Source organism: Duganella sp. CF458, from assembly GCF_900113115.1.
Lineage (GTDB): Bacteria > Pseudomonadota > Gammaproteobacteria > Burkholderiales > Burkholderiaceae_D > Rugamonas.
The window spans coordinates 1-55582 of sequence record NZ_FOOF01000023.1 but is presented as its reverse complement, the minus strand read 5'-3'; the positions used below and the strand labels follow the sequence as shown (position 1 = coordinate 55582).

Below are 55582 nucleotides of genomic sequence, written 5' to 3'. Positions count from 1 at the left end.
CATCCGGCGTTCCGCGGTGGTCGTGCGAACCTTGCCAGAACCTGCGCGACCAGCCGAAGATGCGCGCCGGCCGGCGCTCGATGAAGGGAAAGTCCGCCTTGTAAATCAGCGAACCATAACCGAACAGCCACACCTGGTGGTGGCCGTCGAACTTGTCCATTGCCTGGTTGGCTTCAATCGTATTGTGCGACATGCGGCAAATTATAGGGAATACTCGCCAAGCATGCTGATGAAGCGTTCCGCAGCGGGAGAGGGGGTGCGCGAGGTCTTGGTGTAGATGAAGAATTTGCGCTTCAATTCCGGCTCCACCAGCGGGCGCATTTCGAGGCCATAGCGGCGCACCATCGGTTCCGCATACGGCAGGCAGGCTGTGATCCCGAGTCCTTCCGCCACCATGGCCAGCGCGGTCGTCATGAAGGTCACTTCGTTATACGGTGCCAGCGTGGTCATGTCGCGCAGCAGCCGTTCCGTGAACTGGCCCTGCAAGGCAATGAAGGGATGCCGGTTGACTTCAGCCCAGGCAACCGTGCGCCGCGCCGCCAGCGGGTGGCCGGGAGGGAAGACCACGACGAAAGGCATCTCGAACAGCAGCTGCGCATCCACTTCGGTTGTCACGTCGCGCTCCGGCCCGATGCCGACATCGACCTCGCCGCTGACCACGCGCGCCGCCACATTGTCGACCGGGCAGTCGACCAGCTGCACCTGCACGGCCGGATAGGTCGAACGGAAGGCGCCGATCACCTGCGGCAGCAGGGTGCAGGCCATCATCTGCGGCGCGGCGACCCGGACGATGCCTTTCTTCAGGGCCTTGCGGCTGGCAATATCGGCCATCGCCCCATCCAGGTCCTGCAACATCTTGTCGAACAGCGGATAAAGCTCGCGCCCCACCTCCGACAGCTGCACGCGCCGCGTATTGCGCTCGACCACTTTCACGCCCAACAGCTGCTCCAGCTCCTTGATCTGCCCCGACAGGGCGGACTGGGTGACATGCAGCAGGTCGGCGGCCGCGGTGAAGCTGCCGGTGCGGGCGACAGCGACCAGGGCGCGCATCTGGCGAACGGTTGGACTCATCAGGAAAATTAATAAATAGACGTGAAAATATCGTTTGTATGATAGCTGAAACAAGCGTTTAATGGCGGGATACAAAGGAGCCCTGCCATGAAAATCAAGCAAATCCACCACGTTGCCTACCGCTGCAAAGACGCCAAGGAAACCGTCGAGTGGTACGTCAAGCACCTGAACATGAACTTCGTGCTGGCCATCGCGGAGGATGAAGTGCCGTCGACCAAGGCCCCGGACCCTTACATGCACGTCTTCCTGGACGCCGGCCAGGGCAACATCCTGGCTTTCTTCGAACTGCCGACCCAGAAGGAAATGGGCCGCGACGAGAACACCCCGGCCTGGGTGCAGCACCTGGCGCTGGAAGTCGCCTCGATGGACGAGTTGTTAGCCGCCAAGGAGCGCCTGGTCGCCGGCGGCATCGAGGTGCTGGGCCCCGTCAATCACACCATCTTCAAGTCGATCTACTTCTTCGACCCTAACGGCCACCGCCTGGAACTGGCGGCCAACATCGGCACCCCGGAAATGATGCAAAAGCTGGACGAAGTGAAATGGGAAATGCTGGAAGAATGGTCTAAAACGAAAAAAGCGCCGAAGCACGCAGCCTGGATGCACGCACCGCAGAACTAAGGAAATTCATGAAACTCGCCTCCCTGAAAGACGGCAGCCGTGACGGCCGCCTGGTCGTGGTTAGCCGCGACCTGAAATCCTGCCAGCCAGTACCCAACATCGCCGCCACCATGCAGGATGCGCTGGACAACTGGGACGTCGCCGCGCCGCAGCTCAAACAGATCTACGCCTTGCTGAACCAGGGCAGCGCCTCCGGCGCCCAGCCTTTCGATGAAAGCCTGTGCCACTCGCCGCTGCCGCGCGCTTACCAGTGGGCCGACGGTTCCGCCTACATCAATCACGTGGAGCTGGTGCGCAAGGCCCGCAATGCGGAAGTGCCGGCATCGTTCTACACCGACCCGCTGATGTACCAGGGCGGTTCCGACAGCTTCGTCGGCCCACGCGACCCGGTGTTCGCGCTGGACGAAGCCTGGGGTATCGACCTGGAAGCGGAAGTGGCCGTCATCACCGGCGACGTGAAGATGGGCGCCAGCGACGAAGATGCGGCCAAGGCAATCCGCCTGGTCATGCTGGTCAACGACGTTTCCCTGCGCAACCTGATCCCGAACGAACTGGCGAAGGGCTTCGGCTTCTTCAACTCCAAGCCGGCCAGCGCCTTCTCGCCGGTGGCCGTCACGCCGGAGGAGCTGGGCAAGTCCTGGCAGGACAACAAGCTGCACCTGCCGCTGCTGGTACAGATCAACCGCCAGCCGTTCGGCAAGCCGAATGCCGGCGAAGACATGACCTTCAGCTTCGCCCAGCTCGTCGCGCACGCCGCCAAGACGCGCGAACTGTGCGCCGGCACCATCATCGGCTCCGGTACCGTGTCGAACAAGCAGGGCAGCCTGAACGGCTCCAGCATCGCCAACGGCGGCGTGGGCTACTGCTGCCTGGCCGAAGTGCGCATGTACGAGACCATCGAAGAGGGCAAGCCGCAGACCGGCTTCCTGCAGTTCGGCGATACCGTGCGCATCGAGATGCATGACGCGCAGGGCAAGACCATCTTCGGCGCCATCGACCAGACCGTGCTCAATTACGGGGAACGTGAATGAAGCTCTATACCTATTTCCGCAGCTCGGCCGCCTATCGCGTCCGCATCGCGCTGAACCTGAAAGGCCTGGCGTATGAAGCGGTACCGGTGCATTTGCTGCGCGATGGCGGCGAGCAGTTGGCGCCGGCTTATCGCGAGGTGAATCCGGCCGGCCTGGTGCCTTCGCTGGAGGATAACGGCATCGTATTGACGCAGTCGCTGGCCATCATGGAATACCTGGAAGAGGTGCACCCGATGGTGCCGCTGCTGCCGCAGGATGCCGTGGGACGCGCCCGCGTGCGCGCGCTGGCGCAGACCGTCGCCTGCGATACCCATCCGCTGATGAACCTGCGCGTGCTCAAGCACATCAAGGGTCCGATGGGCCTGAGCGAAGAGCAGAAAATGCTTTGGTACTACCACTGGATGGGCGAAGGCATGATGGCGCTCGAGGCTCACCTCGAGCGCGACGGCGACACGGGCCGTTTCTGCTACGGCGACACGCCGACCATCGCCGATTGCTGCCTGGTGCCGCAGGTGTACAACGCGCAGCGTTTCAATATTGACCTGGCGCCGTATCCGCATGTGGCGCGCATTGCGGCCAATTGCGCCGACTTGCCGGCGTTCAAGGCCGCGCATCCGTCCACGCAGCCCGACGCCGAGTAATCAGAACTGCACGACGCGGTTGCGTCCTTCCTTCTTTGCACGGTATAGCGCCTTGTCGGAGCGTACCAGCAAGGAGGAGGGCGTATCCGGTGCGCCATGCCGGTCGGACGCCGCCACGCCGACACTGATCGTCAGCTGCACCTCAACCCCGCACTCTGTGCGCACCCGCATGCCAGCCGCCTGTTCGCGCAGGCGCTCTGCCGCATGCACGGCCACCGCGATATGCGTCTCCGGCATCAGCAGCACGAATTCCTCGCCGCCGAAGCGCGCCACCATATCCACCGCGCGCAGGTTCGCCGTCAACAGGGTGGCGGTCTGGATGATCGCCTGGTCGCCCACTTCGTGGCCATAGGTATCGTTGATGCGCTTGAAGTGGTCGATATCGATCATCAGCAGCGATAAAGGATGATGGAAGCGCCGCGCGCGTTCCAGTTCCTGCGCGATCTGCTCCGTCATCTTGCGCCGGTTGGCGATGCCGGTCAGCGGATCGGTGGTGGCCAGCTGCTCCAGCTTGCGATTGGCCTGCAGCAGTTCCAGCGTGCGCTGCAGGATGCGGTCTTCCAGGCTGTTGCGCTCGGACGCCAGCTCGCACATCGCCCGGCGCCTGGAGCGCAGCGACAGCACCAGCGCCGTGATCAGCATGCCTTCCAGGACGATCAGTGCGCCCGCGGTAATGATCTGCCAGCGGTACAACTCCCACACGTTGTGCGGTCGGTTCAGGATCACCGCGTCCGGCGGGATATTGCGCAAGCCGGCCTGGCGTGCCGTCGGGTAATCGAAATAATAGCCCTGCACCTGGCTGGTCATGGCCGGCTGGCCAAGCAGCAGGCGCGCCATCATGCGGCCCACCGCCTCGCCGCTGACGACGTAGCCACCCGCGACACCGGGCATCACCAGCGATTCGGAATGGGTGAACAGCGGCGCCTTGGTCGCGGCCGAAATCTGCAGCGCCAGTTCGCGCGGCTGGATGCGCGCGTTGCCTTCGCCGCGCAGCGATGCCAGCATGAAGATCGCGCTGCTGCGGTCCAGGCGCGCGGCACGCTGGCGTAGATCGTCCACATTGCCATCGTCCCAGAACTCAAAGCGGATCTTGGGGAAGCGTGGCGTGACGCTGCGGATGCGCTCCAGCCAGAGCTGTCCGCGCGAAGTCTTGTCGCCGACGATGGCGATATGCCGCACATTTGGCGCCACCAGCGGAATCACGCCGATCGCACGTTCAAAATCGGAGCTGACTTCGTAACCCATGCCGTCGCGCGGCAGCCATTGGTCGCGTCCATGATTGACGTAGTGGCGCGGCACGCCGGCAAACAGTTCGGGATGGCTGGACAGGAAGCGCGCCGCGACGAAGTTCTCCGTCACGATGGCGTCGAATTTGACGTCGGCGTACTTGGTGGCGAGGTAGGGTGCCATGCCCTCCTGCGACTTGTCTTCGCCGACGCGGTTGGCGTCGAAGCGCTCTTCGAAGATGGCCGGCGTCGCGCCTTGGCTGCTGCGTTCGAGTTCGTCGTACATGCCCTTGTGCACCAGCCTTTGCCAGGCCGACGAGGAATCGGCGCCGAGCGAGTACAGCACCAGCACGCGACGCTCATCGGCCAAGGCGTGGCTGCAGGCACCGGCAAGCCATGCAATGGCGGCCAGGCGCAGGAATGCTCGTCGGTAGAGGCGGGGGCGCATAGGGGAAACGAGTGTAGCACGGTCGCGTGCAACTAAATTTCCCCTGATGCAACTATCGTGGCAGCTTTGCAACGCTGCCGACGCATTTAGTCGACCAGCAGGGAGTAAAGCTGGGCCGGTGTAATTGGCTTGACAAGATGGACCGCGAAACCGGCGGCGCGGGCGCGCGCCTGGTCGGCCGGCTGGCCATAGCCGGACAAGGCCACCAGCCGCGTGTTGCCAAAACCGGGCCGGCGCCGCAATTCGGTGGCCAGCTCGTAACCGTCCATGCCGGGCAGGCCGATGTCGAGGATGGCCAGGTCGGGTACGAAGCTGGCGCTGGCCCGCAGCGCGCTGGCGGGATCGCCCACCGCCTGTACTTCATGGCCGCCGACTTCAAGCAAGGCGCGCAAGCCTTGCAACACGTCCTGGTTGTCGTCCACCAGCAGCACGCGGCGCGGCGTCACGGCGGCCGGCCGGACCGGCGTGGCGTCCAAGGCAGGCGCGCCGGCCTGTTCGCTGGCCTGCGGCACGCGGATGGTGAATTCGCTGCCGGCCCCGACGCCGCCGCTGTGCGCCTCGATTTCGCCGCCGTGCAGCTGCACCAGGCTGCGGGCGATCGCCAGGCCCAGCCCCAGCCCGCCGCGCGAGCGGTCGATCGATTGCGGCGCTTGCATGAATTTGTCGAACAGGTGCGGCAGCATGCCGGCATCGATGCCGATGCCGGTATCGCGCACTTTGATCACGACGCTGCCCTGGGCGGCTGCCGCATGCACCAGGATCTGCCCGCCCGGGTTGGAATACTTGGCCGCATTGGTCAACAGGTTGACCAGCACCTGCACAAAGCGCATCGGGTCGGCATCGATCGCCAGGCCCTGCGCCGGCACTTCCAGCTCCAGTGCCTGCTGGCGTTCTTCCAGCAGGCCGCTGACGGTTTCCAGCGCTTGCGCCAAGAGCTTCGCCAGTTCGACGCGCTCCAGCCGCAGCGCGATCTTGCCCTGCGCGATGCGCGCGACGTCCAGCAGGTCGTCCACCAGCCGCACCAGGTGGTGGGCCTGGCGCTCGATGGCGGCATGTTCGCGCGCCAGCCCGCCAACGCCTTTCAGCCGCATCAGTTCCAGCGCGATCAGGATCGGCGACAGCGGATTGCGCAGCTCATGCCCCACCATGGCCAGGAAATCGTCCTTGGTACGGTTTGCCAGTTCGGCGTCGCGCCGCGCACGCACCAGCTCCGTCACTTCAAAGGCCACGATGGCGACACGGTCCACTTCGCCGCGCGCATTGCGTACCGGCTGGTGCACGTAATCGAAGAAGCATTCCTGCAGGCCGCTTTCGCGCTTCAGCATGACGCGGCGCGCCTTGCCGGACACCGGCTGGCCGCTCACCAGCGCCAATTCCACCTCTTCCAGCATGCCCTGGCCCTCCAGTTCGGGGAAGGCTCGCCGCATCGGCAAGCCAATCAGCTCGCGCCGCCAGCTCAGCTCCACGAAACGGTCGTTGGCCAGTTCAAAGCCAAGGTCGGGGCCGCGCACGATGGCGATGGCGGCCGGCGCCTGCTGGAAGGTGCTGGCCATGCGCGCCATATGGGCGCGTTCGGCCTGGCGGATGCGGGCCCGCATCAGTTGCGAGTCCACGCGCGTCAACAGTTCGCGCGCGGAGAAGGGCTTGACCAGGTAGTCGTCGGCGCCGGCATTGACGCCTTCGATGCGCGCCTCTTCCCCGGCGCGGGCCGACAGCAGCAGCACCGGCACGTCGTGCAGCGCCCGCTCGGCGCGCATGGCGGCGATCAGGCCGAAGCCGTCCAGCTCCGGCATCATCACGTCGGACACCACCAGGTCCGGCAGTTCGCCCGCCATGGCTTCCAGCGCTTCGCGGCCGTTGGCGGCGGTGCGGACGTGCCAGCGCTGGCGCAGCAGGCGCGCCAGGTAGTCGCGCATGTCGGCATTGTCGTCCACCACCAGCACGCGCGCGCCCAGGGTCAGCACGCTGTCGTCGTCGGCCAGGTCGAGGAATGGTTCCTCGCTGTCTTCTTCCGGCAGCCAGCGCTGCGCCTCCAGCCGGAAGGCTTCGCGTATTTCACTGGTGTCGGCGGTGCCATCGTTGCACAACTGGTCGTCGCGCAGGTGGCTGCGGCCCAGCGGCAGCGTGATGGTGAAGGTGCTGCCAGTGCCCAGCGTGCTTGCCAGTTCGATGCGGCCGTGCAGCAGCTCTACCAGGTCGCGCACCAGCGCCAGGCCGATGCCGGAACCTTCGTGGGTACGCGAGCGTGCGCCTTCCACGCGGCGGAAGCGCTCGAAGATGTGCTGCTGTTGATCGTCCGATATGCCGACGCCGGTGTCGGTGACCGCCAGCACGGCTGCCTGGCCTTGCTGGCGCAGGCTGACCGTGATGCCGCCATCAAAAGTGAACTTGAAGGCATTGGACAGCAGGTTCAGGACGATCTTTTCGAACAGCGCGATATCGACCCAGGCGTGGGCATCGATCTCTTCGCAGTCGACGGCCAGGGTCAGGCCCGCGCTTTCAACTACCGACCGGAAGCCGCTGGCCAGGTCGCGGGTGAGGGCTGCCAGGTCGACCTGGGCGTAACTGGCCTGCATGCGCCCGGCCTGCACGCGCGAGAAATCGAGCAAGGTGTTGACCAGCTTTTGCAGGCGCAAGGCATTGCGCTGGGCCAGCCGCAAGCGCTCGTGATGCGCGGCAGGCAGGCGGCTGGCGCTGTCGTTCAATGCCTCTTCGATGGGACCGAGCATCAGCGTCAGCGGGGTGCGGAACTCATGGCTCACGTTGCTGAAGAAGGCGGTCTTGGCCCGGTCCAGCTCCGCCAGCGCTTCGGCGCGCTGGCGCTGCTCGGCCGCGGCGCTGGCGTTCTGCACCGCAGCTGACAGCTGTCCCGCCACCAGCTCGCAGAAGGTGCGGTATTCGGCATCGAGCTGGCGCACCGGACTGGTGCCCAGCACCAGTACGCCGTCGGTGATCGGCAAGGCCAGCGCCACCCTTACCTCTTGCCCGGCCAGGCCGCGCGGCAGGCCGGGCATGCCGGCGGTCGCAAACGTCACCGGTTCGCCGCTTTCCAGCACCGCGTCGACCGGCCACAGCGCCAGCTCGCAAGCCTGCTCCGCCACGTGCGCGGTTTGCTGCAGGCGCATCGTGTCGCCCACCCGCTTGAACAGCAGGGCGAACGGGATGTCCGCCGGATTCCCGGCGATGGTGTGCATGGCGGTGGCACAGGCGCTGGCCACGTCCGGCTCGCGCAGGGCGCTGGCCGACAGGGTCGACAGCGCGGCCAGGCGGCGCGCGTTCAGGCGCGTATCGGTGGTGTCGGTGGAAGGGCAGAACAGGCCGCCCACGGCGCCGGCTTCGTTGAAGATCGGGCTATACGAGAAGGAGTACCAGACTTCCTCCACCCAGTCGCCGCGGCTCATGAACAGTTGGACCGCGTCGACATAGCTTGGTTCGGCGCGCTGGAACACCTTGTCTGCCAGCGGGCCGCAAAAATGCCAGATCTCGGCCCAGACTTCCTGCGCCGGCCGGCCCAGCGCCCACGGGTGCTTGGCCGCGCCCAGCACGTCGATGTAGGCGTCGTTGTAGAGAAAGGTGGCGTGCGGGCCCCAGCCGATCCAGATCGGGTGGCTCGAGTTGAGCATCAGGTTGACGGTGGTGCGCAGGCTCTGCGGCCAATCAGCGAGCGGGCCAAGCGGCGTGGAAGACCAGTCGAAGGCCGCAATCTGCCGGCCTAGCGAACCTGGAGAAGCAAGGAATTGCAGGCCTTCCGGTTTGGTAGTCACATATTTCTCGAACTGTAATTTTTAGCAATTCTGCACTGTACGAAACTTCAACGGCGCACACAAGAGTCCTCTGTAAAGCGCCCCGGCCGCGTTTGACAGCACGATGCAAGCAACGGATACTGGGGCGATGACGATGCCGCCTTTCCCCATCCGCAAGGAGTGCCCGCCGGGCGCCTGCGACTGCCAGCGCGAGTCGCTGCTGGAGGACCCGCAGGCCGACTTGCGCGTGCTGCTTCTGACCAAGGAAGAAGAGAAGCGCCTGCTCGAGCGCATCGAGGCCATTTCCACCTATGCTGAGCTGATGCGCGTTGGCCAGCGGCTGCAAGAGCAGTTGGGCGTTTCGGTGCGTATCACCCCCGGCCCGAATGAAGTGCGCACGGTGCGCGGCTTCCAGATCGAGCTGGGCGACCGGCCCGGCCTATGCCGCAAGACGCGCCAATCTGTACCCGCGGCGATACGGAAATGCCTGGATCGTCACCCCGAAATCGCTTTCGCCATCTTGAATGCCCACGATTTGTTTGCTGGGCAGTAAAATATCTTTACTTACTATCAAATCGAAAGCTGTATGTTTTGCAATATTCCGCGCATGCTCGGCATGCCTCTCCTGGCCGCCATGCTGTTCCAGGCGCCGGCCTGGGGGCAGGATGTGTCGGCCCGCCTGGAGCAATTGCGCGAGTTTTCCTACCTGGCCACCGGTGGCACCCTGGCCGAACTGCAGAAGCTGAAACCGCAAGTGGGGCAGTGGCCGCAGCGCGACCAGGCGACCTATTTCTCGGTACTCAGCAAGGTAACCCGGAGCGCGGACCGTGCCGCGTCGCTGCAGGCGGTGGCAGAGGAAGAGCGCATCGGCCGTCAGTTGGATGACGAGTCGATCATCGCCAACAGCTTGCTCGACCGTTCCTACCTGTTTTCCGCCCTCGACGATAGGGAAGCGGCCAGCAAAAACCTGGAAATGGCGCGCCAGCTGGCCGACCAGACCAGCGACTTTGCGCTGCAGGCCAAAGTGATACTCACGGTCGGCCAGGACGAAATCCGGCAGGGCAATGGCCGCAAGGGACTCGAGTACATCGACCGTGCCGTGGCGCTGGCCGACAAGTCGGGCCAGCCCCTCGCCCAGTTCATGGCCTTGCGCGCCAGGGCGTATGCATTGAATGGCCTGGCCGGCGGCAGCCAGGAAGCGCTCAAGTCGATCGACGTGTTGAAGGCCAAGGCCGCACTGATCCCGCTCGACGGCCCGATGATCCGCGCCCGTTATGCCGAGTGGGAAATCGCCGAAAGCGCGGGCCAGGTTGCGCGCGCGCGGGATGCCCTGAACGATGTGGTGGCATGGCTCCAGAAGCATCGCATGGACGAAGATGTGCCCGAGTTGCAGGTCACCCTGGCCGACATGAGCCTGAAAAGCCAGGATTACAGGGAAGCGCTGGCGCTCAGCCAGGAGTCGAAGAAAGCGGCCCTGGCCACCGGCAACACCGAAATGGCGGAAATTTCGCAGTTTAACGAGGGGATCGCCCTGATCTACCTGGGCCAGCTGGACGTGGGGCGCGAAGCGATCGAGGCGGTCAACATCGAGATGATGGATGCCGACGCGCTGTCCGAATATGCGCGGGCGCTGGAATACGTGGGCCTGAAAGAACTGGCCCTGCAGGTCTATGCGCGGGCCAGGCGCAAGGCGCTGGACGCCAGCACGGCCCAGTCCCAGATCCAGAAAAAAGAGCGCGAGGACGAAGAACTGTTGCGCCAGAACGGGGAAAACTCGAAAGAGTTGCGCAACCAGTCGAAGTTGCGGCTGGCCTGGTCGGTTGCCGCTGCCCTGGCGGCGGCCGCCTTGTTGGCCGTAGCCTTCCTGTATCGCAAGCTGCGTGCCGCCAACGTCAAGCTGAAGCATTCGGATTCCCTGGCGGAGTAGCGGCATGGAGCGCAGGCGCGATCACCTGCCAGCCATAGACCGCGCCGGCTGGCGGCGATACAATCTCGCCTTTGCCTATCGCCGACAGCCGCCATGACGATTCCCAGCCCTATCCTGCAAGCGCTCGACCGCGCCCACCCTTCGTGGCGCCCGATCCTGGAGCGCGGCCTGCAGGCGATGGCGGCGGCCAACCCGTCCTACTTGCCTGAACTGGCGGCCGACAGCTACCTGCCGACCGAATTGCGCTTGTTCGCCGCCTTCCAGCAGCCGCTGGACCAGGTGCGCTATGTGCTGGTGGGGGAGGGGCCTTATCCGCGCGCAGAGAGCGCAACGGGCGTGTGCTTCATGGACGGCGCCGTGCAGGGCCTGTGGTCGGAACAAGCGGGCGGCGGCCTGTCCAAGCCGGTCAACAAGGCCACGTCGCTGCGCAACTTCATGAAAATGCTGCTGGTCGCCGACGGCCAGCTGGAAGAGTCGAATACCGCCGGTGAAGCGCTGGCTGCCTGCTCGACCCGCGCCAAATCGGGCGCCGCCATCCAGACCCTGGCCGAAATGCAGGAGCGCCTGCACCGCCATGGCTTCCTGCTGCTGAACGCCTCGCTGGTGTTCCGCGCGCATGTTGCTCCCGTGAAAGACGCCAAGGCCTGGCTGCCATTCTTTGCAACAGTCATGCAGTCGCTGGCCATCCAGCAGCCAACCTTGATTCTGTGGGGGAAAATCGCCGAGCAACTGAACAAGTTGCCGAGCGTGCAGGCGCTGCCGCAGATCGCCGCCGAACATCCCTACAACCTGTCGTTTATTGCCAATAAGGAAATGCAGGCGCTGTTTGGCCCGATGGGGCTGCTGAGGCGCTGAGCGGGGTAGCCGCGCCGGCGCGAATTGCCCCTCGGACAGCAAGAGGCGCGTCCGGCAAGGTCTGCGCAAGTCTGGTATACTTGACTAAATCGTTCAAGTAATCGGGTTTTGATTTGCGAGAACAGAACGATATTTTAACTGAGTTGAACCGAGGTTGTGATGCGTCTGACTACCAAAGGCCGTTTTGCAGTGACTGCGATGATTGACCTGGCCATGCGCCAGGGCAAGGGTCCGGTAACGCTTTCCGGAATCAGCCAGCGCCAGTCGATTTCCCTGTCTTATCTCGAACAATTGTTCGGCAAGCTGCGCCGCCACGAAATCGTGGAATCGATCCGCGGCCCTGGCGGCGGCTACAGCCTGGCCCGCAAGGCAGACAAGGTGACCGTCGCCGACATCATTATTGCTGTTGACGAACCGCTCGATGCAACCCAGTGCGGCGGCAAGGAGAATTGCCACGGCGCCGACCACGCCAACGGCGCCCGCTGCATGACCCACGAACTGTGGGCCACCCTGAATGAAAAGATGGTCGACTACCTGGATTCCGTGTCGCTGCAGGACCTGGTGGACCAGCAAAAAGCCAAAGCCGCGGCAGAGCAGCCAGTCCATGTGCACCGCAACAGCAACCAAGCAGCCCTCGGTTAACCGAATTGGAGTAATTTAGATGAACGCCCCCGAAAAGAACGTCGCCCAGGTAGCACCGGTAGAATTCAAGACCGCGCCGCACTTCCCGATTTACATGGACTACTCGGCCACCACGCCGATCGATCCACGCGTTGCGGACAAGATGATCCCTTACCTGCGCGAACAGTTCGGCAACCCGGCATCCCGCAGCCACATGTACGGCTGGACCGCGGAAGCAGCGGTGGAAGAAGCGCGCGGCCACGTGGCCGCCCTGGTCAACGCCGACCCGCGCGAAATCATCTGGACCTCCGGCGCCACCGAATCGAACAACCTTGCCCTGAAAGGCGCGGCCAACTTCTACAAGTCCAAGGGCAAGCACATCATCACCGTGAAAACCGAGCACAAATCCGTGCTGGACACCGTGCGTGAGCTGGAGCGCCAGGGCTTCGACGCCACCTACCTGGATACCCAGGACAATGGCCTGATCACCATCGAACAACTGGAAGCGGCCGTGCGTCCGGACACCATCCTGATCTCGGTCATGATGGTCAACAATGAAATCGGCGTGATCCAGCCGATCAAGGAAATCGCCGCCTTCTGCCGCAAGAAAGGCATCATCTTCCACTGCGACGCCGCGCAAGCGACCGGCAAGGTGGCGATCGACCTGCAAGAGCTGAAAGTCGACCTGATGACCTTCACCGCGCACAAGACCTACGGCCCGAAAGGCGTGGGCGCCCTGTACGTCTGCCGCAAGCCGCGCGTGCGTATCGAAGCGCAGATGCACGGCGGCGGCCACGAGCGCGGCCTGCGCTCCGGCACCCTGCCAACCCACCAGATCGTGGCGATGGGCGAAGCGTTCCGCCTGGCCAAGGAGGAAATGGAGTCCGAAATCGCCCGCATCCGCGCCCTGCGCGACCGCCTGGCGACCGGCCTGCAGGAAATCGAGGAAACCTACGTCAACGGCGACATGGACCACCGCGTGCCGCACAACCTGAACGTGAGCTTCAACTTCGTGGAAGGCGAGTCCCTGATCATGGCCGTGAAAGACCTGGCCGTATCGTCCGGTTCGGCCTGCACCTCGGCTTCGCTGGAGCCGTCCTACGTGCTGCGTGCCCTGGGCCGCAGCGACGAACTGGCGCACAGCTCGATCCGTTTCACCATCGGCCGCTTCACCACCGAAAAAGACGTCGACTTCGCCGTCGAACTGCTGAAAGGCAAAGTGGGCAAGCTGCGCGAACTGTCCCCGCTGTGGGAAATGTACAAGGATGGCGTGGACCTCTCCACCATCCAGTGGGCGGCGCACTAAGCGCACAGCAGAATTCTTAGATTACAGGAGCATCAAAATGGCATACTCGGAAAAAGTCCTCGACCACTACGAAAACCCGCGCAACGTCGGTTCCTTTGAAAAGGGCGACGAGACGGTCGGTACCGGCATGGTCGGCGCGCCTGCTTGCGGCGACGTGATGAAGCTGCAGATCAAGGTCGGCGCGGACGGCAAGATCGAAGACGCAAAGTTCAAGACCTACGGCTGCGGCTCGGCAATCGCCTCCAGCTCGCTGGTGACCGAATGGGTGAAGGGCAAGTCGCTGGATGAAGCGCTGGCCATCAAGAACACCCAGATCGCGGAAGAACTGGCCCTGCCGCCAGTGAAGATCCACTGCTCCATCCTGGCTGAAGACGCCATCAAGGCGGCTGTGAACGACTACAAGGCAAAACACGGCGCCTAATCAGCGCTCGGAGGAAGTAATGGCAATCACCCTGACCGAAAAAGCAGCCAAGCATATCAACCGCTACATCGAGCGTCGCGGAAAGGGCATTGGCCTGCGCTTTGGCGTACGCACGACCGGCTGCTCCGGTCTGGCCTACAAGCTGGAATACGTGGACGAAGTGACGGCGGAAGATTCCGTCTTCGAGTCGTTCGGCGTGAAGGTCTTCGTTGACCCGAAAAGCCTGCCGTACATCGACGGCACCGAGCTGGACTTCGCGCGCGAAGGCTTGAACGAAGGCTTCAAGTTCAACAACCCGAACGAGAAGGATGCATGCGGCTGCGGCGAAAGCTTCCGCATTTAATATCGTGCAGAACCACTTCGAACTCTTCCAGCTTCCCCAGCAGTTCGCCGTCGATACGGGCGCCCTGGACGCCGCCTACCGCGAAGTCCAGAGCCGCGTCCATCCCGACAAGTTCGTCAATGCCACCGATGCCGAAAAGCGCGTTGCCATGCAGTGGTCGACCCGTTCCAACGAGGCTTACCAGACCCTGAAGAATCCGCAGAAGCGCGCGCAATACCTGTGCGAGCTGAATGGCGTCGATTTGAAGATGGAATCCAACACGGCCATGCCGATGGAATTCCTGATGCAGCAGATGGAGTGGCGTGAAGAGCTGTCCGAAGCGCGCGCCGGCAAGGATGGCGATCTGCTCGACAAGCTGGACCGCCAGTTGCGCGCCGCCCGCAAGGGCCAGTTGGCGGAGATCGAACAGCATTGCAACGCCGGTGACTATCACGCCGTCGCGCAAGGTGTGCGCGCCATGATGTTCATCGAGAAATTTAAGGAAGAGGTAGAGCATACGTTTGCCATCATCGAGGAGGCTTGATGCCCGACAGCCAATTGTTTGGCGCTTTGTTGCCCAATTTGGATGCCTTTTGGCTCCAACACGGCGAAAAGCTTAAGTTGGTTGCAGAAGTATTTAAGATTGTTGGTGCAGGTGCTTCGTTTTTCGCAGTCTGGAAGCTGAAGGCAATCGAAAAGCGATACCTGTTCCGCGCCACGATTCCCGGGTTAATGGAAAAGATCGATGGCTCACTGGTGGTGCTGAATGCCTGGTTGGGCGAACCGGAAGCGTATCAAACCCAGTTAACTGAGGCGCTGAATCACCTTTGGGCCGATACTAAGTCTGCACGGCGAAGAACCCGGGGGGATGCGAACGAGGCGGCAGAAAGTTTGATCGCAGCAATGCGTCGCGGTGGAATTGAACCACGATTCTGGCAAGTCTGGATTGTTCATTTTGCTGGGGCGCCTTCGCCATCGCGGGAAGCGATTCTCGATATATTTGGGAAAGCGAGCGGCTTGGTTCGCACGTTGGAAAATGAGTTGGATGACGCTACTTGGAGTAACAAATGAGTGAAAACAAGTACGATCAGGCAGTCTTTAAGATCTTCGAAATGACTCATAATGGCGAGTTGGCGTGGTCAAAAGAGACGGCCCCAGAGACTCTCGTTAAAGGTACGGAGTCGCAATACCCTGCCTTTTATGAAACAGAGTATCAAGGGCGGCGGTTGGCGTTGTATCGTGAGCGTTATTACCATTTGCCAGGGCTTGGTGTAACGGCAGTGATGAGTTTCTCGGCGTTGACTGGGCGTGACGAAAGGCCCGGCTGGCGGGAGCGCGCAGTTCTTGCCTTGTTGGATGATGGTGGAGATGTTGTATTTGAGTTTCCTGCCTCTCGACAGACAAAACATCTGTTGGACGCTGTCTGTCATAAGACTTCTGATGTTGACCAGTTTGTAAATGGTCTTTTGAGTACTACAGAGCCTTCTAAGGCGTGAAATAGATAAATGGCACTTTTGCAGATTTCCGAACCGGGCATGTCGACTGCCCCGCACCAGCACCGCCTGGCAGTGGGTATCGACCTCGGCACCACCAATTCGCTGGTCGCGACCGTCCGCAGCAGCATTCCTGAAGTGCTGAACGACGAGGAAGGCCACCCGTTGCTGCCGTCCGTGGTGCGTTACCTGCCGAACGGCCATGCCAACATCGGCTACAAGGCGCAAGCCCACCAGACCACCGACCCGAAGAACACCATCGTTTCGGTCAAGCGTTTCATGGGCCGCGGCCTGAAGGACATCGCCTACGCCGAGAACCTGCCGTACGATTTCGTCGATGCGCCCGGCATGGTGCAGCTGAAGACCGTGGCCGGCGTCAAATCGCCGGTGGAAGTCTCGGCCCAGATCCTGGCCACCCTGCGCCAGCGCGCGGAAGACTCGCTGGGCGACGACCTGGTCGGCGCCGTGATCACCGTGCCGGCATACTTCGATGAAGCGCAGCGCCAGGCCACCAAGGATGCGGCGCAACTGGCCGGCATCAACGTTCTGCGCCTGCTGTCCGAACCGACTGCCGCGGCAATCGCCTATGGCCTGGATAACGGCTCCGAAGGCATCTTCGCCGTGTACGACCTGGGCGGCGGCACTTTCGACATCTCGATCCTGAAGCTGTCCAAAGGCGTGTTTGAAGTGCTGGCTACCGGCGGCGACTCCGCGCTGGGCGGCGACGACTTCGACCACCGCCTGTTCTGCTGGGTGCATGAGCAGGAAAAGCTCGCGCCGTTGTCCGACGAAGACACCGCCACCCTGATGGTGAAAGCGCGCGAAGCGAAAGAGCTGCTGTCGACCAAGCCGGAAGTAACCATCGACGCCATGCTGCGCTCGGGCGAAGAAGTCCACCAGCGCATCACCCCTGAAATTTTCGCCGACATCACCAAGCACCTGGTTGCCAAGACCATGAACGCGGTGAAGAAGGCCCTGCGCGACGCCAGCCTCGACGCCGACGATATCGACGGCGTGGTCATGGTGGGCGGCGCCACCCGCATGCCGCACGTGCAGCGCGCGGTAGGCGAATACTTCCACACCATCCCGCACGCCAACATCGACCCGGACAAGGTGGTGGCGCTGGGCGCGGCGATCCAGGCCAACCTGCTGGCCGGCAACCGCGCCGCGGGCGACGACTGGCTGCTGCTGGACGTGATCCCGCTGTCGCTGGGCATCGAGACCATGGGCGGCCTGGTCGAGAAGATCATTCCGCGCAACTCGACCATCCCATGCGCCCGCGCGCAGGAATTCACCACCTTCAAGGATGGCCAGACCGCGCTGGCAGTGCACGTGCTGCAAGGCGAGCGCGAACTGGTCAGCGACTGCCGTTCGCTGGCCCGCTTTGAACTGCGCGGCATCCCGCCCATGGCGGCCGGCGCTGCGCGCATCCGCATCACCTACCAGGTGGACGCCGACGGCCTGCTGTCGGTCTCCGCGCGCGAACTGCGCTCCAATGTGGAAGCTTCGATCACGGTCAAGCCTTCGTACGGCCTGGGCGACGACGACGTGGCGCGCATGCTGTCCGAATCGCACACCGAAGCGGAAGCCGACATGAAAGCCCGCGCTTTGCGCGAAGAACAGGTGGAAGCCGAGCGCATCATGCTGGCCACCCAGTCCGCGCTGGACGAAGACGGCAACCTGCTGAACGACGACGAGCGCGCCGCCATCAACGCCCTGATGGCCACCACCATGGACATGCTGGTGAAATCCGGCAGCGGCGAAGCCGACCACTACGCGGTAAAAGCCGCCTACGAAGCCCTGGCCCAGGGCACCGAAGAATTCGCATCGCGCCGCATGGACCGCAGCGTGCGCAGCGCACTGGCCGGCAAGACGCTGGACCAGGTTGTTTAATTGACTGAGGAATAGAAGTGCCACAAATCGTCATCCTGCCGCATGCCAAGCTGTGCCCCGAAGGCGCCGTGATCGAAACCGAAGCAGGGAAGTCCGTGTGCGACGTCCTGCTGGAAAACGACATCCACATCGAACACGCCTGCGAGAAATCCTGCGCCTGCACCACTTGCCACGTGCTGGTGCGTGAAGGCTTCAATTCGCTGAACGAAGCGACCGACACGGAAGAAGACCTACTGGACAAAGCCTGGGGCCTGGAAGCCTGCTCGCGCCTGTCCTGCCAGTCCATCGTGGCGGACGAAGACCTGGTCATCGAAATTCCGAAGTACACGATCAACCACGCCAGCGAAGGCGGCCACTGAGCCGAGGTGCACCATGCTGAAATGGAGTGATGTCACGGCGATTGCCGAAGCCCTGTACGACAAGTTCCCGGACGTCGACCCGACCACCGTGCGCTTTGTCGACCTGCACAACTGGATCGTCGACCTGGACGGCTTCGACGACGACCATAAGCGCGGCGGCGAAAAGGTACTGGAAGCCATCCAGCAGGCGTGGATCGATGAAGCGCAGTAAGGCCGCAACCGGCGCCAGGCCGGCACCGGCGCCGCTGCCAACCACCGTCACCGACATCCCGGAGGTCAAGCCCGGCCAATCGGTCGCGCTGCTGCAGGAACTGCATATCCTGACCCGCGACGGCAAACTGAATCAGGACAGCCGCCGCAAGCTGAAACAGGTCTACCACCTGTACCAGTTCATCGAACCGCTGCTGAACGACGTGCGTTCGGCCAAGGGCTCGGTCTCGCTGGTCGATCATGGGGCAGGGAAGTCCTACCTCGGCTTCATCATCTACGACCTGTTCTTCAAGGCCCTGGGCGACGACTCGCACATCTACGGCATCGAAACGCGCGAAGAGCTGGTCGCACGCTCCGAAGAACTGGCGCGCAAATTCGAGTTCCCTGGCATGAGCTTCCTGCCGCTGTCGGTGGCTGAATCGACCACCTCCGACCAACTGCCGGAGCAGATCGACATCGTCACCGCACTGCACGCCTGCAATACCGCCACCGACGATGCCATCGATTTCGCGCTGAAGAAGAAGGCCAAGCACATCGTGCTGGTGCCATGCTGCCAGGCCGAAGTCGCATCCGTGCTACGCAAGAACAAAGGCTCCTCGCTGGGCAAGAACGTACTGACCGAATTGTGGCGCCACCCGATTCACACCCGTGAATTCGGCAGCCAGATCACCAACGTGCTGCGCTGCCTGCAACTGGAATCGCACGGCTACCAGGTCACCGTCACTGAGCTCGTCGGCTGGGAGCACTCGATGAAGAATGAGCTGATCGTAGCCACGTACAAGAACCTGCCGCGCCGAAAGCCTGCCGAGCGATTGAAGGAAGTGCTGTCCACCATCGGCCTCGACGAAATGGGCGAACGCTTCTACACCGGCGCGCCCGCCGCTGTGCCTTCGGACGCCGAGGTGGCGCCGTGAGCACCGGCTATCCCGCCGGCGCAGGGTCGACTCCGCTCGCCGCTGACGGCGAGCGCTGGATCGACCTGCGCAGCGACACCGTTACACACCCGAGCGCCGCGATGCGCGAAGCGATGTTCACCGCGCAGGTGGGCGACGACGTGTACGGCGACGATCCGACCGTCAACGCCCTGCAAGCCTACGCCGCGGAACTCTTCGGTTACGAAGCCGCCCTGTTCGCACCCAGCGGCACGCAAACCAACCTGATCGCCCTGTTGGCCCACTGCGGCAGGGGAGACGAATACCTGGTCGGCCAGGAAGCCCACACCTACAAATACGAAGGTGGCGGCGCAGCGGTCCTCGGCAGCATCCAGCCCCAGCCGCTCACCAACCAGCCCGACGGCAGCATCGCCCTGCAAGACATCGAAGCCGCCATCAAGCCGCACGACTTCCACTTCGCCCGTACCAGGCTGCTGGCACTGGAAAACACCATCGGCGGAAAAGTCCTGCCGCAGCAGTACCTTGCACAAGCCACCCGCTTAGCGCACGCACGCGGCCTGGCCACGCACCTTGACGGAGCGCGCGTCTGCAACGCCGCAGTCAAGCAAGGCACCACCCTGCAAGAGGCCGTGAAAGGCTTCGACAGCGTATCCGTCTGCCTGAGCAAAGGCCTCGGCGCCCCGGTCGGCTCCGTCCTGTGCGGCAGCCGGGAACTGATCGAGCAGGGCAAGCGCTGGCGGAAAATGCTGGGTGGCGGCATGCGCCAAGCCGGCGTGATCGCCGCCGCGGGCCTGTATGCCCTGCAGAACAACGTCCAACGCCTGGCCGAAGACCACGCCAACGCCAGCTGGCTGGCTGCCGAACTGGCGAAGATCGGCGTGCTGCAAGTCAGCGTGCCGCACACGAACATCCTGTTCGTCACCATGCCGCGCGAAGCCTGCGAAGGCCTGAACTCCGCGCTGGCAGCGGAACGCATCCGCGTTTCGATGGCGCCGACATTGCGCCTTGTGACCCACCTGGACGTAACGCGCGCCGACCTTGAACACGTCGCCGCCGTTTTCGCCCACTACTTCAAGCAATAATGAACAACGAAGACAACACCATCCGCCTCGCCAAGCGCGTGGCGGACATGGTTCCATGCTCGCGCCGCGAAGCGGAAAACTACATCGAAGGCGCCTACGTCACAGTTGACGGCGAACTTGTCGAAGAACCAGGCGCGCGCGTCGCACCCGGCCAACAAGTTGTGCTCTCGCCCGACGCAACCCTGCTCGACATCGCGCCAGTCACGATCCTCCTGAACAAGCCAGCGGGCGCCGACGCACTGGCCTGCCTCCAGCCGGAAGCCCGCAGCAAGGACGCCCAGCGCATCCGCTTCCTCAAGCGCCACCTGCGCAATCTGACGGCGTGCCTGGCGCTGGACAAGCAGGCCAGCGGCCTGTTCGTGTTCACGCAAGACTTCCGCATCGCTCGCAAATTGGTGGATGAAGGCGCCACTGTCGAACAGGAATTGATCGTCGATGTGGAAGGCGAGATTGCCGACAACGGCCTCACGCTGCTCAATCAAGGCGCCGGCAAAGTAAGTTGGCAAAACGAGCACCGCCTGCGTTTCGCTGTGAAGCCGCCCAAGCCAGCCCTGGTCGCCAAGCTATGCGCCGACGTTGGCCTGGAGGCCACCGCCGTCAAGCGTCAACGCATCGGCCGCATTTCCATGGCCGGCCTGCAGCCCGGCGAATGGCGCTACCTCCAAGGCTACGAGCGCTTCTAATCCCACTAAAGCCGAGTTCGTGTCCCACCATGGTGGGACACGGGCTCTAGCGTAGTGCGGCGGCGAGGCGCAGGCTTGCGCGCTGCACCATCGGGGCGATCGTCATCACGGCGAAAAAGGCTGCCGGCCAGGCGGCAAGGAAGGCGTGTCCCCAACGCGCGGCATATTCCGTCGTGAGCCCGACATTCAGGAAAGTAATCCAGCCGCTCATGATGACGGTCATCAGGAACGACATCAGGGCCGCAAAAATCATCCGGGTACGCAGGTCTGTCATGGTGTTCTCCAGCTAATTGGTCATTGCCTCCAGCGTAGTCAATTCCGTTGGAGTACACTAGAGTTGAAATTTCAATCTCCAATTCCGAAAATGGAATCATGCTCGATGACCTTGCCTTATTCATCGCCATCGTCGAAGCGGGCAGCCTGAACGCCGCCGCCGAGAAGGAAGGCTTGCCCAGCGCCACCGTCACGCGCCGCCTGCAGAAGCTGGAGGCCGGCTTGGGCTACCGGCTCCTGCATCGCAGTGCGCGCCGCACCATGCTGACGGCGGAGGGGACCCAGTATTACGAGCAATGCCGGCCCTTGGTACAGGCCCTGCGCCAGGCCACCCTCCGGCTCGACGCTACGCTGGGCGCCGTGGAAGGCACGATCCGTGTGCTGGCCCCCGTGAATTTTGCCAGCGAGATCCTGGCGCCGGCCTGGGCCAGCTTCCTCGAGCAATTTCCCCGCGTGCGGCTCGAACTGGAACTGTCCAATGAAGTTCAGGACCTGGTCGGCAGCGGCGCCGACCTGGCGATCCGCATCGGTGCAATGGCCGATTCCACGCTGACGCAGCGCAGGCTTGGCGATGTAAGGCTGGTATTGGCCGCGTCGCCCGCCTACCTTGCCCGAAACGGCACTCCGCGCAATATGAAGGAACTGGAAGGCCACTCCACCATCGCCACACTGCCTTTGCGCGAATGGCATCTGCAGGACCCCGGAAGCGGAGCCCAGTTCGTGCTGCACCCTGATCCGCGCGTGCGCGTCAATGAAGTACGATTGGCGGTGATGATGGCGGAGGCGGGCCTCGGAATTGTCCTTGCGCCAGAACTGCAATGCCACGCCAGCCTGGAGTCGGGCGCCTTGGTGCGGCTGTTGCCCGGCTGGACCTCGCGCGAACGCAGCGTCTACGCCGTCTGGTCGCAGCAGCGCTACCTGCCGGCCCGCGTGCGCGCCTTGCTGGAGCACCTGGCTGCCTTTACCTCCCAGCACCCCTTACTTGCCGGAGATCTTTGATGCGTGCCTGCCTGCTCTTATTCCTGTTGATGCTGATGCCGTTTGGCGCCATGGCGGCCGGTCCCGGATGCCCGGCACGCGATGGCGAGGACGTCTGGCCGGCCGGCTGCTTTACGGAACGGGCAGGTGTGCGCCAACTCAAACCGCGCTACCTGCGCAAACTCTCTTTTAACAAATCCGGCAAGGCCGTGATTGTCATCGACAGCTGGCCCCACGAAGTCGCTGCACTGGACCGGCGCGGCCGCGTCGTCGTACCGGGCATCTACCATACCAGCGACTTCGACTATCCCTACGCGCCACGCGGCGTGGCCCGTTTTGCGGATAAAGACGGCAAATGCGGCTATTTCCAGTCGAGCTCCTTTACGATCCTGGCGCCGGCTGTGTATGACCATTGCATTGCCTTCCATGATGGTGAAGAAGCCAATGCCTGCGTCGATTGCGAAATGTATTGCACGCATCCTGATTGCTATGACTTGCGCCTGGTGGGCGGCACCGGATTTGACCTCGATCCCGAAGGGCGGGTGCTGAGGCGCTACTCCTTGCCGGACCTCGATAAGACCTGTCGCCATGGTATCCAGAAACTGGTGCGGGAAGGGCGCCGCCGATACCTGGAATGCAAAGATGATCCCAATTCACCATTCAAGCTATGATGGCGCTATGGACAACGACTTCTGCCTGGTTCGCCGCTGCCTGATTCCGGCGGATGCTTTCATCCTCTGCGGCTGCCTGCGTGCGGCGGGACTGAACGCCACGGTGATGGATGACCAGCATGTGCAAGCGGCTTTCCTGCTGGCGCCCGCCATTGGCGGGGCGCGCGTCATGGTGCCGCAAGATGAAATGGGGCAGGCCTTGGAGGTCGTCGCGGCTTTCGAGCGCGGCGAGTTGGCGCTGGACGACGACGAGGACGTGGGCGAGGGTGCGCGCGTCTACGAGTTCACGCCTCGCAAGTAAACACAAGCGCCTGCATTTTTCCTTCAATGGCGCCGCTGCCGAACTTTTCGGTCAGCGCTGCGATCGCCGCGTTCGTGGCTTCCTGCAGGCGCCCTGGATCGCGCGCTTCAATATCCGCCCTTAGCGGAGAACCCTGGCAGAGCGCCATGGCGGTGGATGCTGCGGACTCTGCGCGGCTGGTTGCCGTCACCACTTCATGCGTGATGTTTCCGGTCCAACCGCCGCGTTTCAGCTCTTCGACGATCACGTCGACGTCGTGCCAGCCATAGGGCACGCGCGCCAGGAAGCGGGGCGGGTCTTCGGGGAATACCTTGGCCAGAGCATGGTTGATGGCCGCGGAAAAGTCGTTATGACTGATGCCATCCCATACATTGAAGCAATATACGCCGCCCGGCTTCAATACGCGGCGCGCTTCGCTGAAGCCGCGCACCTTATCGGGAAAGAACATCACGCCGAACTGGCATGCCACCGCGTCGAAGCTGGCGTCGGGGAAGGGCAGTGCTTGCCCATCCGCCTGTTGCCATTCAACGCGCGGCGAAACGACGGCCTTGCGCGCTTGCTCCAGCATGGCGGGATTGAGGTCGCTGGCGACGATTTGCGCGGCGGGGATTTCCTGCAGCAGGAGCCGGGTGACGGCGCCGGTGCCGGCCGCCACTTCCAGTATGCGCGCCGGGCGCCGTTGTCCAATGCGGCGCGCCATGTCGATCGCATAGGGGGTGAAGAGGAGCGGCACCATGGCGCGCTCGTAAGTTTCCGGAATTGAGCCAGTGAAGCTGCTGTCCTTGTCCATGGTTGCCTCCCGTGTGCAAGTCCAGTATAGCGAGTGCTTAGGCGGCTTTGGCGCCTTTTTTCTCCGGTTTCGGCAATTGCACCAGGCGGGTCCCGGCGATGCGGTCATGCAGGAACTGGCGGTCCTTGTCGAGGAAGGCGGTCAGCGACCACAGCAGGACGCTGGCCAGCAAGGCGTAGAGCTTGTGCTTATTGCTGAGGTCGGCTGCGTAGGCGACGACGATGCCGGGCAAGATCCACAGCCAGCACAACAGGTAACGCAAGGCGGCGGTGCGGATCGGCAGGTACGCTTGGCCCGGCTGCACCAGCTTGATGCGCCAGGTTTGCATGGCCAGGGTCTGGCCTTTGCGGGTCCATTGGTGGATGAAGTAAGCACCCAGGATCAGGAAGGCCAGGAACTGGCGCATATGCTCGACCAGCGCGGTGTGGCTGGCCTTGCTTGCAATCTCAAAGACCAGGAATGGCAGGAACAGGGCAGCGAGCGCCAGCAGGATCTCGTAGACCATGGCAATCAGGCGACGCTTGATGGTTGGCACAGCGTTATTTGCTTGCATTGGGAAGCACTGGTGGCGCGCTCGGCGCGGCTGGGGTAGCGGAAGCGGGCGCGGTGGCATCCGTCGCCGGGGCCGCCGGACTGGCGGTCGGCGCGGTGGCGGGCGCGGTCAGCGGGGCGGTGCCAGGCGTGGCAGCCGTAGCGGAAGACGCTGTATTTACGCTGCCCGCGCCGAGCGAGCTGCCCGGCGGCACCACAGCCGGCGAACCTTGCGGCAAGCCAATCGGCGCTGGCGGCACCGTACCCGGCGGAACGGTGCCCGGTCCCCGCACCAGGCCATGGCCTTTTACCTTGACTGGCGCCGGTGTCTTCACGGTGGACTGTGCCAGGCTCGGCGTCTTGACGACCTGGTTATTCTTGGCTGCGGCCGCATCTGCCAGGGCTTTCTTGGCTTCGTCCGGCAATTGCTGATATTGCTCCCACTCGGCCGCACGCTGGCCCGGTGGCGTGGCTTTCTTCTGGGCGCGGGCAAAGTTCTCGCGCACGGCCTTGCGTTCGGCCGGCGACAACGCCACCCATTCGCGCATGCGTTGCTGCACGCGCGCTTTTTCGTCCGGCTTCATTTTGGCCAGGCGATTGCCGATGGAAATCCATTTTTGCTTGCGCACCGGGCCCAGCTCTTCCCAGGTCGCTTCAAGCGGTGCCAGGGCTTGCTGCTGGGCCGGTTTCAGGTCGGACCAGTGGGGCTTTTCACCGACTGGCTTGGCAGGAGCTGCAGCGGTTGCGGCAGTCGAAGGCGCCGGCGCAGGGGACGAAGCAGGCCGGCTCACCAGCCATACGACGGCAGCGATTCCCACGCCCGCTAAGGCGATTGCTCCAGCAACCCATGTTGTCCTGCCACTTACACGCGCCATACTTTATTGCTCGCGAGTCTCGAGATAGGCGCCAAAGCCTTGGTCAAGGTAAGCAGACAGCGGCAGTTCATCGGACAGCACAGCGGCGTCCATTTCTGCCAGTTCCACGATCGATTGCTGTTGTTCGTACTGGTACACGCCGACCATGCCGCCCAGCAGCAGGAGCAATGGCAGGGCCACGCTGACGCGGTTGAACCAGGCAAACGGGTTGGCGAAGAAGCCGCTTGCACCGCCAGCCACCGCCGGCGCGGTGCGGCTCACGCGTACGCGGGCCGGCGCATCGGCCTTCTTGCGCTTCATCGCAGCCATGCGGGCTGCGGCCAGGCGATCAGTCGTAGCGGCTGGCAGGTCGTCTAGCTTTTCATTGAGCGCGCGCCGCACGCCGTATGCAAAGTTGGTATCTTCGGTGTTCATAACTTAATTCCCTTGGCTTTGAGCGATTCAGCGAGAGTGTGTGTTGCTCGTGAGCAATGCGTCTTTACGCTCCCTTCGGAACATCCCATCGCTTCGGCAGTTTCTGCTACGTCCATGTCCTGCCAGTAACGCATGAGGAACGCTTCTCGTTGACGCGTAGGCAGTTTTTGCACTTCTTCTTCAATTATCTGCAAGATTTGTGCCCGTTCCACCTGATCCGCACTCGACTCGGCCGCCTGGGAACCCTGTTCAGCCTCGTAGGATTCCAGTATATCAAAGTCCTCATGCTCTTCCTGGCCAGGGCCAAGGCCCGAGAAAAGACTTACCCAGGTATTACGGACTTTTTCGCGACGGAAATAATCAAGTATCGTGGTTTGCAGGATGCGCTGGAACAAAGCCGGCAATTCGGCCGCCGGTTTGTCGCCGTATTTTTCGGCGAGCTTGATCATCGCATCCTGCACAATGTCCAGGGCGGACTCGTCCTTTCGGACGGCATAGACCGCTTGTTTGAAGGCGCGGCGCTCGACACTTTCGAGGAAATCCGATAATTCTTTGTCTGTGGCCATGCGTCGGGAAGAGGGCTGCGCTATATCGCTAGTCTGAACAATCCGGCATTTTAACAAAAAAAGCAGAATAAGCTTGACCAATATGGTGCAGCGCGGTAACGTTAAGGACGCTTTGTACACCACAAGGCTCCCCGGTTCTTCGGGACAGGCACACAAAGCCGTTCTGAAAAGCCAGCTTTCTATTGTCAGCAGTTTGCTCTAACCCGTGCCACAAGCGCGAGAGGTAGGCCAGAAACCGCTGCAAAACTCCAGCCAAACGAGTTGCGTTTAGCACCGGCTTGTACTCCAGCTACGCATGGGGGAAGGGTCAGTGTCACCGCAGAAAGAAGGGAAGCTGAGAGTCGTGCACGGTGTCGCCCACTTCGCTAGGCAAGAGCATCCGATCAATCTCCTATGGACCTTGAAAGGAATGTTTCATGAATACCGAAGCTCCCATCACGGGCGCCGAAATCGTTGTCCGCTGCCTCGCTGAGGAAGGCGTAGAACACGTTTTCGGATATCCCGGCGGCGCCGTCCTTTATATCTACGACGCCATCTTCAAGCAGGACAAATTCCAGCACATCCTCGTTCGCCATGAGCAGGCCGCCATCCATGCCGCCGATGCGTATTCGCGCAGCTCGAACAAAGTGGGCGTGGCGCTGGTCACTTCCGGACCCGGCGTCACCAACGCGGTGACCGGCCTGTCCACCGCCTACATGGACTCCGTTCCGATGGTGGTGATTTCCGGCCAGGTGCCGAGCCACGCGATTGGCCAGGATGCGTTCCAGGAATGCGACACCGTCGGCATCACCCGCCCGGTGGTCAAGCACAACTTCCTGGTGAAGGACGTGAAAGACCTGGCCGAGACCATCAAGAAGGCCTTCTATATCGCCAAGACCGGCCGTCCAGGCCCGGTGCTGGTCGATATTCCCAAAGATATTTCGATGCACAAGCACGTGTACTCGTATCCGAAGGATATCGAGATGCGTTCCTACCGCCCGGTCGACAAAGGCCACGCCGGCCAGATCCGCAAGGCACTGCAGCTGCTGCTGTCGGCCGAGCGTCCAATGATCTACACCGGCGGCGGCGTGATCCTGGCGCATGCATCGAATGAGCTGAACAAACTGGTGGAGAAGCTCGGCTTCCCGGTCACCAATACCCTGATGGGCCTTGGCGGTTCGCGCGCTTCCGATCCATGCTTCGTCGGCATGCCCGGCATGCACGGCACCTACGAAGCCAACCTCGCGATGCAGAACTGCGACGTGCTGATTGCGATCGGCGCCCGCTTTGACGACCGCGTGATCGGCAATCCGAAGCACTTCAGCCAGAACCCGCGCAAGATCATCCACATCGACATCGACCCATCGTCGATCTCGAAGCGCGTCAAAGTGGACATTCCTATCGTCGGCAACGTGAAGGACGTGCTGGTCGAACTGCTGTCGCAGCTGGAAGCGACCGAGCAGCGCCCGAACGCCGCGGCGCTGAAAGACTGGTGGAAGCAGATCAACGAATGGCGCGGCCGCGATTGCCTGAAGTACGCCACCTCCGACCTGGTCATCAAGCCGCAGCAAGTGGTGGAGTCGCTGTACGACATCACCAAGGGCGACGCCTTCATCACCTCCGACGTGGGCCAGCACCAGATGTGGGCCGCGCAGTACTACCGTTTCGACAAGCCGCGCCGCTGGATCAATTCCGGCGGCCTGGGCACCATGGGTGTCGGCCTGCCGTACGCCATGGGCGTGCAGATGGCCAATCCTGATGCGACCGTCGCCTGCATTACCGGCGAAGGCTCGATCCAGATGAACATCCAGGAGCTGGCGACCTGCAAACAGTACCGCCTGACGCCGAAGATCATCCTGTTGAACAACCGCTTCCTGGGCATGGTTCGCCAGTGGCAGCAGATCGACTACGGTTCGCGCTATTCCGAATCCTATATGGATTCGCTGCCGGACTTCGAAAAGCTGGCCGAGGCTTATGGCCACGTCGGCATGCGCATCGAAAAACCGGGCGATGTCGAAGGTGCGCTGAAAGAAGCGTTTGGCATGAAAGACCGCCTGGTCTTCATGAACTTCATTACCGACCAGAGTGAAAACGTGTGGCCGATGGTGAAAGCCGGCAAAGGCCTCTCCGAAATGCTGCTTGGCTCGGAGGACCTGTAATCATGCGCCATATTATTTCTGTACTGCTCGAAAACGAAGCGGGTGCGTTGTCCCGCGTGGTGGGCCTGTTCTCCGCCCGCGGCTACAACATCGAAACGCTGACCGTTGCGCCGACCGAAGACGCGACCCTGTCGCGCATGACCATCGTGACCACCGGTTCCGACGACATCATCGAACAGATCACCAAGCACCTGAACCGCCTGATCGAGGTGGTGAAGGTGGTGGACCTGACCGAAGGCCAGCACATCGAGCGCGAGCTGATGCTGATCAAGGTGCGCGCAGTCGGCAAGGAGCGCGAAGAGATGAAGCGCACCGCCGACATCTTCCGCGGCCGCATCATCGACGTGACCGAAAAGACCTACACCATTGAGCTGACGGGCGCCAAGAGCAAGCTGGATGCCTTCATTGACGCGATTGACCGCGCCTCGATCCTGGAGACTGTCCGTACTGGCGGCTCCGGCATCGGCCGCGGCGAACGCATCCTCAAAGTATAAATAATTGAACTGCAATTCAACCGAATTCACACCCAAGGAATGACCATGAAAGTTTTCTACGACAAAGACGCTGACCTCTCCCTCATCAAAGGCAAGAACGTTGCCATCATCGGCTACGGTTCGCAAGGCCACGCGCACGCGCAGAACCTGACCGAATCCGGCGTGAACGTGACTGTTGGCCTGCGCAAGGGCGGCGCGTCCTGGAACAAGGTCGAAGCGGCTGGCCTGAAAGTGGCGGAAGTGAACGAAGCGGTGAAGAACGCCGACGTCGTGATGATCCTGCTGCCGGACGAGAACATCGCCCAGGTCTACAAAGAAAACGTCGAACCAAACATCAAGCAAGGCGGCGTGCTGGCTTTCGCCCACGGTTTCAACGTGCACTACGGCCAAGTCGTGCCGCGCGCTGACCTGGACGTGATCATGATCGCTCCCAAGGCCCCGGGCCACACCGTGCGCGGCACCTACCGCCAGGGTGGCGGCGTGCCTCACCTGATCGCCGTGTACCAGGACAAATCCGGTTCCGCCCGCGATATCGCCCTGTCGTACGCATCGGCCAACGGCGGCGGCAAGGCCGGCATCATCGAAACCAACTTCCGCGAAGAGACCGAGACCGACCTGTTCGGCGAACAAGCGGTTCTGTGCGGCGGTGCCGTTGAACTGATCAAAGCCGGTTTCGAAACCCTGGTGGAAGCCGGCTACGCGCCTGAAATGGCTTACTTCGAGTGCCTGCACGAGCTGAAGCTGATCGTGGACCTGATCTACGAAGGCGGCATCGCCAACATGAACTACTCGATCTCCAACAACGCCGAGTACGGCGAGTACGTGACCGGCCCGAAAGTGGTGACTTCCGCTACCAAGGAAGCCATGCGCCAGTGCCTGAAAGACATCCAGACCGGCGAATACGCCAAGAGCTTCATCCTCGAGAACAAGGCCGGCGCACCGACCCTGATCTCCCGCCGCCGCCTGACTTCCGAGCACCAGATCGAAGAAGTCGGCGCCAAGCTGCGCGCGATGATGCCTTGGATCGCCAAGAACAAACTGGTCGACCAGTCCAAGAACTGATTGTCCCTAGAAGCAAACTTCAACGGCCCCTCGGGGCCGTTTTTTTATTTCCTTGTCGACGCGAGGCTGGTGCTGGCGGCGTCGCGAATGAAGCGGACCAGGATATCGTCCATCGCCAGCTTGGTCGATTGCTGGACCGCGTTCTTCATGGCGAACGCTCCGCCCCAGAACATCTTGCCGCCTTGCGTGCGGCCGTCGGCGTCATAGACCTTCCGGAATACTTCGCCTTTGGCATTGCGGATGCTGATCGCCAGCTCCAAGTGGGCGCCGTGGTCTTCGAAGGTATAGCGCTGCAGCTCGAACACCAAAGTGTTGCCGGAACCCGATTTGTCGTTCCCGGCCTTGCTGACGCTTCCCAACGCCGCGACGACATCCGAAGATCGCATGGTGGCATCGAGCACCTTGCCGAATTCGACTACCCAGGTATTCGCATAACCGCCCATGACGCTTTTGAATTCGTAGCGATGGGCTTGCGTGGCGGGCGGGAGATAATATCTGTCTGCAATCCTGGCGCTGGGCAGGTTGCCGGTCTTGACGTTGTTGCCCAGGTAGGTGCCGTAATCGTCGGCGACGGGGCGGTTGACCGAGCAGGCGGTGGTCAACGCCAGGGCGGCGGAAACGATGGCGATGCGGCAAATCGGCATATCGTGCTCCAGGACAGGATCGGAGCTTCATTATACGAGGGGGAATGTCCACTTTGGCTCCCGACACCAAAGTGGACATCTAATTTACTTCAATGCTTCGGTAAGGACGCGGCCTTCGGCGCCGGCTGGCGGGCGCACGTTCAGCAGGTAGGCGAGGGTAGGGGCGATGTCGACCACTTCAGCGTACTGGCCGTAGTGGCCGGTTTTTACCCATGGCTTACCCATCACGATCAGCGGTACGTTGGTGTCGTAGGCGTACGGCGAGCCGTGGGTGGTGCCTTTGCCGGTCGGGAAGCCGAAGATCCAGTGCGGCTTGGCCACCACCATCAGGTCGCCGGAAGTCTGGCGGTTCCAGGCCCTGCGCATCAGGGTCGCAATACGTGAGCCGCCGACGGCACCACTTTCCAGCTGGGTGCGGGTATACACATCGGCAAGGCCGGGCTGCGACAACAGGAAGCGTGCCGCGGCATTCTCAACCTCCTCGCGCTTCAAGCCTTTGCTCTCGATCTGGGCGTAGTCCAGGTGCAGGTTCGGAATCGACTGGGCGGATACGCCTTTGTTCAAGCCAAACCTGGTCGCCAGGTGGGCATTCAGGTCCTCCGCCAGCTTCTTGCCGTCGATGCGGTTGACGCCGGCCTTCTGGACTTCATTCGCAAATTCCGGGGTGTTCGCGAAACCATGGTCGGCGGTCAGCACCACCAGCACATTGTCCATGCCGATGCGCTTGTCGATGTAGGAGAAGAAGTTGGACAGCATGCGGTCCAGGCGCAGCAGGTGGTCGTGCGAGATCTTGCTCTCCGGGCCGTAGCCGTGGTTCGCCAGGTCGTGCGCGGAGAAGCTCACCCCCAGCAGGTCCGGTACTCCAGCCGGATTCTTGCCGAGGTTCTCGCCTTCGATGGCGGCCTGGGCGAATTCGACGGTCAGCTCGTCGAGGAAAGGAGACTCTTTCAGGCGCTTGTAATAAACCGCGTCGGTTTTGCCCGATTCGCTGGAGAGCTGCAGGCTCGGCGCATCGCCGTAATCTCCCGCATAGGCCGAATCAGCCAGCAGCGGCTTCCATTTCACACCGTAATAGCGCTCTTGCGGCTTGCCTGCCTGGTACTTCTGCACCCATTGCGGATGCTCCTTCATGTAGAAGGTGGAGGAGGCGAAGTTGCCGCTTTCTTCCATATACATGTAGGCCGTCCCGGTCTTGCCGCCCAGGAGAATCGCGCCGCGGTCCTTGCCCGATACGGTAATCACCTTGGACTGCTGGCCGGTTGCGTAGCGCAGCTGGTCGCCCAGCGTATCGACGCGCAGGTTGGCAGGGGAGGTGCCGTCATGCGGATCGGTCTTCTCGTCGCCGAGATACTTGTGGTTGGCGTCTTCGGTGCAGTACATGCTGCCGCCGTTGGCCGGGTTCACCCAGTTATTGCCGATGATGCCGTGCTGATAGGGATAGGCGCCACTGAGGATGGCCGCATGGCCGACAGCGGTCACGGTAATGCCATGGGCCTGGTGCGCATTGCTGAACCATGCGCCCTGTTCGAGCAGGCGGCGGAAGCCGCCCTGGCCGAACTGGTGGGCATAGCGCGTCACCTGCTCCTGCGGCAGGCCATCGACGGCCATGACCAGGACGAGTTTGGGTTGTGCAGGCTGTTTGGCCGGTGCCGCGTGGGCGCCGAACGAGGCCGCCAGGGCCAGTGCGGGAATCAGGTACTTTGCCATTTTCCTAGTTCATGTGTGGAGTGGACGACATGCGATCATGCCACAGCCGGATGTCTTGTAGATGACACTTTTGTATCAGTTTCAGTTACATTCGAGCTTCGAATAATTCATTGGAAGGTTTTGCATGCTCAAGCCCCTGGCCCTGCTGGCGATGATCGTTTCTGCCCAAGCAGCTTTCGCCGACACGCTTCCTACCGAGAATGCACTGGTGACGGTGACGGCCATCGGCAGCGTCACCGCACCAAACGATGAAGCGCAACTCGTTTTCGGCTACGAGGAGCAGGGCAAGGACAAGGCGGCGCTGGCGTCCAGCGTCAACCTGCGCCTGAAGCAGGGCATCGCGGCGTTGAAAAAAGCCAGCCCGAACGCGCGGCTGTCGCTGGACAGCTACCGGACTTACGCTGTCTACGACGAAGCGCTTGCGCGCATCCAAAAGCGCGAAGCGCAGCAAACCGGTTGGCGTGTCAGCCAGGATGTGCGGCTTGTCACTGGCGACTTCGCCGCCTTGCCGGCGACGGTTGCGTCGACCCAGAAGGTCCTGACGCTCAAGAGCGTCGTCTTCGGCTTAAGCGAGGAGACCAGGAAAAAGCTGGAACAGCGACGTGTGGAAGCCGCCTATCGCAGCCTGGAAGAGCAGGTCGCCTTCATTGCTGGCGCGATGCGGCGCCCGGTTGCCGATGCGAAGCTGGAATCGCTGGACTTCGGCTCCCAAGCGCTGGAGCAGAAAGTGTACGTCACCGGCAGCAGGCTTCGCCGCGAAGATAGCGGCGAGGTCGAAGAGCCAAACCTGCAGCCTGGCGAGAGCAAGCTGGAACTGCGCGCGACGGCAAAGCTCCGCTTCAAGTAGGAAGAGTGTTACAAACGCTCACGAATCGCGACAGTTTTGCGGTATGAATTCAGTTAAAGTGCGTCCATCGAAACCAAGCAAGGAGAATAACAATGACCGTCAAGAAAGCTGTAGCTGCTGCCGCGCTGGTGCTGGGCGCCCAGGCCGCCATCGCACAATCCGTCCCGACCGCGGGCGCCACCGTCATCGTGCCTGCCTATGGTGAAGTCACTGCGCCGAACGACCAGGCCGTGGCCGTGCTGGCGATTGAGGAGCAGGACAAGGACAAGGCTGCTGCCGCCTCGCGCGTGAACCAGAAAATCAAGCAGGGCCTGGACATCCTGAAGAAGGAAGACCCGCAAGCCAAGCTGAAAACCCAGGGCTACTACACCTATCCGGTCTATCCGGAAGACCGTCCACTGCCGCCGGGCGCCACTGCCAAGGTGCGCCAGCCGACCGCATGGCGCGTGGGCCAGTACGTGCAGGTGACCACCACCAATATCGGCGTGCTGCCGAAGACCGTAGCCGCTGCGCAGAAGGTGCTGACCCTGAACGGCCTGTCCTTCGGCCTGAGCCCGGCCGCCACCCGCAAGCTGGATGACGCCCGCATCGCCGCCACCTACAAGAACCTGAACGAGCGCATTGCCTCCATCGCCTCCGCGATGGGCCGTCCGGTGACCGACGCGGTGCTGGATACCATCGACTACGAAGGTTCCGGCAACTACGGCGGCGGCCCGGCCGGCGCGCCGGCGCCGATGATGATGGCGCGCGCCAAAATGGCAGAGATGGACCAGTCCGTGGCCGAGCCAAGCTTCGAACCTGGCGAAACCACGCTGGAAATGCGCGTGGTCGGCAAGGTCAAGTTCAAGTAAGCCAAAGTTGCCACTTCCATACTGGGTGTCCTCTATAATAGGGGCCACCCTCGTATAAAAAATGGAAGAGTATGGCCAAATTCCCCCGCCGCCGGCCTAAAAACGCCGCCGGCAAGCAATCGTTGTTCAGCCGCTTCGCCCGCCGCAAGGGGGCCGATGGCCTCGACAAGCCGCGCTCGCGCGGCATCTACCTGCTGCCGAACGCCTTCACCACCGGTGCCCTGTTCTGCGGCTTCTTCGCCATCGTCATGGCCATGAACCAGCGCTTCGAGCACGCCGCCTGGGCGATTTTCGTCGCCATGCTGCTGGACGGGCTGGATGGCCGCGTGGCACGCCTGACCAATACCCAGAGTGAATTCGGCGCCCAGTACGACTCGCTGTCGGACATGGTGTCGTTCGGTGCCGCGCCGGCGCTGGTGATCTATGAATTCGCACTGCGCGGACTCGGAAAGCTGGGCTGGATCGCGGCCTTCGTCTACTGTGCCGGCGCCGCACTGCGCCTGGCCCGCTTCAACACCAATATCGAAGTGGTCGACAAACGCTACTTCCAGGGCTTGCCGTCGCCGGCCGCCGCCTCCTTGATCGCCGGCTTCGTCATGCTGCTGACCGACCTGGAAGTCGATGGCGTGTTCTATCCTTGGCAGGCCTGGGTGCTGGCGGTATTTGCCGGCCTGAGCATGGTGTCGAACGTGCCGTTCTACAGCTTCAAGGACATCAATTTCCGCAAGTCGGTGCCATTCCTGGCCGTGTTCCTGATTGCGATGTTCTTCGCCCTGATCTCCATCGATCCGCCGAAGGTGCTGTTCGTGTTGTTCGTGGCATATGGACTGTCGGGCTATGTGATCTACCTGACCCGCCTGGTCAAAGGCAATCCGGTCAAACTGATCGAGAAAACTTCGCCGGAAGACGAATCGTAAGGCCGCCGGGGCGGCAATTCAGAAGGAGCGAATCCATGAATGACCGCCTCATCATCTTCGATACCACCCTGCGCGACGGCGAACAATCGCCGGGCGCTTCCATGACCCGCGAAGAAAAGGTGCGCATCGCCCGCCAGCTCGAAAAGCTGCGGGTCGATGTGATCGAAGCGGGTTTCGCCGCTGCTTCGCAAGGCGATTTCGAATCCATCCGCGCCATTGCCACCGCCGTGCGCGAGCCCATCGTGTGTTCGCTGGCACGCGCCAATGACCGTGACCTGGCCCGCGCCGCCGAAGCGCTGGAGCCGGCGGCGCGCAAGCGTATCCACACCTTCATTGCCACCTCGCCACTGCACATGCAGATGAAGCTGCGCATGGAGCCGGACCAGGTGCTGGAACAGGCCAGGCTGGCGATCCGCTTCGCCCGCAAATTCACCGATGATATTGAGTTCAGCCCGGAAGATGGCAGCCGCTCGGAAGAGGATTTCCTGTGCCGCGTGCTGGAAAACGTGATCGCCGAAGGCGCCACCACCATCAACTTCCCCGATACCGTGGGTTATGCCGTGCCGGAACTGTATGGCCAGACCATCCGCCGCCTGCGCGAACGCATTCCGAATTCCGACAAGGCCGTGTGGTCGGTACACTGCCACAACGATCTCGGCCTGGCCGTGGCCAATTCGCTGGCCGGCGTAATGATCGGCGGCGCGCGGCAGGTGGAATGCACCATCAATGGCTTGGGAGAGCGCGCCGGCAATACCGCGCTGGAAGAGGTGGTGATGGCCCTGCGCACGCGCGCCGGCTATTTCAACCTGGACTGCGCGATCGACACGACGCAGATCGTCCCGGCATCGAAGATGGTGTCGCAGATTACCGGTTTTGCGGTGCAGCCGAACAAGGCGGTGGTTGGCGCCAATGCCTTTGCCCACGCCTCCGGCATTCACCAGGACGGCATCCTCAAGGCGCGCGAAACCTACGAGATCATGCGCGCAGAAGACGTGGGCTGGACTGCCAACAAGATCGTGCTGGGCAAGCTCTCCGGCCGCAACGCTTTCAAGCAGCGCTTGCAGGAGCTGGGCATCGAGCTTGATTCGGAGGCCGAAGTGAATGCCGCCTTCACCCGCTTCAAGGAACTGGCCGACCGCAAGTCCGAAATCTTCGACGAAGACATCATGGCCCTGGTGAGCGGTGAAGAAGCCGCGTCCGGCGGCGAACATTACCGCTTCGTCTCGCTGGCGCAGCGTTCGGAAACCGGCGAACTGCCCTTTGCGCGCGTGGTGTTCTCGATTGACGGGGTGGAACACAGCGCCGAAGGCACAGGCGACGGCCCGGTCGACGCCATGGTCAACGCCATCGAAAGCAAGGCGCAAAGCGGCGCGGAACTGGTGCTGTTCGCCATCAGCGGCATCAGTCCCGGCACCCAATCGCAAGGCGAGGTAACGATGCGCCTTGCGCATTCCGGCCGCATCGTCAACGGCGTCGGCGCCGATCCAGACATTGTCGTCGCTTCCGCCAAGGCCTACCTGGCAGGCCTCAATAAGCTGCATTCCAAAATCGAACGGCTCAACCCTCAGGTCTGAACAACATGGACAAATTTGAACTTCGCCGCGACCGCTACGAGTCGTTTCGCCAGTATGCGAATCCGCTGCTGAACCTGAGCGTAGTCGCGCGGCTGCCGGAGTTTCGGCACTACTGCACGGAGCGGCAACTGCCGCCGTTCCATTTTCTCTTGTACTGCCTCTACATGAGCGTGAAGGATGTCGAGAACTTCCTGTACCGCGAGTTCGACGGGGAGGTGATCAAGATCGATGACTTCTACGGCGGCTACACCGTCATCAACCTGGACAACAACCTGAATTACGCCAGGTTCGATATGTCGACCGATCGCGCCGAATTCATTTCCCGCAGCCTGGCGGCGGGCGCGGAGGCGCGCGCGACGCGCGAATTCATCAACACCGGCCGCGATCTGACCCCGCGCGAACAGAAAAACAATGTCTACACCACCTGCATGCCGTGGCTCGACATGCGTGCGATCGAGCACCCGATCCACGAGTACAAGAGCGCCGACATTCCCTTGATCGCTTGGGGACGCTACAGCGATCTGGACGGCGACATGATGACGGTGCCATTCTGCGTCCAGGCGCATCACGGTTTCGTGGACGGATACCACGTCCACCTGTTGTTGCAAGGACTTGCGGAACGCATTGCGCGCGAAATGACTATTTGACGCGCTGCTTTTCGAGCTTGCGTGCCAGCGTGCGGCGGTGCATGCCGAGCCGGCGGGCGGCCTCGGAGATATTGAAGCCGGTTTCCGCCAGCACCTGGTGGATGTGCTCCCACTCCAGCGTCTTGATGGAGGTCGAACGGTTGGTCAGCTCCACTTCGGCCACACCGGCCACATGCGAGAAGGCCGCTTCGATATCGTCCGTGTTGGAAGGCTTGGCCAGGTATTGGCAGGCACCAAGCTTGACCGCTTCGACGGCGGTGACAATGCTGGCAAAGCCGGTCAATACGACGATCAGCATGGCCGGCGAATGGGTGTGCAGGGCCTGCACGCAGGCCAGGCCGGAAGTGCTGCCTTCCAGCTTGAGGTCGACCACGGCATGCGTGGGGGTGTGCTTTGCCAGCAGCGCGTCCACTTGCTCCGGGTTGCTCGCACGCAGAACGGTGTAGCCGCGCCGCTCGAACGAGCGCGAAAGGGTGCGCGCGAACGCGGGATCATCTTCCACGATCAACAATAAATGCTCTGCGGTCATGCTGCTTTTCCTATTCGAGTGCAATGGCCGACAGCGGCAGGCGCAGTTCGACCAGCGCGCCTTTGTCCAGGTTGCGTGCTTCAACTGTACCGCCCAGCGTGCGAATCACGTTCACCACCAGGAACAGTCCGAGGCCGCTGCCAGGGCGGCCTTTGCTCGACTGATAAGGCTTGCCGAATTGCGCCAGCATCGAGGGCGCGAAGCCGGGGCCGCGATCGCTGACCGCCAGTTTCAGCACGTCGCCCTCGGTGGATGCCTGCAGCCTGACCCATAGCGGAGAAGCTTCCAGTGCATTGTCGAGCAGGTTGAAAATCGTTTGCTTGAGCGCGGAATCGAACACCACCGGCTGGTCGCCAGGCAACTGGTCGTCGTATTCGAAAGCGATGACCGGGCGGTTGCCGCGCCATTCATCCAGCATCTCCTCAAGGAAGGAGCGCAGGGTGGTCTTGGCAGACGATTCGCCACGCAGCTCGCCGGCGGACAACAGGATGCCGGTGACAATGGTCTTGCAGCGCTGGAGCTGGGTCTGCATCTCCTCGATTTCCTCCAGCAGCGTCGCGTTCCCGGTAAATTCCGGCATGCGGCGCCAATCGCCCAGCAGGACCGACATGGTCGCCATCGGCGTGCCCAGTTCGTGTGCGGCGCCGGATGCCAGGAGGCCCATGCGCACGATATGGTCCTCTTCCGCGGCGCGCTGGCGCAGGTCGGCCAGGTGCGCGTCGCGCTCGCGCAGGTTGCCGGTGATGCGCTTGATCAGGATGACCAGCAGCCCGGCATTCAGCAGGAAGCAGAGCAACATGCCCTCCACGTACAGGTGGGCAAAGGCGCTTTCGTCTTCCAGCAGCACGGGCAGGGGCTTGGAGAACATCGCCAGGCCGCCCAGGCAGGCGCCCGTGATGCCGACGATGGTCCAGGCGGCCCATGCATCGAGCAGCACCGCCGACAGGATCACCTGCAGCAGGTAAAGGAAGGCAAACGGATTGGTGGTGCCGCCGCTGAAATGCAACTGCGCGGTCAGGCTGGCCACGTCGACCAGCAGCGCCAGGAGCATTTCGTTATTGGTAACGATCGGGTTCTCGTGCCAGCGCAAATGGCTGCCGATGTTAAAGGCGATCAGGCAGGCCAGCACCGTCAGCATCTGCGGCATCGGCAGGTTCAGGTCAAGGCCGAGGCTGACGCCGGCGATGGTCGTGATCTGGCCCAGTACCGCGATCCAGCGCAGCCGGATCAGGTACAACATGTTTTTGTGGCCGGTAGTGTCGCCGACGCCCGCCGCGAGGGACAAGGACATCATTCCGCCAGGTTCCGCCGTGTTTTCCGAGTGATTTGCCATGTTCGCCCGATGATCATCAACGCTAGAGCATACCAAGTCAATGCGTATACCAGGTGATTATCACGGAAAGCGATCACGGTGAGGCCGCCGACGGGCTGCCCGGCCTGCGGGGCGGGGCTGGCATCGGCATCGATGAAGTAGGGGGCGACCCGCGCCAGGCCCTGGGCTGCAGCGATGGCTTGCACGTCGCGCGAATACCAGCGCTGGCCGGCAGGATCGTTCTTGCGCAACAGGTCGCCGTCCGGTTGGCTCATGCGCAGCAAGCCGCTTACCGCGGCTGGCGCAGTGCCGGAGCCGGTGCCTGCCTTGCGGTCGGCGATGTAGCCGCGATTGACCAGCACGATGTCGCCGGAAGCGGTCTGCAGCGGGGTCATGACCCAGAAGCCGGGGCCAAGGTGGGTGGAGGCTTGCACCAGGGTGCTGCGATCGAGCAGCAGGGTGCCGGCAACTTGCACATGCCGGTATTCGGCATTGTCGGCCGTGATGGACGGCCATTCGGCAGCGGCGGGGGCGGCGACAGCCGCCGCGTGAGCGCGCTGGTTGACGCGGGCGATCAGCTCATGCTTCCAATGCATGCGAAACAGCTGCCAGGTCCCGAGCGCCAGGAATACGGCACAGGCGAGCGAGATCCCGGCGGCCCAGAAAAGGCGCGCCCGCGGGGAGGCGGTGCGCGCTTTACTCAAGGCATGTCGTGCATCTGCTGCACGGAAGAACTGCCGGCCGGTCCCATGGACGGCATCATATTGTGGTTCAGGTGGTACATGACCCAGATCGAGCCGATCAGCACGATCGCGACCAGCACGATGGTGAAGATCAGTGCCAGCAAGGTCCAGCCGCCTTCCGAACGCGAGTTCATGTGCAGGAAGTAGATCATGTGAACCACGATCTGCACGACGGCGAAGCCGAGGATGACGAAGGCGGTGGTGCTCGAATCCTTGATCACGTTGCCCATCACCAGCCAGAACGGAATCGCGGTCAGGATAACGGACAGGATGAAGCCGATGGCGTAGCTTTTCAGGCTGCCGTGGTCATGGCCGTCGCCATGCGCGCCGTGGCCATGGCCGTGTTCGTGGTCGTGGTGTGCGCTCATGGCAGGACTCCCATCAGGTAGACAAAGGTGAAGACGCCGATCCAGATCACGTCCAGGAAGTGCCAGAACATCGACAGGCACATCAGGCGGCGGGTGTTGGCTTCGGTCAGGCCATGGCGATTCAGCTGGACCATCAGGGTCACCAGCCAGATCACGCCGAAGGTCACGTGCAGGCCGTGGGTACCGACCAGCGCGAAGAACGAAGTCAGGAAAGCGCTGCGTTGCGGGCCGGCGCCTTCGTGGATCAGGTGCACGAATTCGTACATTTCCAGGCCCAGGAAGGCCAGGCCGAACAGGCCGGTGACAGCCAGCCACGCCAGGGTGGTGCCCAGCTTGGCGCGCTGCGAAGCCAGCATGGCGAAGCCGTAGGTGATCGACGACAGCAGCAGGAAGCCGGTGTTCAGCGCCACCAGCGGCAGGTCGAACAGTTCGGCGCCGGACGGGCCGCCCGCGAAGTTGCGGCCCAGGACTGCGTAAGCGATGAACAGGACGGCGAAGATCAGGCAATCGCTCATCAGGTAGAGCCAGAAGCCCAGCAGGGTGCCGTTTTCCGGATGATGTTCGCGGACGTGGAACGGCATGTCGTCCTGCGCGCCGTGCGCACCTGCCTTGGCAGGATCAAGAACGAGTTCAGACATTGGCTGCCTCCAGGGTACGGGTGCGCTCGGCTTCGGTCACAACGACTTCTTCGGCCGGGATGTAGTAATCGCGCTTGTAGTTAAAGGTATGGATGATTGCGGCGCCCACGGTGGCCACCAGGCCGAGCACAGCGAAGATCCACATCTGCCAGACCAGGGCGAAGCCGGTCGCGGCGCTCAGGCCGGCGATGACGAAGCCGGCAGCCGTGTTCTTCGGCATGTGGATCGCCACGAAGTCGCTCACTGGACGCAGGTAGTTACGGCGCTTCATGTCGGTCCAGCTGTCGTTGTCGTACACGCGCGGGGTGAAGGCGAAGTTGTAGTCCGGAGGAGGCGACGAAGTCGACCACTCCAGGGTACGGCCATCCCAGGGGTCGCCGGTCACGTCGCGCAGTGCATCGCGGCGACGATAGGACACATAGAACTGCACCAGCATGGAGCCGATACCGCCGGCGATCAGGACGGCGCCCACGGCGGCCACCTGGAACCAGATCTGCAGCGAAGGATCTTCGAAGTGGCTCATGCGGCGCGTCACGCCCATCAGGCCCAGCACGTACAGCGGCATGAAGGCGAGGTAGAAGCCGACCACCCAGCACCAGAACGAGACTTTGCCCCAGAACACGTCCAGCTTGTAGCCGAAGGCTTTCGGGAACCAGTAGTTAATGGCAGCGAACACGCCGAACACCACGCCGCCGATGATCACGTTGTGGAAGTGCGCGATCAGGAACAGGGAGTTGTGCAGCACGAAGTCGGCTGGCGGAACGGCCAGCAGCACGCCTGTCATGCCGCCGATCACGAAGGTGATCATGAAGGCGATGGTCCACATCATCGGCAGTTCAAAGCGGATGCGGCCGCGGTACATGGTGAACAGCCAGTTGAAGATCTTGGCGCCGGTCGGGATCGAAATGATCATCGTCGTGATGCCGAAGAAGGAGTTCACGCTGGCGCCGGAGCCCATGGTGAAGAAGTGGTGCAGCCATACCAGGTAGGACAGGATGGTGATCACCACGGTCGCGTACACCATCGAGGTGTAGCCGAACAGGCGCTTGCCGGAGAAGGTCGACACGATTTCCGAGAACACGCCGAATACCGGCAGCACCAGGATGTACACCTCAGGGTGGCCCCAGATCCAGATCAGGTTCACGTACAGCATGGAATCGCCGCCGAAATCGCTGGTGAAGAAGTGGGTACCGAAGGTGCGGTCCAGCGACAGCATGGCCAGCACGGCGGTCAGCACAGGGAAGGTCACCACGATCAGCACGTTGGTGCACAGCGAGGTCCAGGTGAAGACAGGCATCTTCATCAGCTTCATGCCCGGCGCGCGCATCTTGACAATGGTCGCGATCAGGTTGACCCCCGAGAGCAAGGTCCCGACCCCCGCCACCTGCAAGGACCAGATGTAGTAATCCACGCCCACGTCAGGGCTGGCCAGGATGCCGGACAGCGGCGGGTAAGCCAGCCAGCCGGTTTTCGCGTATTCGCCGACGAACAGCGAGACCATGGTCAGGCCGCCGCCGAAGGCGGTCATCCAGAAGGAGAAGTTGTTCAGGAACGGGAAGGCCACGTCGCGCGCGCCGATCTGCAGCGGCACCACGTAGTTCATCAAGCCGGTCACGAAAGGCATCGCCACGAAGAAGATCATGATCACGCCGTGGGCGGTGAAGATCTGGTCGTAGTGGTGCGGAGGCAGGTAGCCCATGCTGTCGCCGAAAGCGACCGCTTGCTGCAGGCGCATCATCAGCGCGTCGGCAAAGCCGCGCAGCAGCATGACCAGGCCCAGCACCATGTACATGATGCCGATCTTCTTGTGGTCGATACTGGTGATCCAGTCGCGCCACAGCGGGCCCCAGAGTCGGTATTTGGTCATGGCGCCGAGGACGGCCATGCCGCCCAGCACCACCATGGCGAAGGTGGCGACAAGGATCGGCTCATGATACGGGATTGCGTCCCAGCTCAGCCGGCCCAGCAACGGGTGGAGGGTTTGGTTTTCCATAATCAGTTCTTACGAGAAGTAGATGCGAGGGCGACGTCCTGCTTGGCTTCAGCGTAGGTATCGCTTGGCGTGCAGATGCGCGCTTCCATTTCTTTCTTGGCGGCGATGGCGCGCAGGCGGGCGGCATCGGCAGCCATGGTCTGGTTGGCGCAGGTCGAACCCGGTTCGACGCAGCGGTTGATGATCGCGGTGTACAGCTCGTTCTCCACCGCGCCATAACGGCGCACCGGTTCGCGCTCGCTTGGCTTTTCAAGGGCCAGGTAGTCGGCGCGGTTCAGGGTGCCGCCGCCCGCCTTGGTCTTGGCAACCCAGGCCTCGAAGTCGGCGGTCGACATGCCGTGGTACTTGAAGCGCATGTGCGAGAAACCCGCGCCGCTGTAGTTGGCCGAGAAGCCGTCATACGTGCCCGGTTTGTTCAACACCGCGTTCAGGGTGGTGTCCATGCCCGGCATGGCGTAGATCTGGCCGGCCAGCGCCGGGATGTAGAACGAATTCATCACGGTCGACGCGGTGATCTTGAAGCGGATCGGGGTGTCGATCGGGGTCACCAGTTCATTGACGGTGGCGATGCCTTGTTCCGGGTAGATGAACAGCCATTTCCAGTCCATCGCCACCACTTGCACCACCATCGGCTTGTGGTCGGCTGCCAGCGGACGTTTTTCGTCGATGCGGCTGAGTGGACGGTAGGGGTCCAGCAGGTGGGTGCTGATCCAGGTCAGCAGGCCGAGCACGATGATGATCATCAGCGGGGCGCCCCAGATCACCAGCTCCAGTTGGGTCGAATGGTCCCAATCTGGAGTATATTTGGCGTTAGTGTTGCCTTTTCGGTAACGCCAGGCGAACAGCACGGTCAGCGCGATCACCGGTACGATGATCAGCAACATGAGCAGCGTCGAAATGGTCACCAGGTGCGCCTGTTGCGAGGCAACATCGCCGGCAGGGTTCATAACGATGGTATTGCAGCCTGTAAGGCAGACGGCTGCGAGGAGGAGAAGTAATATAGGCATGCGCAAGAAACAATGTCCTAAGTCAAGAATCTTTCTATTCTGAAGCCTCTGGACACGGCGCGAAATTGGACATATTGTCCTACCAGCAGGTTAGATAACAGTAATAAACACCGGTGATATCTCTCAACCGGTGAGAAACAGGAGACTGAACCATGCAAAGTATGTCCGCACCAGCCCACGGTATTCCGATGCGGCCATCCGATTCGAGCGACCAGCACATCGCACCCGGCGAAATTGCCGTGGGTGTGGTGATTGGCCGGGCTTCCGAATATTTCGACTTTTTTGTGTATGCCATTGCCTCCGTCCTGGTCTTCCCGGCGGTGTTTTTCCCGTTTGCCTCGCGGCTGGACGGGATGCTGTACTCCTTCGTGATTTTTTCCTTTGCATTTTTGGCAAGGCCACTGGGCACCGCGACCTTCATGGCGATCCAGGTGCGGTTCGGGCGCGAAGCCAAGCTGACAGCGGCGCTATTCCTGCTGGGCGCCTCGACGGCCGGCATGGCCTTCCTGCCGACCTATGGCCAGAGCGGCCTGGGCGCCTTGGCCTTGCTGGCCATGCTGCGCTTCGGGCAGGGCATTGCGCTGGGCGGTTCCTGGGATGGCTTGCCATCGCTGCTGGCCCTGAACGCGCCGCCAGAGAAGCGCGGCTGGTACGCGATGCTGGGCCAGCTCGGCGCGCCAACCGGCTTCATCATCGCGGCCGGCCTGTTCTCCTTCCTGCTGTCGAGCCTGTCGTCGGAAGACTTCCTCGACTGGGGCTGGCGCTATCCGTTCTATGTCGCGTTTGCGATCAACGTGGTAGCCCTGTTCGCCCGCCTGCGCCTGGTGTCTACCAATGAATACGCGCGCCTGCTGGAAGAGCGCGAGCTGCAGCCGACCGATATTGGCGAGTTATTTAAATCACAAGGCCGCAACGTGGTGATCGGCGCACTGGCGGCGCTGGCCAGCTACGCCTTGTTCCACCTGGTGACCGTATTCCCGCTCTCGTGGATCACGCTGTACTCCGAGCGATCGGTCAGTGAATTCCTGGTGATCCAGATTGCCGGCGCGTTCATCGCCGCCGCCTGCATCGTCGCCTCCGGCTGGATTGCCGACCGCATCGGCCGCCGCCGCACGCTTGGTTCGCTGGCAGTGCTGATCGGCGTGTTCAGCGGCTTCGTTCCATTGCTGATGCAAGGCGGAGACGCAGGGCAGACCGTGTTCATCCTGATCGGCTTCGCGCTGCTGGGCCTGTCCTACGGCCAGGCCGCCGGAGCCGTGACCGCCAACTTCGAATCCCGCTTCCGCTACAGCGGCGCAGCGCTGACGTCCGACCTGGCCTGGCTGGTCGGTGCCGCCTTCGCCCCGCTGGTTGCACTCGGCCTGTCGGCACACTTCGGCCTGGCCTACGTCAGCCTGTACCTGCTGTCCGGCGCCGCCGGCTCGCTCGCCGCCCTCAGCCTGAACCGCGCCCTTGAAATCAAGGACTAAATAAATGGGGACGTACCCCATTTATTTATGGGGGCGTCCTCGTTTGCCTGGGGTAACCCTGCGGCCAAGTGCAGTTGCCAGTTCTTCTGTCGAAACCGTTTCGCCGAGAGCGTAATTCCCATTTGTTGCGCGGCGAATGTTGTCGGTATGGATTTGATCTTCATTGGATGAGACGAAATTGCGATAGGCCGAGCGCTGATCGGCTTCAGTGTCACCTTGAGACTGGTAGATCGCATGGGGCGTGATGCAGGGATTGAAGGTCCCTTCCGCATTTGCGCGATAGCTGGACCACGGATAATCGCGAGGGTGGCCCACCATTCCCGCTCGCACCGGATTGAGTTCAATGTATCGCATGCAGGTGAGGAAGTAGCTTTGGTCAAATATCAAGCACGACTTGAATCTCCCCTCCCATAGCGTGCCCGTCCAACTACGCTGCTTGTTGATGTGTGCCACATAGCGTTGATTAAGCATCTTCATGAGAAGGGCGAGACCTCCGCTGTCATGCGGGGTAAGCGCCAGATGGACGTGGTTTGTCATCAGCACGTATGAATGGATAGCGCACCCCGATTCCTTTGCGAAGCGCATCAACCAGCGCAGGTAGTATTGGAAATCGTCCTCGCCAAAGAAGCAGGCATGACGGTTATGCCCCCGCTGGATCAAGTGGACGGGAACATCGGGAATGACTAGTCGGGCATGGCGAGGCATTGCCCAATTCTGGGCCAAAAGCGCGCGCTGCCTTTGATGCAGGCCAATGTTGCTAATTAAATGGGGTACGTCCCCATTTTATTAGCGGAAGAAGCCGCGCTCTTCTTTTTCGAGGTCGGGGCCGCTCATGGTTTCGCGTACCACGCCTTGGCGGTCCAGCATGATGTGCATCATGGAGTCCCACACGCCGGATTCCTTGTAGCGGTAGCTCCACACGTTCAGGTCGCGCAATTGCAGGTAAGTGCGCTCGTCCGGCGGGCCGTACAGGCGTAACAGGTCGGACTGGGTGGTCACGCCGAGCTGGATCGGCTTGAAGCTGTCGTTGCCGCGCTGCCAGGAGGGTGGGGCGGCGGCGCAGGCAGCGAGCAATAGTGATAATAATGCAACGCGAAGAGTGGTTTTCATGGCTGATCGTGTGTGGCGGTAGCTTTCGACCCGCATTGCGGTTATACTCCCGTGTCTGGCCATCCGGCCGGATAGTTATATTAAACGTAATTCACGATGTTCAGGGTTCCAAAGACTCCGTGCATCGCATGTGAAAGGTAAGAAAATGACCGTTGAAAACATCAACAAGTCGGCCATCATCGCCGACAACGCCCGTGGCCAAAACGACACCGGCTCCCCAGAAGTGCAAGTTGCTCTGCTGACCGCTCGTATCAACGAACTGAACGGCCACTTCAAGGCCCACTCCAAGGATCACCACTCCCGTCGTGGCCTGATCATGATGGTTAACCGTCGTAAGTCCCTGCTGGCTTACCTGAAGAACAAAGACGCAAACCGTTACCGCGACCTGATCGCTAAACTCGGCCTGCGTAAGTAATTCTTGCGTTACCAGGTTTAATCGAGAAATGCCTGCGCCAGCTCGCTGCCGCAGGCATTTTGACTTTTTAAACCGTTAGTTTTATTGCAGTAAAGCAGTAAGGCGGCCACTGGCCGTCCGTGGTGAGGTGCTACGACAGCTCCTGAAAATCTGTCGGCTAAAGAGAAAGAGGGATAAACCCATGTTTAACAAAGTAACGAAGACCTTCCAGTACGGCCAACACACCGTGACGCTGGAAACCGGCGAAATCGCTCGCCAGGCATCCGGCGCGGTAATGGTATCGGTGGACGACACCGTGGTACTGGCAACCGTGGTGGCGCGTAAAGACGCAAAACCAGGCCAGGACTTCTTCCCATTGACCGTCGACTATCTCGAGAAGACCTACGCCGCGGGCAAGATCCCTGGTGGCTTCTTCAAGCGCGAAGGCCGTCCTTCTGAAAAAGAAACCCTGACTTCCCGCCTGATCGACCGTCCGATCCGTCCTCTGTTCCCAGAGGGCTACATGAACGAAGTCCAGGTGATCGTGCACGTGCTGTCCGTGAACCCTGAGATCGATCCGGACATCGCTTCGATGATCGGTGCATCGGCCGCCCTGTGCGTATCCGGCGTGCCATTCAACGGCCCAATCGGCGCAGCACGCGTCGGCTACAAAAATGGCCAGTACATCCTGAACCCAACCGCCTCCCAGCTCAAAGACTCCCAGATGGACCTGGTGGTTGCCGGTACCGAATCGGCCGTGCTGATGGTGGAATCCGAAGCACAGCAACTGTCCGAAGAAATCATGCTGGGCGCCGTTGTGTACGGCCACGAGCAGATGAAGGCAGTGATCGATGCGATCCATGAACTGGTGCGCGACGGTGGCAAGCCTGAGCAAGTGTGGACCGCACCTGCCAAGAACGAAGCCCTGATCGGCCGCGTTGCCCACTTCGCTGAAGCGAAGATCAACGCCGCTTACCAGACCAAAGACAAGCAAGCCCGTACCGACAAGCTGCGCGCCATGTCCGCCGAAGTGATGGCCGATCTGGCTGCCGAAGCTGCCGCCCACGGCGCCGACGCTCCTGATTCGGTCGAAGTCGGCAACATCCTGTTCGACATGGAAGCGAAAGTTGTTCGTTCCCAGATCCTGCAAGGCGAGCCACGTATTGACGGTCGCGACACCAAGACCGTGCGTCCGATCTCGATCCGTACTTCCGTGCTGCCACGTACCCACGGTTCCGCGCTGTTCACCCGCGGCGAAACCCAGGCACTGGTCGTAGCGACCCTGGGCACCGCCCGCGATTCGCAGAAGATCGACGCGCTGATGGGCGAGTACACCGACGACTTCATGCTGCACTACAACATGCCTCCGTTCGCCACCGGCGAAACCGGCCGTGTAGGTACGCCTAAGCGCCGCGAAATCGGCCACGGCCGCCTGGCCAAGCGTGCACTGGTTGCCGCACTGCCGGCACCGGAAGACTTCTCGTACTCGGTACGCCTGGTATCGGAAATCACCGAATCGAACGGTTCCTCGTCGATGGCTTCCGTCTGCGGCGGCTGCCTGGCTCTGATGGACGCCGGCGTGCCGATGAAAGCGCACGTGGCCGGTATCGCCATGGGCCTGATCAAGGACGGCGGCCGTTTCGCCGTGCTGTCCGACATCCTGGGCGACGAAGACCACCTGGGCGATATGGACTTCAAGGTAGCTGGTACCGCCAACGGCATTACCGCGCTGCAGATGGACATCAAGATCCAGGGCATCACCAAGGAAATCATGCAGGTTGCACTGGCACAGGCTAAAGAAGGCCGCCAGCACATCCTGGGCGAAATGCAGAAGGCCATGCCGACTGTGAAGACCGAGCTGTCCGACTTCGCTCCACGCCTGATCACCATCAAGATCAACCCTGAGAAGATCCGTGACGTGATCGGCAAGGGCGGCGCCGTAATCCGCGCGCTGACCGAAGAAACCGGCACCCAGATCGACATCAGCGACGACGGCATCGTCACCATCGCTTCGGTCGACGCGGCTGCAGGCCAGGAAGCCAAGCGCCGTATCGAAGAACTGACCGCTTCCGTGGAAGTGGGCAAGTGCTACGACGGTACCGTGCTGAAGCTGCTGGACTTCGGCGCCATCGTCCAGGTGATGCCAGGCAAAGACGGCCTGCTGCACATCTCGCAGATCGCCAACGAGCGTGTGAACGCTGTTGCCGACTACCTGAAAGAAGGCCAGCAAGTGCGCGTGAAGGTCCTCGAGACCGACGAGCGCGGCCGCCTGAAGCTGTCGATGAAAGCTGCCGCTGAAGAAGCTGCTGCCGCTGCACAGTAATCAGCCAAGCTGAAAAAAGCCGCCGGTGCGCCCGGCGGCTTTTTTTTTGCGTTGTATTTTGCTAGTTAGTGAAAATTCGAGAGATTCAAGCGACCCCAATTTGGGCATCATGCTGTCCGGGTGCGATTCAGCACCGTTAAAACTATAAAGGGAAAAAACATGATCGTCTGGGGATCGAAAGGTGAAGTATCGGTACTTGAAGCCAATGAGCACAAGCATTGCCCGGTGTGCGAAAAAGAGCGGACGTTCCTGGTCCAGCTGCATTACAAGGTCCATCACGTCTGGTACCTCTTCAAGTGGGTCACTTCGAAGCAGTACGTGAAAGTGTGTGAAGTCTGCCAGCGCGGGGAGAAGCTCGCTACCAAGGCGGTTGAAGAGACGCTTGGAAAGCCGGCTATCCCGTTCATGTCCCGTTGGGGCTGGGCATTCCTGGTGGCGCTGATCGTGGGCATTGGCGTATTCGGCTCGATCGCGGATTCAAACCGGAGTAGTCAGGTTCAGGCGCTGGTCGCGACGCCAATGAAGAACGACATCTACATCGCGAATGTCGCAAGCCTGCTGAAGTCGCCCGAGTCCACGTCCATGTATGGCGTGCTGCGGGTCAGGAACGTCGATGGAAACAATATCGAATTCGACACTCCTCGCGTTACCTATAACAAGCTGAAGGGCGTAACGAAGGACATGAGCAGCGGTAAGGCCTCCGCTCCCGAGTATTTCGAAGGGACGATTGTCTTCACCAAAGACGAAATTGCGGACCTGCAGAAGGCTGGTAATATCCATTCGATCGAGCGCCACTGATGATTGAAGTGGGCACGCGCCTGATCGCTCTGGAGATGACATGAAAGAATCACTCAAACCTGGCATCAGGTACGTGCACACATTCAAACTGCCGGCATCCAAAATGGTGCCGGCCTTGTACCCGGAGGCTCCGGAGTTTTTGGTGATGCCGGAAGTCTTCGCTACCGGGTTCCTGGTGGGTTTCCTCGAATGGGCATGCATCAAGGCGATCAACCCGCATCTTGATTGGCCTGCGGAGCAAAGCGTCGGAACCCACATTGACGTGAGCCACGAGTCAGCCACCCCGGCCGGCCTTGAAGTCACTGCAACCGTCGAATTGCTTGCCGTGGAAGGGCGCAAACTGACCTTCGCGGTAGAGGCTCACGATGGCGTTGACCTGATTTCAAAAGGTCGCCACCAGCGCTTTGTGATCATCAAGGAAAAGTTCAATGCCAAGTTGGCTGCCAAGTCATCGTCAGCATAGTTGGTTCGTAACATGCAGAGTTTGATTGATTCCGCCAGGATGTTGCAGGGGGCAGGGATGGCGCTGCCGTTCTCGGTCTATTCGTCGATCAAGGAGCAACGGATCGTCAATGTTCCGATCATCAAGCCGATGCTGATCTGTGTGCTCGACGGCAGCAAGCGGATTGGCGGAATCGGTGAAGTCGACTGCCCGACAGGTAGCTTCATCATCCTGTCGAACCATCCCAGCGTTAGTATGCGAAATATTCCAAGCGATGCGGAATATCTGGGCCTGATCGTCGAATTCGATTACGACGACTTCAACTGCCTGCCTCCGAGGGAGAGCAGGGCCACGCCATTTCTCCAGGGAGAGATAGGGCCCGCCTTCCAGAAAACTCTCCAGCAGTTCGTCGAATGGTCCGCGTTTGCGCCGCCCGCCATGTGGGCCATCCGCCGGCAGGAGATACTGCAGCTAATTTATCATCTGGGCTATGAGCAGGTGAGTGCGGTCATTGAGCCACCCAGCCTTAGCCACAAGCTGCACAACATTATCAGTGCCGACGTCGCCAACGACCTGCACGCGGATGCACTCGCGTCCCGGCTCGCAGTCAGCGAATCGACGTTGCGCCGGAAACTGGCGGCGGAAGGAACCACGCTGCAGGCGATCAAGGACAGGGCGAGGCTGGGATACGGCCTGCATCTGGTGCAGACAAGCTTCGATCCGATTGGCCGCGTGGCGGAAAAGTGCGGCTACCAGTCCCAGTCGCGCTTCACCGACAAATTCAAGCAGCTTTTCGGCCTTACGCCGACAGAACTCCGTAAAACGAGAATGCGCGATTAGGGCGAAGAATTGACTTGATTGGGGCTAAACGATTTCAAGCCCGTTGTCTAACATGCGTGTTCCCACAACGTAGGAGCACAAATGCGATACCTCATTCTTGCAGCGCTGCTGGCGTCCAACACCGCACTGGCAGGCTCGCTCACTCTGACAAGCACCGACATCGCCAACGGCAAATTCATGTCCAAGTCCCAGGAGTTCCAGGGATTTGGCTGCAGCGGGGGAAACCAATCCCCACAGTTGTCCTGGTCCGGCGCACCGGCAGGCACGGCGGCATTTGCCATCATGGTTCACGATCCCGATGCACCCACCGGAAGCGGCTGGTGGCACTGGCAGCTTGTGAACATCCCTAAAGATGTGACGTCCTTGCCGGCAGGAGCTCTCGCACCAGTAGGCAGCCAGTCGATGAACAACGACTACGGCGCCAAAGGATTTGGTGGCGCTTGCCCACCGCAGAAGCATGGCGTGCATCGCTACCAGTTCACTGTGCACGCGCTATCGCAAAAACTTGAGCTGCCGGAAAACGCATCGGGCGCGCTGACCGGGTATATGGTGAAAGCCCATTCGCTGGGCTCCAGCACCATCGAGGGCCTGTACAAGCGTGACTGAGGCAACGTGCGCAATTTGAGTGATCACGGTATGATGCGAAGCCTTTGAACGCCCTGGACCTGTCGGGTATGCCTGCATCCCCTGACGGTGCACGCCAGCTCGTTGGTCTTCACCCCGAGACGCTGCGAAATGAACGAAAAGACTGATATCCATTGCCCGCACTGCGAATGGCGTCCCCAACCGGAGGACCGCTGGGAGTGCGTGCCATCTTGCGGTACGGTATGGAATACTTTCTGGACAAGGGCCGTCTGCCCCGGATGCGCCGTCAAATGGCCCAAGACCCAGTGCCTGGAGTGCGGCCAATTATCAGCACATGAGGATTGGTATCACGACCCGCGTTCAACCGAGCAGCAAATGGAGCGCGAACAGGTAACCTCGGAATGACGGCGGCGCGGGTGTCATTCCAGTGTGACTAGTGAGCCGGACCGAAGGGTGTTATGCACCTCCGCCACAGCGTCGGTTTGGCGCAGCAGGTTCGCGATCACATCGTCCGGTGCGGATGAAGTGATGCGTGCGCGGTAACGGATGTTTGTCGCGGCCAGCCCTGGGCCCGGAAAATCTGCGCTGGCTTCCACCGAAACGCCATCAACCGGAATGTTCATCCGCTCTGCTTCGCGGTAGACATCGTTGCAGTAACAGGTGGCGAGGGCCAGCATCAGGAATTCGCCGCCATTGATGGCTGATCCCTTGCCGGTCCTTTTTGCAGGAATGGGCAGGGACTGCGCCGAGTCGTCTGTTGCGACGTGGACTTCATGCGAAGTAGGGGAGTTGCGAACTGTGGCTGAAATTTTCACGGGACGCTCCTGCAGGATGATCTGCCTATTCTACTAGCGTTGAAGGCACGCAATCCTGCACCAATTGGGTAGGGGGCGTGGCCCGGCGAGCCGAGGAACTAGCGATCGAGCGGGCTTATAACCCCGCGTCCGCCCCGATTAAGGACGTGAGTGTAGATCATTGTAGTGCGCACATCCTTATGCCCGAGTAGCTCCTGAACTGTGCGTATGTCGTATCCGGACTTTAAGAGGTCCGTGGCAAAGCTATGCCGTAGGGTATGCGGTGTAACCTTCTTTGGAATACCGGCGTCGCGCGCAGCCTGCTTGACTGCCCGTTGAATCATTTGTTCCTCCATGTGGTGACGCCGAACTTCACCTGAACGCGGATCGGTGGAAAAACGGTTAGCAGGAAATACGTACTGCCATTTCCACTCGGTTGGCGCGTCCTGATATTTGCGGTCCAGCGCAAACGGAAGAAATACTCGGCCATGCCCTTGCTCCAAGTCGCGCTGGTGCTGAAGCCTAACAAGCTCCAAGTGGGATTTGAGGGGATCCGTCAGCATATCGGGCAGCATGGTGACCCGATCCTTCGCGCCTTTGCCATTGCGAACCAAGATCTGGCGCGCACCGAAATCCACGTCGAGGACTCGCAAGCGGCAGGCTTCAAGCACACGGAGGCCACTGCCGTACAAAATAGACGCGACGAGCCAAGGCAGGCCTTCCATTCGTGACAGTACAGTCCTCACTTCATCGACCGTGAGTACAGTTGGCATTCGCTGAGGCTGCTTGGCTGCAACCACGTCCTTCAGCCAGTCGACATCCATTTTCAGGACCCTTTGATACAGGAAGAGCAGGGCGGCTTTCGCTTGGGATTGTGTGGACGCAGAGACCCGCCCTTCAACTGCGAGATGCGTCAGGAACGACTCGATTTCTTCTTTTCCCATTTCTTGAGGATGGCGCTTGTTATGAAAGAGGATAAATCTGCGAGCCCAGTCTACATATGCCTGTTCAGTGCGAATGCTGTAATGCAGGGTTCGAATCACCGCGCGCACTTGGTCCAGTAATTTTGGTTGGCTTGGCGACATGATGGCTCTCTCCGGCCGTTGGGAGTTTTTATGATCGCATCGCCGCAAATCTCGGCTTGGACATTCCTCAATCTGTGATTAGGCGTCGTGTTAAAATTTGCAAAAACGTCAATTTGACGTCTACTTTAGGTTGGGCCCCGCTTTGAACATGACTTCTGCTGCGACCACTTCGTTTGACTTTTCGGGCGCTGGCTATTCGGGCTGCGCGGTCATGGCCGGCGTTTGGGCCGCTAGCAGCGCAGCCTTCGGTGGCAAGCGCGAATCTATGCGTTATGCTGCTGTCCGCGTGGGCGCTTTCGCGGACGCGCAACCGGTGGGCATTCACGGCAAGTTCACGCGCGGTGTCCAACATTTCACTCAACCGGACGGCTACGGCGCTGCGCGCCTCCGCCGCCGGTTAGTTCTACGTTGGGCCCTGCTTTGAACATGACTTCTGCTGCGACCACTTCGTTTGACTTTTCGGGCGCTGGCTATTCGGCCTGTGCGGTCATGGCGGGCGTTGGGCCGCTGGCAGGGCAGCCTTCGGTGGCAAGCGCGAATCTATGCGTTATGCTGCTGTCCGCGTGGGCGCTTTCGCGGACGCGCAACCGGTGGGCATTCGCGGCAAGTTTACGTGCGGTGTCCAACATTTCACTCAACCGGACGGCTACGGCGCTTCGCGCCTCCGCCGCCGGTTAGTTCTACGTTGGTCATCGCTTTGAATATGATGCAGACTTCGACCATTTCGTTCGGCATCTGGGCCGCTGGCAAATCCGCCAGCGCGGCTTGCGGTGCCGCTTGGGTCGCCGTCTGCGCAAAGGATGGTGGCAAGTTCAGTGCAGTGCGGCCCGCCGCTAGCCTGGGCGCATTCGCGGACACGCCGTCGTCTGGTCCTTCACGGCCAGTTCACGCGCGTGTCCAACACTACACTCAACCGGACGGCTACAGCGCTGCGCGCTTCCGCCGCCGGTTAGCACAACGTTCGGCAGCTAATTCAAGAAGGACATGGGTTACACAATTCCAATAAATCAGATCGTCAATTATCCGCCTGAAGCCTTGGCGAATTTTCATTGTTACGGTTACGAATATATCGACAATCGCCAGTTCGCGTTGCGCCCTGAGCTTGTTCTCGGCTCCGAAGAGAAGGCTGCACCTTACATTGAACAGGCCAAGACGGCCTTTCTCGAAATGGGCTGGGCTGGCGATGGAGATATCGAGTTACTCTGGGTGCCGCCGTTTGCTTTTCCGTTGGCATTGCTTATCCCGCCAGTCGGAGTCGCCATCTGGCATGTCAAGCAATCAGAAGACGGAATTTCTTACCTGCTGTCGCCAATTGAACTACCCTTTGAGGAGTTTGAGTATGCTAACGGCCGAACCTAAAGTTCCAGCCGACGCCTTCGGCGCGGTTGAACAATCACGTTAGGCTCAGTATGACCAAGCGCCGTATCGCAACACATGAAGAATGCTTGAAGTCTTTCACTTATGCTTTGAAACGGGAAGTTAAGGACAATTTGGCCGCGTGGAAGGTTTTGAATCGCGAGCAGGCCATCGGAAGACGAATGGCTTTCTCGAACATTGTGTTTCTGCTTAAAAAGGAGGCCGAGAAACATGGCATCCCGCTTGCAGACTTAGGACTAGTCGACTACGAAGTGCCCAATTTTGAAGAATAGGCCTAACAATTTAATCAACCGGACGGCTTACGCGCTACGCGCTCCAGCCACCGGTTATCCTGTACGTTGTGCCCCGCTTTGATTTGAACATGATGTTTGCCTCCGCCACTTCGTTTCGCTTTTGGGCCGCCGCCAAATCTGGCCGTGCGGCTTGTGGTGGCGTCTGGGCCGGTGGCGGTTCTCCGTTTTGCGGCAAGGGCAAGCAGTTGCGGTATGCTGCCGTTCGTGCGGGCGCTGGCGCGGACGCATTGTCGGCAACGCCTTCGTGGCAAGTTCACGCGCGTTCGGAGCGTGTCAATGAATTTGAAACACCTTGTTGAATCGGCGAGAGTCTAAGACTCTGATTTTCAGGCAGCTTTTTTCTCCATGGTTGGTGGGTT

General features: G+C 61.4%; 62 protein-coding genes (1 of these 62 cut by a window edge). 39 read left to right on the top strand and 23 right to left on the bottom strand.

The features are described 5' to 3' along the window. Together BM269_RS26755 and BM269_RS26750 are read right to left on the bottom strand one after the other, a co-directional pair. Positions 1–193, bottom strand: the 5' end (the start) of a protein-coding gene (locus BM269_RS26755; protein WP_090444835.1) for a gamma-glutamylcyclotransferase. 389 nt of this gene lie to the left of the window's left edge; 193 of the gene's 582 nt are visible here — the first part of the coding sequence; its start codon is at positions 191–193; the stop codon falls past the left edge of the window. 8 nt (positions 194–201) lie between these two features. Then, positions 202–1071, bottom strand: a complete 870-nt coding sequence (locus BM269_RS26750) for a LysR family transcriptional regulator (RefSeq protein ID WP_090444833.1) — start codon at positions 1069–1071, stop codon at positions 202–204. Between the two features lie 87 nt (positions 1072–1158). On the opposite strand from BM269_RS26750, the gene BM269_RS26745 reads away from it, so the two are divergent. Genes BM269_RS26745 through maiA form a run of 3 tightly spaced genes read left to right on the top strand, consistent with a single transcriptional unit; the run spans position 1159 to position 3361 of the window. Next, positions 1159–1689 (top strand): VOC family protein, encoded by a 531-nt coding sequence (locus BM269_RS26745; protein ID WP_090444830.1) that lies wholly within the window; start codon positions 1159–1161, stop codon positions 1687–1689. Positions 1690–1697: 8 nt separating this feature from the next. Continuing rightward, positions 1698–2720 (top strand): fumarylacetoacetate hydrolase family protein, encoded by a 1023-nt coding sequence (locus tag BM269_RS26740; protein ID WP_090444826.1) that lies wholly within the window; start codon positions 1698–1700, stop codon positions 2718–2720. After that, positions 2717–3361 carry a maleylacetoacetate isomerase gene (maiA, locus tag BM269_RS26735; protein ID WP_090444823.1) on the top strand — a complete coding sequence of 215 codons (645 nt, stop codon included), beginning with the start codon at positions 2717–2719 and terminating at the stop codon, positions 3359–3361. The genes BM269_RS26740 and maiA overlap by 4 nt, the downstream gene beginning before the upstream one ends. Here the strand turns inward: maiA and BM269_RS26730 are convergent, their stop codons facing one another. Continuing rightward, on the bottom strand, positions 3362–5035 hold the full coding sequence (locus BM269_RS26730; protein ID WP_090444820.1) for a diguanylate cyclase: 1674 nt from the start codon (positions 5033–5035) through the stop codon (positions 3362–3364). A gap of 86 nt (positions 5036–5121) precedes the next feature. After that, entirely contained in the window at positions 5122–8799 is a 3678-nt protein-coding gene (locus BM269_RS26725) for an ATP-binding protein (protein ID WP_090444817.1), read from the bottom strand. Between the two features lie 127 nt (positions 8800–8926). Between BM269_RS26725 and BM269_RS26720 the strand changes: the two genes are divergently transcribed. The 16 genes from BM269_RS26720 (at position 8927) to BM269_RS26645 (ending at position 20843) form a co-directional block, all read left to right on the top strand. After that, positions 8927–9331 (top strand): hypothetical protein, encoded by a 405-nt coding sequence (locus tag BM269_RS26720; protein WP_090444814.1) that lies wholly within the window; start codon positions 8927–8929, stop codon positions 9329–9331. A 33-nt stretch (positions 9332–9364) separates the two neighbouring features. After that, positions 9365–10705 carry a hypothetical protein gene (locus BM269_RS26715; protein ID WP_090444811.1) on the top strand — a complete coding sequence of 447 codons (1341 nt, stop codon included), beginning with the start codon at positions 9365–9367 and terminating at the stop codon, positions 10703–10705. A 93-nt stretch (positions 10706–10798) separates the two neighbouring features. Further along, the gene (locus BM269_RS26710) at positions 10799–11560 is read left to right on the top strand and encodes a uracil-DNA glycosylase (protein ID WP_090444807.1); all 762 of its coding nucleotides are present in this window, start codon (positions 10799–10801) and stop codon (positions 11558–11560) included. Positions 11561–11719: 159 nt separating this feature from the next. Then, complete coding sequence (iscR, locus tag BM269_RS26705; RefSeq protein WP_057259448.1) at positions 11720–12202, top strand: Fe-S cluster assembly transcriptional regulator IscR; 483 nt, start codon at positions 11720–11722, stop codon at positions 12200–12202. 19 nt (positions 12203–12221) lie between these two features. Then, positions 12222–13487: an IscS subfamily cysteine desulfurase gene (locus BM269_RS26700; RefSeq protein ID WP_090444803.1), complete on the top strand. Its 1266-nt coding sequence runs from the start codon at positions 12222–12224 to the stop codon at positions 13485–13487. 37 nt (positions 13488–13524) lie between these two features. After that, entirely contained in the window at positions 13525–13908 is a 384-nt protein-coding gene (iscU, locus tag BM269_RS26695) for a Fe-S cluster assembly scaffold IscU (protein WP_028104361.1), read from the top strand. A 19-nt stretch (positions 13909–13927) separates the two neighbouring features. Then, entirely contained in the window at positions 13928–14251 is a 324-nt protein-coding gene (gene iscA / locus BM269_RS26690) for an iron-sulfur cluster assembly protein IscA (protein ID WP_057245543.1), read from the top strand. A gap of 4 nt (positions 14252–14255) precedes the next feature. Continuing rightward, on the top strand, positions 14256–14774 hold the full coding sequence (gene hscB / locus BM269_RS26685; protein WP_090444926.1) for a Fe-S protein assembly co-chaperone HscB: 519 nt from the start codon (positions 14256–14258) through the stop codon (positions 14772–14774). Then, a complete protein-coding gene (locus BM269_RS26680; protein ID WP_090444800.1) occupies positions 14774–15301 on the top strand; it encodes a hypothetical protein in 528 nt (175 codons plus the stop codon). The genes hscB and BM269_RS26680 overlap by 1 nt, the downstream gene beginning before the upstream one ends. Beyond that, positions 15298–15726, top strand: a complete 429-nt coding sequence (locus BM269_RS26675) for a hypothetical protein (protein WP_090444797.1) — start codon at positions 15298–15300, stop codon at positions 15724–15726. Before BM269_RS26680 ends, BM269_RS26675 begins: the two co-directional genes overlap by 4 nt. A gap of 9 nt (positions 15727–15735) precedes the next feature. Beyond that, on the top strand, positions 15736–17616 hold the full coding sequence (gene hscA / locus BM269_RS26670) for a Fe-S protein assembly chaperone HscA (RefSeq protein WP_090444794.1): 1881 nt from the start codon (positions 15736–15738) through the stop codon (positions 17614–17616). Positions 17617–17633: 17 nt separating this feature from the next. After that, positions 17634–17975 carry an ISC system 2Fe-2S type ferredoxin gene (fdx, locus tag BM269_RS26665; RefSeq protein ID WP_090444791.1) on the top strand — a complete coding sequence of 114 codons (342 nt, stop codon included), beginning with the start codon at positions 17634–17636 and terminating at the stop codon, positions 17973–17975. Between the two features lie 16 nt (positions 17976–17991). After that, positions 17992–18186 (top strand): Fe-S cluster assembly protein IscX, encoded by a 195-nt coding sequence (iscX, locus tag BM269_RS26660; RefSeq protein ID WP_090444923.1) that lies wholly within the window; start codon positions 17992–17994, stop codon positions 18184–18186. Further along, positions 18173–19099, top strand: coding sequence for a class I SAM-dependent methyltransferase (locus BM269_RS26655; protein WP_090444788.1), 927 nt, complete (start codon positions 18173–18175; stop codon positions 19097–19099). Before iscX ends, BM269_RS26655 begins: the two co-directional genes overlap by 14 nt. A gap of 101 nt (positions 19100–19200) precedes the next feature. After that, complete coding sequence (gene ltaE, locus BM269_RS26650; RefSeq protein WP_229204815.1) at positions 19201–20160, top strand: low-specificity L-threonine aldolase; 960 nt, start codon at positions 19201–19203, stop codon at positions 20158–20160. Beyond that, positions 20160–20843, top strand: coding sequence for an RNA pseudouridine synthase (locus BM269_RS26645; protein WP_090444785.1), 684 nt, complete (start codon positions 20160–20162; stop codon positions 20841–20843). Before ltaE ends, BM269_RS26645 begins: the two co-directional genes overlap by 1 nt. A gap of 46 nt (positions 20844–20889) precedes the next feature. Here BM269_RS26645 and BM269_RS26640 read toward each other — a convergent pair whose 3' ends face one another. Next, the gene (locus BM269_RS26640; protein WP_090444781.1) at positions 20890–21117 is read right to left on the bottom strand and encodes a DUF2798 domain-containing protein; all 228 of its coding nucleotides are present in this window, start codon (positions 21115–21117) and stop codon (positions 20890–20892) included. Positions 21118–21215: 98 nt separating this feature from the next. Here BM269_RS26640 and BM269_RS26635 point away from each other — a divergent pair, with 98 nt between their 5' ends. Genes BM269_RS26635 through BM269_RS26625 form a run of 3 tightly spaced genes read left to right on the top strand, consistent with a single transcriptional unit; the run spans position 21216 to position 23066 of the window. Next, positions 21216–22115: a LysR family transcriptional regulator gene (locus tag BM269_RS26635; protein ID WP_090444778.1), complete on the top strand. Its 900-nt coding sequence runs from the start codon at positions 21216–21218 to the stop codon at positions 22113–22115. Next, positions 22115–22765, top strand: coding sequence for a hypothetical protein (locus tag BM269_RS26630; protein WP_090444775.1), 651 nt, complete (start codon positions 22115–22117; stop codon positions 22763–22765). The genes BM269_RS26635 and BM269_RS26630 overlap by 1 nt, the downstream gene beginning before the upstream one ends. Positions 22766–22772: 7 nt before the next feature. Beyond that, on the top strand, positions 22773–23066 hold the full coding sequence (locus tag BM269_RS26625; protein WP_090444772.1) for a hypothetical protein: 294 nt from the start codon (positions 22773–22775) through the stop codon (positions 23064–23066). Here the strand turns inward: BM269_RS26625 and BM269_RS26620 are convergent. The 5 genes from BM269_RS26620 to BM269_RS26600 are packed head-to-tail and all read right to left on the bottom strand — an operon-like array spanning position 23050 to position 26266. After that, positions 23050–23856 (bottom strand): class I SAM-dependent methyltransferase, encoded by an 807-nt coding sequence (locus BM269_RS26620; protein ID WP_090444769.1) that lies wholly within the window; start codon positions 23854–23856, stop codon positions 23050–23052. The genes BM269_RS26625 and BM269_RS26620 overlap by 17 nt on opposite strands. Before the next feature lie 37 nt (positions 23857–23893). After that, positions 23894–24409 carry an RDD family protein gene (locus tag BM269_RS26615; RefSeq protein WP_090444766.1) on the bottom strand — a complete coding sequence of 172 codons (516 nt, stop codon included), beginning with the start codon at positions 24407–24409 and terminating at the stop codon, positions 23894–23896. Beyond that, the gene (locus BM269_RS26610) at positions 24396–25205 is read right to left on the bottom strand and encodes a DUF3106 domain-containing protein (RefSeq protein ID WP_229204810.1); all 810 of its coding nucleotides are present in this window, start codon (positions 25203–25205) and stop codon (positions 24396–24398) included. Before BM269_RS26610 ends, BM269_RS26615 begins: the two co-directional genes overlap by 14 nt. 60 nt (positions 25206–25265) lie before the next feature. Then, on the bottom strand, positions 25266–25676 hold the full coding sequence (locus tag BM269_RS26605; RefSeq protein WP_090444760.1) for a DUF3619 family protein: 411 nt from the start codon (positions 25674–25676) through the stop codon (positions 25266–25268). Then, the gene (locus BM269_RS26600; RefSeq protein WP_255372315.1) at positions 25673–26266 is read right to left on the bottom strand and encodes an RNA polymerase sigma factor; all 594 of its coding nucleotides are present in this window, start codon (positions 26264–26266) and stop codon (positions 25673–25675) included. Before BM269_RS26600 ends, BM269_RS26605 begins: the two co-directional genes overlap by 4 nt. A gap of 392 nt (positions 26267–26658) precedes the next feature. On the opposite strand from BM269_RS26600, the gene BM269_RS26595 reads away from it, so the two are divergent. Genes BM269_RS26595 through ilvC form a run of 3 tightly spaced genes read left to right on the top strand, consistent with a single transcriptional unit; the run spans position 26659 to position 29936 of the window. Beyond that, a complete protein-coding gene (locus BM269_RS26595) occupies positions 26659–28380 on the top strand; it encodes an acetolactate synthase 3 catalytic subunit (protein WP_090444754.1) in 1722 nt (573 codons plus the stop codon). A gap of 2 nt (positions 28381–28382) precedes the next feature. Then, positions 28383–28874 (top strand): acetolactate synthase small subunit, encoded by a 492-nt coding sequence (gene ilvN, locus BM269_RS26590; protein ID WP_028104341.1) that lies wholly within the window; start codon positions 28383–28385, stop codon positions 28872–28874. A gap of 45 nt (positions 28875–28919) precedes the next feature. Beyond that, the gene (gene ilvC / locus BM269_RS26585) at positions 28920–29936 is read left to right on the top strand and encodes a ketol-acid reductoisomerase (protein ID WP_055936393.1); all 1017 of its coding nucleotides are present in this window, start codon (positions 28920–28922) and stop codon (positions 29934–29936) included. A gap of 44 nt (positions 29937–29980) precedes the next feature. On the opposite strand, the gene BM269_RS26580 is transcribed toward ilvC, so the two are convergent. Continuing rightward, the gene (locus tag BM269_RS26580) at positions 29981–30580 is read right to left on the bottom strand and encodes a hypothetical protein (RefSeq protein WP_090444751.1); all 600 of its coding nucleotides are present in this window, start codon (positions 30578–30580) and stop codon (positions 29981–29983) included. An 84-nt stretch (positions 30581–30664) separates the two neighbouring features. Continuing rightward, positions 30665–32287, bottom strand: coding sequence for an alkaline phosphatase family protein (locus BM269_RS26575; protein ID WP_090444748.1), 1623 nt, complete (start codon positions 32285–32287; stop codon positions 30665–30667). Positions 32288–32411: 124 nt separating this feature from the next. Here BM269_RS26575 and BM269_RS26570 point away from each other — a divergent pair, with 124 nt between their 5' ends. The 5 genes from BM269_RS26570 (at position 32412) to BM269_RS26550 (ending at position 37123) form a co-directional block, all read left to right on the top strand. Next, a complete protein-coding gene (locus BM269_RS26570) occupies positions 32412–33134 on the top strand; it encodes an SIMPL domain-containing protein (protein WP_090444745.1) in 723 nt (240 codons plus the stop codon). Positions 33135–33226: 92 nt separating this feature from the next. Next, the gene (locus tag BM269_RS26565; protein ID WP_090444742.1) at positions 33227–33985 is read left to right on the top strand and encodes an SIMPL domain-containing protein; all 759 of its coding nucleotides are present in this window, start codon (positions 33227–33229) and stop codon (positions 33983–33985) included. 71 nt (positions 33986–34056) lie between these two features. Next, a complete protein-coding gene (gene pssA, locus BM269_RS26560) occupies positions 34057–34902 on the top strand; it encodes a CDP-diacylglycerol--serine O-phosphatidyltransferase (RefSeq protein ID WP_090444739.1) in 846 nt (281 codons plus the stop codon). Between the two features lie 35 nt (positions 34903–34937). After that, positions 34938–36476, top strand: a complete 1539-nt coding sequence (locus BM269_RS26555; protein WP_090444736.1) for a 2-isopropylmalate synthase — start codon at positions 34938–34940, stop codon at positions 36474–36476. Between the two features lie 5 nt (positions 36477–36481). Next, positions 36482–37123 (top strand): CatA-like O-acetyltransferase, encoded by a 642-nt coding sequence (locus tag BM269_RS26550; RefSeq protein ID WP_090444733.1) that lies wholly within the window; start codon positions 36482–36484, stop codon positions 37121–37123. Here BM269_RS26550 and BM269_RS26545 read toward each other — a convergent pair. Genes BM269_RS26545 through cyoA form a run of 7 tightly spaced genes read right to left on the bottom strand, consistent with a single transcriptional unit; the run spans position 37116 to position 43653 of the window. Continuing rightward, entirely contained in the window at positions 37116–37652 is a 537-nt protein-coding gene (locus BM269_RS26545) for a response regulator transcription factor (RefSeq protein ID WP_090444730.1), read from the bottom strand. The genes BM269_RS26550 and BM269_RS26545 overlap by 8 nt on opposite strands. Positions 37653–37662: 10 nt before the next feature. Then, positions 37663–38946: an ATP-binding protein gene (locus tag BM269_RS26540; protein WP_229204809.1), complete on the bottom strand. Its 1284-nt coding sequence runs from the start codon at positions 38944–38946 to the stop codon at positions 37663–37665. Then, complete coding sequence (locus BM269_RS26535) at positions 38943–39668, bottom strand: SURF1 family protein (RefSeq protein WP_229204808.1); 726 nt, start codon at positions 39666–39668, stop codon at positions 38943–38945. Before BM269_RS26535 ends, BM269_RS26540 begins: the two co-directional genes overlap by 4 nt. After that, positions 39665–40075, bottom strand: coding sequence for a cytochrome o ubiquinol oxidase subunit IV (gene cyoD / locus BM269_RS26530; protein WP_090444723.1), 411 nt, complete (start codon positions 40073–40075; stop codon positions 39665–39667). The genes BM269_RS26535 and cyoD overlap by 4 nt, the downstream gene beginning before the upstream one ends. Continuing rightward, entirely contained in the window at positions 40072–40656 is a 585-nt protein-coding gene (cyoC, locus tag BM269_RS26525; RefSeq protein WP_090444915.1) for a cytochrome o ubiquinol oxidase subunit III, read from the bottom strand. Before cyoC ends, cyoD begins: the two co-directional genes overlap by 4 nt. 49 nt (positions 40657–40705) lie before the next feature. Beyond that, on the bottom strand, positions 40706–42706 hold the full coding sequence (gene cyoB, locus BM269_RS26520) for a cytochrome o ubiquinol oxidase subunit I (protein WP_090444720.1): 2001 nt from the start codon (positions 42704–42706) through the stop codon (positions 40706–40708). Positions 42707–42708: 2 nt separating this feature from the next. Then, positions 42709–43653: a ubiquinol oxidase subunit II gene (gene cyoA / locus BM269_RS26515; RefSeq protein ID WP_229204807.1), complete on the bottom strand. Its 945-nt coding sequence runs from the start codon at positions 43651–43653 to the stop codon at positions 42709–42711. A 212-nt stretch (positions 43654–43865) separates the two neighbouring features. On the opposite strand from cyoA, the gene BM269_RS26510 reads away from it, so the two are divergent. Further along, positions 43866–45182, top strand: a complete 1317-nt coding sequence (locus tag BM269_RS26510; protein ID WP_090444714.1) for an MFS transporter — start codon at positions 43866–43868, stop codon at positions 45180–45182. 21 nt (positions 45183–45203) lie between these two features. On the opposite strand, the gene BM269_RS26505 is transcribed toward BM269_RS26510, so the two are convergent. After that, the gene (locus BM269_RS26505; RefSeq protein WP_090444711.1) at positions 45204–45887 is read right to left on the bottom strand and encodes a transposase; all 684 of its coding nucleotides are present in this window, start codon (positions 45885–45887) and stop codon (positions 45204–45206) included. A gap of 81 nt (positions 45888–45968) precedes the next feature. Beyond that, positions 45969–46292 carry a hypothetical protein gene (locus BM269_RS26500; RefSeq protein ID WP_139232882.1) on the bottom strand — a complete coding sequence of 108 codons (324 nt, stop codon included), beginning with the start codon at positions 46290–46292 and terminating at the stop codon, positions 45969–45971. 145 nt (positions 46293–46437) lie between these two features. Here BM269_RS26500 and rpsO point away from each other — a divergent pair, with 145 nt between their 5' ends. From rpsO to BM269_RS26470, 6 genes are all read left to right on the top strand, one after another. Beyond that, positions 46438–46707, top strand: coding sequence for a 30S ribosomal protein S15 (rpsO, locus tag BM269_RS26495; RefSeq protein ID WP_090444705.1), 270 nt, complete (start codon positions 46438–46440; stop codon positions 46705–46707). A gap of 181 nt (positions 46708–46888) precedes the next feature. After that, positions 46889–49009: a polyribonucleotide nucleotidyltransferase gene (gene pnp, locus BM269_RS26490; protein ID WP_090444702.1), complete on the top strand. Its 2121-nt coding sequence runs from the start codon at positions 46889–46891 to the stop codon at positions 49007–49009. Positions 49010–49168: 159 nt separating this feature from the next. Further along, positions 49169–49807: a hypothetical protein gene (locus BM269_RS26485; protein WP_090444699.1), complete on the top strand. Its 639-nt coding sequence runs from the start codon at positions 49169–49171 to the stop codon at positions 49805–49807. 40 nt (positions 49808–49847) lie between these two features. Beyond that, the gene (locus BM269_RS26480; RefSeq protein ID WP_090444696.1) at positions 49848–50270 is read left to right on the top strand and encodes a thioesterase family protein; all 423 of its coding nucleotides are present in this window, start codon (positions 49848–49850) and stop codon (positions 50268–50270) included. A 12-nt stretch (positions 50271–50282) separates the two neighbouring features. Next, entirely contained in the window at positions 50283–51089 is an 807-nt protein-coding gene (locus BM269_RS26475) for a helix-turn-helix transcriptional regulator (RefSeq protein WP_090444694.1), read from the top strand. 81 nt (positions 51090–51170) lie between these two features. Beyond that, entirely contained in the window at positions 51171–51695 is a 525-nt protein-coding gene (locus BM269_RS26470; RefSeq protein ID WP_090444691.1) for a YbhB/YbcL family Raf kinase inhibitor-like protein, read from the top strand. A 398-nt stretch (positions 51696–52093) separates the two neighbouring features. Here BM269_RS26470 and BM269_RS26460 read toward each other — a convergent pair whose 3' ends face one another. Both BM269_RS26460 and BM269_RS26455 read right to left on the bottom strand, forming a co-directional pair. After that, the gene (locus BM269_RS26460) at positions 52094–52489 is read right to left on the bottom strand and encodes an OsmC family protein (protein ID WP_090444685.1); all 396 of its coding nucleotides are present in this window, start codon (positions 52487–52489) and stop codon (positions 52094–52096) included. Between the two features lie 98 nt (positions 52490–52587). Then, positions 52588–53553 (bottom strand): integron integrase, encoded by a 966-nt coding sequence (locus BM269_RS26455; protein WP_090444682.1) that lies wholly within the window; start codon positions 53551–53553, stop codon positions 52588–52590. A gap of 984 nt (positions 53554–54537) precedes the next feature. Here BM269_RS26455 and BM269_RS26445 point away from each other — a divergent pair. Together BM269_RS26445 and BM269_RS26440 are read left to right on the top strand one after the other, a co-directional pair. Next, positions 54538–54912, top strand: coding sequence for a hypothetical protein (locus BM269_RS26445; protein ID WP_090444676.1), 375 nt, complete (start codon positions 54538–54540; stop codon positions 54910–54912). 50 nt (positions 54913–54962) lie between these two features. Continuing rightward, positions 54963–55202 (top strand): hypothetical protein, encoded by a 240-nt coding sequence (locus BM269_RS26440; protein ID WP_090444674.1) that lies wholly within the window; start codon positions 54963–54965, stop codon positions 55200–55202. Positions 55203–55582 lie beyond the last annotated feature (380 nt).

Coding starts and splice junctions, on each gene's coding strand:
- BM269_RS26605 (WP_090444760.1), bottom strand. CDS start 25,676: ATGAACACCGAAGATACCAACTTTGCATACGGCGTGCGGCGCGCGCTC.
- rpsO (WP_090444705.1), top strand. CDS start 46,438: ATGACCGTTGAAAACATCAACAAGTCGGCCATCATCGCCGACAACGCC.
- BM269_RS26505 (WP_090444711.1), bottom strand. CDS start 45,887: ATGCCTCGCCATGCCCGACTAGTCATTCCCGATGTTCCCGTCCACTTG.
- cyoD (WP_090444723.1), bottom strand. CDS start 40,075: ATGAGCGCACACCACGACCACGAACACGGCCATGGCCACGGCGCGCAT.
- hscA (WP_090444794.1), top strand. CDS start 15,736: ATGGCACTTTTGCAGATTTCCGAACCGGGCATGTCGACTGCCCCGCAC.
- BM269_RS26730 (WP_090444820.1), bottom strand. CDS start 5,035: ATGCGCCCCCGCCTCTACCGACGAGCATTCCTGCGCCTGGCCGCCATT.
- BM269_RS26625 (WP_090444772.1), top strand. CDS start 22,773: ATGGACAACGACTTCTGCCTGGTTCGCCGCTGCCTGATTCCGGCGGAT.
- BM269_RS26485 (WP_090444699.1), top strand. CDS start 49,169: ATGATCGTCTGGGGATCGAAAGGTGAAGTATCGGTACTTGAAGCCAAT.
- BM269_RS26740 (WP_090444826.1), top strand. CDS start 1,698: ATGAAACTCGCCTCCCTGAAAGACGGCAGCCGTGACGGCCGCCTGGTC.
- BM269_RS26615 (WP_090444766.1), bottom strand. CDS start 24,409: ATGCAAGCAAATAACGCTGTGCCAACCATCAAGCGTCGCCTGATTGCC.
- BM269_RS26455 (WP_090444682.1), bottom strand. CDS start 53,553: ATGTCGCCAAGCCAACCAAAATTACTGGACCAAGTGCGCGCGGTGATT.
- BM269_RS26655 (WP_090444788.1), top strand. CDS start 18,173: ATGAAGCGCAGTAAGGCCGCAACCGGCGCCAGGCCGGCACCGGCGCCG.
- BM269_RS26640 (WP_090444781.1), bottom strand. CDS start 21,117: ATGACAGACCTGCGTACCCGGATGATTTTTGCGGCCCTGATGTCGTTC.
- ilvN (WP_028104341.1), top strand. CDS start 28,383: ATGCGCCATATTATTTCTGTACTGCTCGAAAACGAAGCGGGTGCGTTG.
- iscU (WP_028104361.1), top strand. CDS start 13,525: ATGGCATACTCGGAAAAAGTCCTCGACCACTACGAAAACCCGCGCAAC.
- iscR (WP_057259448.1), top strand. CDS start 11,720: ATGCGTCTGACTACCAAAGGCCGTTTTGCAGTGACTGCGATGATTGAC.
- ltaE (WP_229204815.1), top strand. CDS start 19,201: ATGCGCGAAGCGATGTTCACCGCGCAGGTGGGCGACGACGTGTACGGC.
- BM269_RS26480 (WP_090444696.1), top strand. CDS start 49,848: ATGAAAGAATCACTCAAACCTGGCATCAGGTACGTGCACACATTCAAA.
- pnp (WP_090444702.1), top strand. CDS start 46,889: ATGTTTAACAAAGTAACGAAGACCTTCCAGTACGGCCAACACACCGTG.
- pssA (WP_090444739.1), top strand. CDS start 34,057: ATGGCCAAATTCCCCCGCCGCCGGCCTAAAAACGCCGCCGGCAAGCAA.
- BM269_RS26575 (WP_090444748.1), bottom strand. CDS start 32,287: ATGGCAAAGTACCTGATTCCCGCACTGGCCCTGGCGGCCTCGTTCGGC.
- BM269_RS26675 (WP_090444797.1), top strand. CDS start 15,298: ATGAGTGAAAACAAGTACGATCAGGCAGTCTTTAAGATCTTCGAAATG.
- BM269_RS26720 (WP_090444814.1), top strand. CDS start 8,927: ATGACGATGCCGCCTTTCCCCATCCGCAAGGAGTGCCCGCCGGGCGCC.
- BM269_RS26540 (WP_229204809.1), bottom strand. CDS start 38,946: ATGATGTCCTTGTCCCTCGCGGCGGGCGTCGGCGACACTACCGGCCAC.
- BM269_RS26475 (WP_090444694.1), top strand. CDS start 50,283: ATGCAGAGTTTGATTGATTCCGCCAGGATGTTGCAGGGGGCAGGGATG.
- BM269_RS26580 (WP_090444751.1), bottom strand. CDS start 30,580: ATGCCGATTTGCCGCATCGCCATCGTTTCCGCCGCCCTGGCGTTGACC.
- BM269_RS26445 (WP_090444676.1), top strand. CDS start 54,538: ATGGGTTACACAATTCCAATAAATCAGATCGTCAATTATCCGCCTGAA.
- BM269_RS26745 (WP_090444830.1), top strand. CDS start 1,159: ATGAAAATCAAGCAAATCCACCACGTTGCCTACCGCTGCAAAGACGCC.
- BM269_RS26630 (WP_090444775.1), top strand. CDS start 22,115: ATGCGTGCCTGCCTGCTCTTATTCCTGTTGATGCTGATGCCGTTTGGC.
- maiA (WP_090444823.1), top strand. CDS start 2,717: ATGAAGCTCTATACCTATTTCCGCAGCTCGGCCGCCTATCGCGTCCGC.
- BM269_RS26680 (WP_090444800.1), top strand. CDS start 14,774: ATGCCCGACAGCCAATTGTTTGGCGCTTTGTTGCCCAATTTGGATGCC.
- BM269_RS26620 (WP_090444769.1), bottom strand. CDS start 23,856: ATGGACAAGGACAGCAGCTTCACTGGCTCAATTCCGGAAACTTACGAG.
- BM269_RS26550 (WP_090444733.1), top strand. CDS start 36,482: ATGGACAAATTTGAACTTCGCCGCGACCGCTACGAGTCGTTTCGCCAG.
- BM269_RS26440 (WP_090444674.1), top strand. CDS start 54,963: ATGACCAAGCGCCGTATCGCAACACATGAAGAATGCTTGAAGTCTTTC.
- cyoC (WP_090444915.1), bottom strand. CDS start 40,656: ATGCCGTTCCACGTCCGCGAACATCATCCGGAAAACGGCACCCTGCTG.
- BM269_RS26570 (WP_090444745.1), top strand. CDS start 32,412: ATGCTCAAGCCCCTGGCCCTGCTGGCGATGATCGTTTCTGCCCAAGCA.
- BM269_RS26645 (WP_090444785.1), top strand. CDS start 20,160: ATGAACAACGAAGACAACACCATCCGCCTCGCCAAGCGCGTGGCGGAC.
- iscA (WP_057245543.1), top strand. CDS start 13,928: ATGGCAATCACCCTGACCGAAAAAGCAGCCAAGCATATCAACCGCTAC.
- BM269_RS26500 (WP_139232882.1), bottom strand. CDS start 46,292: ATGAAAACCACTCTTCGCGTTGCATTATTATCACTATTGCTCGCTGCC.
- BM269_RS26545 (WP_090444730.1), bottom strand. CDS start 37,652: ATGACCGCAGAGCATTTATTGTTGATCGTGGAAGATGATCCCGCGTTC.
- ilvC (WP_055936393.1), top strand. CDS start 28,920: ATGAAAGTTTTCTACGACAAAGACGCTGACCTCTCCCTCATCAAAGGC.
- BM269_RS26635 (WP_090444778.1), top strand. CDS start 21,216: ATGCTCGATGACCTTGCCTTATTCATCGCCATCGTCGAAGCGGGCAGC.
- BM269_RS26710 (WP_090444807.1), top strand. CDS start 10,799: ATGACGATTCCCAGCCCTATCCTGCAAGCGCTCGACCGCGCCCACCCT.
- BM269_RS26470 (WP_090444691.1), top strand. CDS start 51,171: ATGCGATACCTCATTCTTGCAGCGCTGCTGGCGTCCAACACCGCACTG.
- cyoA (WP_229204807.1), bottom strand. CDS start 43,653: ATGAACCCTGCCGGCGATGTTGCCTCGCAACAGGCGCACCTGGTGACC.
- BM269_RS26750 (WP_090444833.1), bottom strand. CDS start 1,071: ATGAGTCCAACCGTTCGCCAGATGCGCGCCCTGGTCGCTGTCGCCCGC.
- cyoB (WP_090444720.1), bottom strand. CDS start 42,706: ATGGAAAACCAAACCCTCCACCCGTTGCTGGGCCGGCTGAGCTGGGAC.
- BM269_RS26700 (WP_090444803.1), top strand. CDS start 12,222: ATGAACGCCCCCGAAAAGAACGTCGCCCAGGTAGCACCGGTAGAATTC.
- BM269_RS26715 (WP_090444811.1), top strand. CDS start 9,365: ATGTTTTGCAATATTCCGCGCATGCTCGGCATGCCTCTCCTGGCCGCC.
- BM269_RS26595 (WP_090444754.1), top strand. CDS start 26,659: ATGAATACCGAAGCTCCCATCACGGGCGCCGAAATCGTTGTCCGCTGC.
- BM269_RS26555 (WP_090444736.1), top strand. CDS start 34,938: ATGAATGACCGCCTCATCATCTTCGATACCACCCTGCGCGACGGCGAA.
- BM269_RS26565 (WP_090444742.1), top strand. CDS start 33,227: ATGACCGTCAAGAAAGCTGTAGCTGCTGCCGCGCTGGTGCTGGGCGCC.
- BM269_RS26510 (WP_090444714.1), top strand. CDS start 43,866: ATGCAAAGTATGTCCGCACCAGCCCACGGTATTCCGATGCGGCCATCC.